Annotated in this window: 34 protein-coding genes and 1 tRNA gene; 10 read left to right on the plus strand and 25 right to left on the minus strand. The window is 72.6% G+C overall.

The window, feature by feature from the left end; translation table 11 throughout:
• The 5 genes from F2B26_RS02490 to F2B26_RS02510 all read right to left on the minus strand — a co-directional run.
• Positions 1-711, minus strand: a 711-nt coding sequence (locus F2B26_RS02490) for a LacI family DNA-binding transcriptional regulator (RefSeq protein ID WP_159806073.1), incomplete at its 3' end; no start/stop codon positions are given.
• Positions 712-808: 97 nt separating this feature from the next.
• Complete coding sequence (locus F2B26_RS02495; protein ID WP_159806075.1) at positions 809-1,240, minus strand: hypothetical protein; 432 nt, start codon at positions 1,238-1,240, stop codon at positions 809-811.
• A 440-nt stretch (positions 1,241-1,680) separates the two neighbouring features.
• A complete protein-coding gene (locus F2B26_RS02500) occupies positions 1,681-2,109 on the minus strand; it encodes a hypothetical protein (RefSeq protein ID WP_159806077.1) in 429 nt (142 codons plus the stop codon).
• 132 nt (positions 2,110-2,241) lie between these two features.
• On the minus strand, positions 2,242-2,703 hold the full coding sequence (locus F2B26_RS02505) for a hypothetical protein (RefSeq protein WP_159806079.1): 462 nt from the start codon (positions 2,701-2,703) through the stop codon (positions 2,242-2,244).
• 35 nt (positions 2,704-2,738) lie between these two features.
• Positions 2,739-2,915, minus strand: a complete 177-nt coding sequence (locus F2B26_RS02510) for a hypothetical protein (protein WP_159806081.1) — start codon at positions 2,913-2,915, stop codon at positions 2,739-2,741.
• 255 nt (positions 2,916-3,170) lie between these two features.
• On the opposite strand from F2B26_RS02510, the gene F2B26_RS02515 reads away from it, so the two are divergent.
• On the plus strand, positions 3,171-4,562 hold the full coding sequence (locus tag F2B26_RS02515) for an MBL fold metallo-hydrolase RNA specificity domain-containing protein (RefSeq protein ID WP_159806083.1): 1,392 nt from the start codon (positions 3,171-3,173) through the stop codon (positions 4,560-4,562).
• A 238-nt stretch (positions 4,563-4,800) separates the two neighbouring features.
• On the opposite strand, the gene F2B26_RS02520 is transcribed toward F2B26_RS02515, so the two are convergent.
• The 4 genes from F2B26_RS02520 to F2B26_RS02535 form a co-directional block, all read right to left on the minus strand.
• Complete coding sequence (locus F2B26_RS02520; protein ID WP_159806085.1) at positions 4,801-5,034, minus strand: hypothetical protein; 234 nt, start codon at positions 5,032-5,034, stop codon at positions 4,801-4,803.
• Between the two features lie 538 nt (positions 5,035-5,572).
• Positions 5,573-7,120: a chloride channel protein gene (locus F2B26_RS02525; protein ID WP_159806087.1), complete on the minus strand. Its 1,548-nt coding sequence runs from the start codon at positions 7,118-7,120 to the stop codon at positions 5,573-5,575.
• Positions 7,121-7,236: 116 nt separating this feature from the next.
• Positions 7,237-7,590, minus strand: coding sequence for a VOC family protein (locus F2B26_RS02530; RefSeq protein WP_159806089.1), 354 nt, complete (start codon positions 7,588-7,590; stop codon positions 7,237-7,239).
• A gap of 170 nt (positions 7,591-7,760) precedes the next feature.
• The gene (locus F2B26_RS02535) at positions 7,761-9,407 is read right to left on the minus strand and encodes an ABC-F family ATP-binding cassette domain-containing protein (RefSeq protein WP_159806091.1); all 1,647 of its coding nucleotides are present in this window, start codon (positions 9,405-9,407) and stop codon (positions 7,761-7,763) included.
• Positions 9,408-9,636: 229 nt separating this feature from the next.
• On the opposite strand from F2B26_RS02535, the gene F2B26_RS02540 reads away from it, so the two are divergent.
• A complete protein-coding gene (locus F2B26_RS02540; RefSeq protein ID WP_159806093.1) occupies positions 9,637-11,184 on the plus strand; it encodes a GGDEF domain-containing protein in 1,548 nt (515 codons plus the stop codon).
• 6 nt (positions 11,185-11,190) lie between these two features.
• Here F2B26_RS02540 and F2B26_RS02545 read toward each other — a convergent pair whose 3' ends face one another.
• The 3 genes from F2B26_RS02545 to F2B26_RS02555 all read right to left on the minus strand — a co-directional run bounded on the left by F2B26_RS02545 (position 11,191) and on the right by F2B26_RS02555 (position 13,031).
• On the minus strand, positions 11,191-11,493 hold the full coding sequence (locus F2B26_RS02545) for a DUF427 domain-containing protein (RefSeq protein WP_159806095.1): 303 nt from the start codon (positions 11,491-11,493) through the stop codon (positions 11,191-11,193).
• 132 nt (positions 11,494-11,625) lie between these two features.
• Complete coding sequence (locus F2B26_RS02550) at positions 11,626-12,492, minus strand: hypothetical protein (RefSeq protein ID WP_159806097.1); 867 nt, start codon at positions 12,490-12,492, stop codon at positions 11,626-11,628.
• Entirely contained in the window at positions 12,489-13,031 is a 543-nt protein-coding gene (locus F2B26_RS02555) for an RNA polymerase sigma factor (RefSeq protein WP_159806131.1), read from the minus strand. The genes F2B26_RS02550 and F2B26_RS02555 overlap by 4 nt, the downstream gene beginning before the upstream one ends.
• Before the next feature lie 111 nt (positions 13,032-13,142).
• Between F2B26_RS02555 and fabI the strand changes: the two genes are divergently transcribed.
• The 5 genes from fabI to F2B26_RS02580 all read left to right on the plus strand — a co-directional run bounded on the left by fabI (position 13,143) and on the right by F2B26_RS02580 (position 23,454).
• Positions 13,143-13,910, plus strand: a complete 768-nt coding sequence (gene fabI / locus F2B26_RS02560; protein WP_159806099.1) for an enoyl-ACP reductase FabI — start codon at positions 13,143-13,145, stop codon at positions 13,908-13,910.
• 116 nt (positions 13,911-14,026) lie between these two features.
• Positions 14,027-15,562, plus strand: a complete 1,536-nt coding sequence (locus F2B26_RS02565; RefSeq protein WP_328698647.1) for a nitronate monooxygenase — start codon at positions 14,027-14,029, stop codon at positions 15,560-15,562.
• Between the two features lie 263 nt (positions 15,563-15,825).
• A complete protein-coding gene (locus tag F2B26_RS02570) occupies positions 15,826-20,868 on the plus strand; it encodes an ExeM/NucH family extracellular endonuclease (RefSeq protein WP_201292576.1) in 5,043 nt (1,680 codons plus the stop codon).
• A gap of 232 nt (positions 20,869-21,100) precedes the next feature.
• Complete coding sequence (locus F2B26_RS02575; protein ID WP_159806101.1) at positions 21,101-22,747, plus strand: methyl-accepting chemotaxis protein; 1,647 nt, start codon at positions 21,101-21,103, stop codon at positions 22,745-22,747.
• A 188-nt stretch (positions 22,748-22,935) separates the two neighbouring features.
• The gene (locus F2B26_RS02580) at positions 22,936-23,454 is read left to right on the plus strand and encodes a GNAT family N-acetyltransferase (RefSeq protein WP_159806103.1); all 519 of its coding nucleotides are present in this window, start codon (positions 22,936-22,938) and stop codon (positions 23,452-23,454) included.
• A gap of 240 nt (positions 23,455-23,694) precedes the next feature.
• Here F2B26_RS02580 and F2B26_RS02585 read toward each other — a convergent pair whose 3' ends face one another.
• The 7 genes from F2B26_RS02585 to F2B26_RS02615 are packed head-to-tail and all read right to left on the minus strand — an operon-like array spanning position 23,695 to position 32,314.
• Positions 23,695-25,371, minus strand: a complete 1,677-nt coding sequence (locus tag F2B26_RS02585) for a dipeptide ABC transporter ATP-binding protein (RefSeq protein ID WP_159806105.1) — start codon at positions 25,369-25,371, stop codon at positions 23,695-23,697.
• Positions 25,368-26,018 carry a GbsR/MarR family transcriptional regulator gene (locus F2B26_RS02590; protein WP_235929457.1) on the minus strand — a complete coding sequence of 217 codons (651 nt, stop codon included), beginning with the start codon at positions 26,016-26,018 and terminating at the stop codon, positions 25,368-25,370. Before F2B26_RS02590 ends, F2B26_RS02585 begins: the two co-directional genes overlap by 4 nt.
• Positions 26,015-27,478: a serine hydrolase domain-containing protein gene (locus F2B26_RS02595; protein WP_159806107.1), complete on the minus strand. Its 1,464-nt coding sequence runs from the start codon at positions 27,476-27,478 to the stop codon at positions 26,015-26,017. The genes F2B26_RS02590 and F2B26_RS02595 overlap by 4 nt, the downstream gene beginning before the upstream one ends.
• A gap of 4 nt (positions 27,479-27,482) precedes the next feature.
• The gene (locus tag F2B26_RS02600; protein ID WP_159806109.1) at positions 27,483-28,373 is read right to left on the minus strand and encodes an ABC transporter permease; all 891 of its coding nucleotides are present in this window, start codon (positions 28,371-28,373) and stop codon (positions 27,483-27,485) included.
• On the minus strand, positions 28,366-29,298 hold the full coding sequence (locus F2B26_RS02605; protein ID WP_201292577.1) for an ABC transporter permease: 933 nt from the start codon (positions 29,296-29,298) through the stop codon (positions 28,366-28,368). Before F2B26_RS02605 ends, F2B26_RS02600 begins: the two co-directional genes overlap by 8 nt.
• Positions 29,295-30,683, minus strand: coding sequence for a M14 family zinc carboxypeptidase (locus F2B26_RS02610; protein WP_159806111.1), 1,389 nt, complete (start codon positions 30,681-30,683; stop codon positions 29,295-29,297). The genes F2B26_RS02605 and F2B26_RS02610 overlap by 4 nt, the downstream gene beginning before the upstream one ends.
• A gap of 5 nt (positions 30,684-30,688) precedes the next feature.
• Positions 30,689-32,314 carry a peptide ABC transporter substrate-binding protein gene (locus tag F2B26_RS02615; RefSeq protein WP_159806113.1) on the minus strand — a complete coding sequence of 542 codons (1,626 nt, stop codon included), beginning with the start codon at positions 32,312-32,314 and terminating at the stop codon, positions 30,689-30,691.
• A 170-nt stretch (positions 32,315-32,484) separates the two neighbouring features.
• Here F2B26_RS02615 and F2B26_RS02620 point away from each other — a divergent pair, with 170 nt between their 5' ends.
• Positions 32,485-33,120 (plus strand): FMN-binding negative transcriptional regulator, encoded by a 636-nt coding sequence (locus tag F2B26_RS02620; protein ID WP_159806115.1) that lies wholly within the window; start codon positions 32,485-32,487, stop codon positions 33,118-33,120.
• A 12-nt stretch (positions 33,121-33,132) separates the two neighbouring features.
• Here F2B26_RS02620 and F2B26_RS02625 read toward each other — a convergent pair.
• The 4 genes from F2B26_RS02625 to F2B26_RS02640 all read right to left on the minus strand — a co-directional run bounded on the left by F2B26_RS02625 (position 33,133) and on the right by F2B26_RS02640 (position 36,226).
• Positions 33,133-33,205, minus strand: a tRNA-Lys gene (locus F2B26_RS02625).
• Between the two features lie 113 nt (positions 33,206-33,318).
• Positions 33,319-33,975, minus strand: coding sequence for a DUF6308 family protein (locus F2B26_RS02630; RefSeq protein WP_159806117.1), 657 nt, complete (start codon positions 33,973-33,975; stop codon positions 33,319-33,321).
• 162 nt (positions 33,976-34,137) lie between these two features.
• Entirely contained in the window at positions 34,138-35,919 is a 1,782-nt protein-coding gene (locus F2B26_RS02635) for a DUF2075 domain-containing protein (RefSeq protein WP_159806119.1), read from the minus strand.
• Complete coding sequence (locus F2B26_RS02640; RefSeq protein ID WP_235929458.1) at positions 35,906-36,226, minus strand: nucleotide pyrophosphohydrolase; 321 nt, start codon at positions 36,224-36,226, stop codon at positions 35,906-35,908. The genes F2B26_RS02635 and F2B26_RS02640 overlap by 14 nt, the downstream gene beginning before the upstream one ends.
• Before the next feature lie 189 nt (positions 36,227-36,415).
• Between F2B26_RS02640 and F2B26_RS02645 the strand changes: the two genes are divergently transcribed.
• Positions 36,416-36,853 carry a helix-turn-helix domain-containing protein gene (locus F2B26_RS02645; RefSeq protein ID WP_159806123.1) on the plus strand — a complete coding sequence of 146 codons (438 nt, stop codon included), beginning with the start codon at positions 36,416-36,418 and terminating at the stop codon, positions 36,851-36,853.
• A gap of 69 nt (positions 36,854-36,922) precedes the next feature.
• On the plus strand, positions 36,923-37,510 hold the full coding sequence (locus F2B26_RS02650) for a PIN domain-containing protein (RefSeq protein ID WP_159806125.1): 588 nt from the start codon (positions 36,923-36,925) through the stop codon (positions 37,508-37,510).
• Between the two features lie 40 nt (positions 37,511-37,550).
• Here F2B26_RS02650 and F2B26_RS02655 read toward each other — a convergent pair whose 3' ends face one another.
• A complete protein-coding gene (locus F2B26_RS02655; protein ID WP_159806127.1) occupies positions 37,551-39,194 on the minus strand; it encodes a methyl-accepting chemotaxis protein in 1,644 nt (547 codons plus the stop codon).
• A 140-nt stretch (positions 39,195-39,334) separates the two neighbouring features.
• Positions 39,335-40,611, minus strand: a 1,277-nt coding sequence (locus F2B26_RS02660) for a KUP/HAK/KT family potassium transporter (protein WP_159806129.1), incomplete at its 5' end; no start/stop codon positions are given.

Below are 40,611 nucleotides of genomic sequence, written 5' to 3' on the forward strand. Positions count from 1 at the left end.
CCCCGCGGCCCGCAGCGCGGCCCGGAAGCCGGAGAACCGTGCACGGTCGTCGGGCGAGGCCGAGGGGCCCGCGACGTAGGCCGGCTCACGCACCCCGTGCTCGGCGACGAGGTGCGCCGTGAGCGCGCGCATCCCGCCCGCGTTGTCGGTGGTCACGTGGTCGTAGTCGTCACCGGCGCGCGGTCCCGCGACCACCACCACCGGCAGCCGTCGGGCGAAGTGCACGAGCTGGTCGTCCGGGATCGTCCGCGAGAGCGTGACCAGGCCGTCCACCCGGCCGGCGAGGTCGTCGAACACCTGGGCGCCGCGACGGCCGTTGGCGATGGCCACCGTCACCGCGGTCGCGTGCCGCCACGCCTCGAGCTGCACCCCGCGCATCACCTCGGCGATGTACCGGTCGGCCGAGGGCTCCAGCGGGTGCGCCGGGTCCTGCCGCACCACCACCGGCCCGTCGGAGAACCGCAGCGGCTCGATCTCGTCCATCCCGTCGAAGTCCGGGAAGCACAGCCCGATGGCCCCCGACCGGCGCGCCGCCAGGCTGCGGGCCGACCCGCTGGGCACGTACCCCAGCTCGCGCACCGCCTTCTGCACGGTCTCCCGGGTCGAGGCCGTGACCTCCTGCGGCCGGCGGAAGACCCGCGACACCGTGGCGATCGACACCCCCGCGAGCGAGGCGACGTCATAGACGGTCGGCGCCTTCGCGGCCGTCACGGTCTGCTCCCACGCACCTGCGAGATCCTACGGCGAGGCGTGCGCCGGCCGCGGACCCACGACGGCGCCGAGCCGGCAGCCCCCCGCGAACCGCCCCTCACAAGAACAGTGCTCGCATCGCCGATCGGTCCGTCAGGACGCGGGTCGGCCACCTCTCTCGGAAGATCCGCCCCATCTCTCTCCGCAGCGGCTCGGTGCTCGAGTCGATCGGGACCTCCACGCGGACTCCCCCGCGTGAGAGCAGCAGACTGCGCGGCCCCTTCATCACGAAGACGGTGCGGATGTCATCGGCCTCCGCGATGTTCACGCAGGTCGCACCGCTGCCTTCCCCCCAGAAGACAGACTCGCCTTCGATCCAGAAGGACGTCGTCCGACCACGAAGGGCGACCAGAAGCCCGAGGAGTGTCGCTCCGAGCGCACCGGCAACGACCCAGGGCCCCTCGAGGAGGAGCAGCGAGATGCCCGAGCCCCCGAGACCGATGAGGAGACCAAGACCGACAAGCGACGCCCTCGAGACGTCGTCCGTCATGAACGTCCGCTCAGCACTCATGACTCACGCGACGCCTCTGAGGTTCCGACCGTGTGCGTGCAACGCACCTGTCCGCGACGAGACCCCGAGCTGTGCGACGAGCTCCATGCGGAAGGCTCTCCGACCGGCTCCCGTGGCCGTCGTGCTCGGCGCATCGGCCGCCGTGCCCGGGCAGCACTCAGTCGTCTTCCCATGAGCCGGCGGCCTTGATCTTCAGATGCTCCAGGTACCCGGCGAGGACGCCCAGCACCTCCTCGTCGGCGTCGTTCATGTCTCCCCCGCTCGCTCGCGCTGGTGGTGCAGGCCCGGCTGCTCGACGAAGGTACATCGCTCCCGACCGACCGCGGCCGGCGTGTTCGCACAGGTCGACGAGTGCGCCGCCCGCCACCGCACTCGCGACCGACCTCAGGGGGCTGTTCGTACCACCCTGGGCTCGGGCCTCATGCCCCCGACGCGGGCCGCACCAGGACGGCGAGCATCGCGGCCAGGGCCGCGACCGTCCCCAGCCGAGCAGGGAGGTGGTCACCCGCACGCACCCGGCGCTCTCGCGGCCCCCGCACCTGCCGCGACCGGGCCTTCGCGCGAAGCAGCAGCGCGTGGGCGAGGGAAGCCACCAACGTCAGCGCCGCGCTCACGCTGTACACGATCAGCAGACTGACGGGCCAGTCGCCGTCGTGCGCGAGGACGAGAAAGCAGGCCGAGATGCCCGCGAGCAGCCCACCAAGGACGGACGACGGAACACCGACCACCGCCTGCGGCTCACCCCACGGCCCGGTCTCCGGTCGGTTGTACAGAAGCCGCCCGATGAGGCCCAGGGACATCCCCGACGCGAAGGAAACGACGAGGAAGGCCTGGAAGAGAAGCTGCACCCGACCGCCCTCCGCCTGCTGCCATCGCGCCTGGACGGTGAGGCTACTCGGACCCGGCCTCGGCGCTGCCCGGTCGTCGGCGTGGTCCTCGTCGGTGACGTGGCACCTGCGACCGCGGTCCACACGTGATCGCTACGACTGCGCGGTCGACGATCCCGGCGCAGGGCACGGGTACTTGGCTGCCTCGGCGAAATACTCCGCGGACGTCACCGCCTGACCATCCACCACATACCTGCCCGGCGGGAGGCCGCGGGCCTGAGACAAGTAGTCGGAGTCGAGGCCCCCGCCGTACTCGCCCTTCTCGGTGACCACCATGACACCGAAGCTCTCGAGGTTCTCGTAGGAGCCGCTGACCGATGACCAACTCGAGGACGAGAACGAGATCGGTTCATCGGACTTCCCGACGAACCCCGACGCTTGCCAGAGCTTCACCCCTGGCTCCTCCGCCCCGAGGTCATCGACATAGGCGGACTCAACCGATCCCCCGGGGCATTGAGGGACCAAGACCGAGACCACGTCGCCATCCATCCGAACGGCGATCGGAACGGTCTTGGGATCGGAGGGAGCGAACACGCACCCCGACAACGAGAACACGATGGCCAGGGGCGCGAACCACGCCGCTCGGCCCCTCATGGCACGTATCCCGTCGACACGGTCACGCCGGTCAGCTGCGCGGCGAGTGCGGCGTACGAGTTCCTGGCCGACAGCTCCACGGTGACGTCCGTCAGCCTGAGGCGCACCAGGGGGTAGGTGAGGGTGGGCCACCCGTCGAACGTGGCGCCGACGGAGAGCTCGAGCGGATCCACCGTGCCCCCTCATTCACCAGCTCGAGCTGAACGTGCAGCCCGAGACGGGCTCCATCCCCCTAGACCGTGGGCACCTTCGCGGCCATCACGGTCTGCTCCCACGCACCTGCGAGATCCTACGGCGACCCTCGCGCCCGCACCGGGCCGACAACGGACCGGGGACCTCGACGCGGGCGACGTGCTGGAGGGGACAGCGACGCCGGACGGGAGGAGGCTGGCGACGAAGGACGCCGTCGTCCGAAGGATGTGGTCCGCATGTCCAGCACCAGCCCCGCCGCCACGCTCACGTTCCTGGGAGCCGCCGGCACCGTGACGGGCAGCAAGTTCCTGGTGGAGACCGACGGGGCCCGGCTGCTCGTCGACTGCGGGCTGTTCCAGGGACCCCGGCAGTGGCGCCGCCGCAACTGGGAGCCGCTCCCGGTCGACCCGTTGACGATCGACGCCGTGGTGCTCACCCACTCGCACCTCGACCACTGCGGCGCACTGCCGCTGCTCGCCCGGCACGGCTTCACCGGGCCGGTCGTGTGCAGCCCCGGGACGGCGGCACTGGCCGCCATCGTTCTGCGGGACGCCGCCCACCTGGAGGAGCTGGAGGCCGAGTACGCCCGCCGCGACGGGTACTCCAAGCACACCCCCGCCCTGCCGCTGTTCGACACCGACGACGCCGAGAAGGCGATCACCCTGCTCCAGCCGCACACCGGTGACGGGCCCACCCGGCTGCCCGGGGGTGCGACGGTCAGCCTGCACCGGTCGGCGCACATCCTGGGCTCGACGTTCGCGGTGCTCGACATCGGCGGGGTGCGCACGCTGTTCACCGGGGACATGGGCCGCCCGGTGCACCCGCTGCTGGCCCCGCCGGCCCCGGCCGTCGACGCCGACGTGGTGGTCACCGAGTCGACCTACGGCGCCCGCCAGCACGCCACCACCGGCCGTGCCGTGCTGGCCGAGGCGATCGTGCGCACGGCCCGGCGCGGTGGGGTGTGCCTGCTGCCGGCGTTCGCGGTCGACCGCACGCCGTCGCTTCTCGTGGTCCTCGCCCGGCTGCGGCAGGACGGGGCGATCCCGTCGCTGCCGGTGCACGTGGACAGCCCGATGGCGCTGCGGGCCCTGGAGGTCTACCGCCGGGCGGCCGCCGCGCACGACCCGCAGCTGCGTCCCGAGGTGACCGACGAGCTGCTGTCCGGGGTCCACCTGGACGCAGCACGCGGCGACTCCGAACGGCTCAACTACCCCGCGGGGCCCTGCATCATCATTTCGGCCTCGGGGATGGCGACCGGTGGACGTGTGCTGCACCACCTGGCCGCCCAGCTGCCCGACCGGCGCAACACCATCCTGCTCACCGGCTACCAGGTGCCGGGCACCCGCGGCGCCGCACTGGCCGACGGTGCACGTCAGGTCAAGATCCACGGCGAGTACGTGCCGGTGCGGGCCGAGGTGGTCGTGGTCGACGGGTTCTCGGCGCACGCCGACGCCGATGAGCTGCTGGCGTGGTTCACGACCGTGCACCCGCCCCGCACGGCGTACGTGGTGCACGGCGAGCCCGACTCGGCCGCCACCTTCGCCCGCCGGCTCGGCGACGAGCTCGACTGGAACGCCGTGGTCCCGGGCTACCGGGAGAAGGTGGCGCTGCGCGCGCGGCAGGAGTGAGCCTCAGCGGCCGGGGAGTGTCGAACGCCCAGCACGGCTCACCGTGGCCACCGCTCCTGGCGCCGGGCCGTCCCCACCGGTCCCGGCACACGCGTCTCTCGCGAACGACGGGGCGCCATGGGCCGCCCGAGCACGGTGCACCAGCGGGCCCCCTTCGCGCCGTTGAGAGAGTCGATCCCGCCCGGGAGTTCACGGGCGGCGTCCAGGTCGACCGAGGTCGCGCTCCGATGCGCCACCCTCACCGCCCGTCCCCTCGCTCCTGCCCGGCACGACGCCGACGCTCCCACCGGCGGACCACCCACCACAGACCCCACATCAGCCCGGCGCCCGCGACCTCGAACCCGGTGAAGAACCACGCTCCGGGGCGGTCGTCCGCCGAGGAGCGGAGCGCGAGGAACGCCGTGACCACCGCAAGGACGGCGAACGCCACGGCGAGGGTGGCGAAGGTCGAGCGGAGGTCCCGGACGAGCATCTCGACGATGATCCCGCCACGGGCCGCCCCCCTCACAGTGCCCCCAGAGTCCGACCGTGCACCCATCAGAACCGCCACCCCCAGCCACGTCCTGTCCCGGTCCGAGGACGGCCGGTGCCACGCCCGCGTCCTGCGCCGTATCGGCCACCGCCCCACCCTCGGTTGCGGCGAGACGCTGGCGCACCGGGCCGTCGCGTCCGCTGCGTCCCCTTCGGAGAAGAACGAGCCCGAGGCCAGTGACCAGCAGCCCGATGACGACCAACGGCACCGCCCACACCAGACTCCCAGCACCCCCGAGCGTCAGGGAGGACACGACCGGCACGACGAGCGCGGACCCGCCCCAGACGAGCACGGACGGCAGGCGCGGTGCAGAGCGCCCGTCCGACCCCTGCGACGGCTCGTCCTTCGCCTCGGTCCGGGAGAGCCACCACAGCCCCGCCCCGATCAACGGGAGCGCGAGGAGCGGCGCGAGCGCCGCCGCCAAGGAAGGCTCGGCCATCTCGGTTCCCCCTGTGCTCAGACCGACCCGCTCATCCTGTCAGTCCGGCAGGTCGTGACGGAAGGTCCGCCGCACCTCCCGGACCGCGGCCGCGCGCTCGTGCCGCGACTGCGCCGGGAGCACATGCAGCTCGACGCGGTCACCCGGGGCCAGGACCCGGTCCGCGCCCGGGGTGTGGCTGACGTCGCCGCGCCGGACGACGGCGACCTGCACACCGTCGGGCAGGGCGAGGTCACCGGCCGCGACGCCGTCGGCCCGGCTGCCCAGCTCCACCGCGAGGTCGAGCACGAGCCCACCGCCGCGCGGCGTCTGCGGGTTCGCGGCCAGGAAGCGTTCGAGCAGCTGGTCGTAGATCGGGCGCCCGCGCAGCAGGTCCGCGGTGAGCAGGGCGAGCAGGGCGCACGCCGCGACCGGCAGCACGTGCACCACCCGCCCGGACATCTCCACCACGAGCAGGATCGCGGTGACCGGTGCCTGCAGGCTGGCCGCGAGCACCCCCGCCATGGCGCACAGCACGAGGGCCGGCCGGGCCGCCGGGGGCAGACCGGTGTGCGTGGCCGCGGTCGCCAGCACCGCACCGGTGAGCGCCCCGAGCGACAGCAGGGGCATGAAGATCCCGCCGGGCGTCCCGGACCCGAACGACGTCCCGGTGAACAGCAGCTTGCCCACCAGCAGGCCCAGCAGCCCGAGCACCGGCAGCGCGCTCGTCTCGGCGAGCCGGACCAGCGTGTCGCCGCCGCCCATGAGCACGGGCACCGTGAGCCCGACGGGCAGCGCGATGAGCAGCGCCACGACCGGCCGGACCGGGCCGGGCAGCCGTCTGGCGGCGCTCTGCATCCCGAGCAGCACCCGGTTGGCCGCGACCGCGACGGCACCGGCGAGCGGGCCGAGCACGAGCAGCCACGGGTACTGCCCGAGCGGCAGGCTGGCGACGGCCCCGAAGTCGAGCACCGGTCGCAGCCCGAACACGGCCGACGACACGACATCGGCGCCCAGGGCCCCCGCGGCCGCCGCGAGCAGCACGAGCGGCGAGAACGACCGGTGCAGCTCCTCCAGGGCGAAGACCATGCCGGACAGCGGTGCGTTGAACGCCGCGGACAGGCCGGCCGCAGCGCCCGCGGTCACCAGGTGGTCGCGCTCCACCCCGCTGCTGCGCACCGCGGTGGCCACCGCCTGCCCGGCGCTCGCCCCGATCTGCACGCTCGGCCCTTCCCGGCCCAGGGACAGACCGGCGAGCGCCCCGAGCCCGCCGCCCAGGAAGCGCACCCCCAGCACCGACCAGGTCGGCACCTGCAGGCCCTCGACCAGGACGCCCTTGACCTGCGGGATCCCGGACCCTCCCGCCGCCGGGACCCGACGCACCGCCCAGGCGATGACCAGGCCCATGCCGACGAGCACCGGGACCGCCACCACCAGGAGCAGCGGTCGCGCCGCGACGGCCCGGTCGACGGCCTCGGCACGGCCGAGCGCCAGCCCCAGGAGCGCCCGGTAGGCGGCCACGAGCAGACCGGCGGCGAGCCCGACGAGCAGCGCCAGCCCGACGGTGCGCCACACGAGCACGTCACGACGAGACAGCGGCAGCCGCACGACACCTTCCTGACCTCGTCCGAGCGCCACCTGGTCCGGCGGGCAGGGGCCCGGGTGCGGCGCGTTGCGGGACGACTCCCGGCGAGGGTACCCGGCGCCGTTGAGCGCCCGTCCGCTCAGGCGCTCACCAGGTCGAACGCGTTGCCCTCGGGGTCGGCGAGGGTGACCCAGCGGGTGGCGCCGTCGCTCACGCCGCCGAGCCGGCGGGCGCCGAGCTGCACGAGGCGGTGCGACTCGGCCTCCAGGTCGCCGGTGGACAGCTCCAGATGCAGCGGGGTGGCCATCGGACGGCCGTCGGTGACCTGGCGGAACACGAGCCGGGGCGCCCCGAGCTGGTGCGGGTCCTCCAGCTCGGCGCGTTGCGGGGTGGCGCCGGGTGCCAGACGCAGCCGCAGCACGGCGGCCCAGAACAGCGCGGCGGCCTGTGCGTCGAAGGCGTCGAACGTCAGTCCGCTGAAGCTGCTGGCCATGGTGGTCTCCTCCGGTACCCGTCCCGACCGTCGCGCGGCACCCCCGGGGCGGCCCGCGCTCGGTCGCTGCTGGGGACAGGTCTACCGACCGCCCCCGGACGAACCCTGGGAAACCTGTCAGGGGGTTGTGTCGATGCGGTGGCGGTCGTCCGACGCGCCGACCGCCACGCTCAGTCCGGCGTGACCTCCTCGACGCGGCCGTCCTCCACGTGCCAGCGCCGGGTCAGCCGCACGGTGTCCAGCATCCGTCGGTCGTGCGTGACCAGCAGCACCGTCCCGTCGAACGCCTCCAGCGCCTGCTCGAGCTGGTCGATCGCCGGCAGGTCGAGGTGGTTCGTCGGCTCGTCGAGCACCAGCAGGTTCACCCCGCGGGCCGACAGCAGCGCGAGGGCCGCCCGGGTGCGTTCCCCCGGGGAGAGCGAGGACGCCGGCCGGCCGATGTGGTGACCGCCCAGCCCGAACTTGGCCAGCAGCGTGCGCACATCGGCCGTCGGCCAGTCCGGCACCTGCCGGGAGAACGCCCCGACCAGCGGCTCGTCGCCCTCGAACGCGGCACGCGCCTGGTCCACCTCGCCGACGAGCACCCCCGAACCCAGGTCCACCCGCCCCGACGTGGGCGCCAGCCGGCCCAGCAGCAGCGCGAGCAGCGTCGTCTTGCCGGCGCCGTTGGGCCCGGTGATCGCCACCCGGTCCCGCCAGTCGAGCTGCAGGTCCACCGGGCCCAGGGTGAAGCCGCCGCGGCGCACCACCGCCTGGTGCGCCACCGCGACCACCGCCCCCGAGCGTGGGGCGGCCGCGATGGTCATCTGCAGCTGCCACTCCTTGCGCGGCTCCTCGACGGTCTCCAGCCGGGAGATCATCCGCTCGGTCTGCCGGGCCTTCGCCGCCTGCTTCTCGGAGGCCTCCGAGCGGAACTTGCGGCCGATCTTGTCGTTGTCGCTGGCCTTGCGACGCGCGTTCTTCACGCCCTGCGCCATCCAGGCCCGCTGCATCCGGGCCCGGGCCGCCAACGCGTCGCGACGGGCCGCGAAGTCCTCGTACGCCTCCCGCGCCTGACGTCGCGCGGTCGAGCGCTCCTCCAGGTAGGCGTCGTACGACCCGCCGTAGACCGCCACCTTGCGCAGGCTGCGGTCGATCTCCACGACGGAGGTCACCGTGCGGGACAGGAACTCCCGGTCGTGGCTGACGAGGACCACGGGTGCGGTCTGCCGGTGCACGAACTCCTCGAGCAGCTCCAGCCCGGCCAGGTCCAGGTCGTTCGTCGGCTCGTCGAGCAGGTAGAGGTCGTAGCGGGACAGCAGCAGCCCGGCCAGGCCCACCCGGGCGGCCTGCCCGCCGGACAGCGCCGTCATCGCCAGCGACGGGTCGACGTCCAGGCCCAGGTCGGCGAGCACCGCGGGGGTCCGGGTGTCCAGGTCGCCACCGCCCAGCGCCATCCAGCGCTCCAGCGCCGCCGCGAACTCCTCGTCCGCACCGGGGGCGCCGGTCGCCAACCGGTCGGCCGCGGCGTCCATCGCCACCTGCGCCGGGCCGACGCCGGTGCGCCGCTCGAGGTGGGCCTGCACGGACTCGTCCGCCCGGCGCTCGACCTCCTGCGCCAGGTAGCCCAGCACGGCGTCGCGCGGCGAGACCGAGACCGTGCCCGCGTCCGGTGCACGCTCACCGGCCAGGATGCGCAGCAGCGTCGACTTGCCGGCACCGTTCGGCCCCACCAGCCCGACGACGTCGCCCGGGGCCACCACGAGGTCGACCCCCGCGAACAGCTCGCGGTCGCCGAACCCCGCACCCACGCCCTTGGCCTGCACCGTCACGCTCACAGCCCCCATTGTCCGTGCCTCGGCGCCGCCCGCCGTCCGCCCCCGGCGCCGGCACCGGCCCGCCCGTTCCCGCTGTGCAGCACGGCGCACCGGGGTGCGTGAGGCACGCACCCGGCGGGGCGATCACCAGGCGTTCACCCAGCACATCGCTCAGTGAAAGGCCCAAGACTGTCGACAATGCCGGGGACAGGTCGGCGCCCGGTCGGCTCGAGGGACAAGGAACGAACCGATGTGGCACGCACGCGGGACGCGCGCGCTCCTGGTCGTGTCGGCGACCGGGATCCTGGCCGCCTCGGTGCCCGTCGCCCCGGTCGTCGCCCGCACCTGGGTGACCTGGCTGCTGTTCCTCACGGTGCACATGTGGTTCGTCATCGACACGTGGCACGTGTGGCGCGACCCGGCGGCCAACGGGGCGACCCGCCGTATCTGGCGCGCGTTCTTCGGCACCGGCATCCTCTACACGGCCAGCGACCTGGTCCAGCTGGTCACGATGACGGTCCAGCCCTGGAGCGTCGACCTGGCGACCGGGGTGCCGGGTCAGCAGCTCCTCGTCTACACCGGGACGGGGCTCGCTCTGCTCGCCGCGCTCGTCGAACCGCTGCGGCTCGGGTCGCCGCAGGCCCGGCTGCGGTTCTGGCTGGACGTCGGCGTCGTGCTCGTCGGGGTCGCCGCGCTCGGGGTCTTCGTCGTCCCCGTCTCGTCGTCGCGCACGACGTCGGACACCATCGCGCAGTTCGTCGTCGGCCCCGCGGCGTTCTCGGCGATCGCCTTCGTCGTGCTCAAGCTCGCGATGTCCGCCGAGCGGCCGTTCTCCGCGACGGCCGGCCGCATCCTCGGGCTGGCCGCGGCGGGCGAGGCCGCGCTCGCGCTCATCACGATGCGCGTGGACCTGGCGCAGAACCTCACCGTCATCTTCGCGATGACGCTCACGAGCAACGCGCTGCTCGCGCTGGCCGCCCGGCTGCAGCGCGGCGCCCCGAGCATCCCGACCACGCAGCTGCCCACGGGCCCGCACATCACCGCACTGCCCTACCTGTCGATGGCCACCATCAACGCGCTGCTCGTGTGGGCGCTGCTCGCCGACGGCCGCTCGGGGCGCACCTGGATGGTGCTGGGTGCCGCCATCGTGGGCAACGTCCTGGTGATGACCCGCCAGCTGCTGTCGCTCAACGAGTCCTCCTGGCTGCTGGGTGAGCTCGACCGCCGGCTCACCGAGCTGCGTGAGGCGCTGCGGCAGCGCGACGAGCTCACCGCCCGGCTGGCGGACCTGGCCTACCACGACGCGCTCACCGGCCTGGCCAACCGCGCCCTGTTCGACCAGTCGCTGGAGAACGCGGTCGAGGCCCGCCGCGCCCGCACCGACCTCGAGCCCGACGACCTGCTCACCGTCCTGCTCGTGGACCTCGACGGGTTCAAGGAGGTCAACGACACCTACGGCCACGCCGTCGGCGATGCGCTCCTCGTGGCCGTCTCCACCCGCATCCAGGCCTGCGTGCGCCGCGGCGACGTGGTCGCCCGGTTCGGCGGCGACGAGTTCTGCCTGCTGCTGGAGAGCAGCCCGCAGGACGCGAACGACGTGGCCGACCGCATCGTCGAGGCCCTCGGTCAGCCGTTCGACCTTGGTGGCCTGCAGGTCCACGTCGGCGCCAGCGTCGGGCTCGCGTCGCTCGACCCGTGCACCCGCAACGGCTACGACCTGGTGCGGCGCGCCGATGCGGCGATGTACAGCGCCAAGGGCCTGGGTAAGGGCCGGGTCTTCGTGGACCAGGGTCGCTGAGCGGCCTCAGCGCACCTCGACCTCTTTCCAGAACGCCACGTAGTCGCTGAAGTCGGCACCGACCCGCTCGAACGCCGTCGGGTACGGCGTGGGGTACGACCAGGCGCGGTCGACGAGCAGACCGTCACCGTCACGCACCGAGAAGTACTGGCACTGCCCCTTCCACGGGCAGGTGTACGGCGTCGGCGAGGGCTGCAGCAGCTCGTGCCGGACGGACGAGGGCGGGAAGTAGACGTTGCCCTCGATGTGCAGCACCTCCTGCTCGGGTGCGTCGGCGAGCACGACACCGTGCAAGGTGGCGGTGGGCATGGCGGACCTCCTGGTCGGGCGGGCTCCTTGCCGCGACGGTAGGTCACCGGCGCACGGCGCGCATCACGGACGACGACGTGCGACGGCGACCTCCTGGGGCGCCGTCGCACGTCCGCCCGTGCCGGCTCCGCCTCAGCTTCCCGACGGCGCCGGGCTCGCCCCGACCGCGGGGAGACCCGCGTCGATCGGGACGCTGGTGAGGGAGTCCAGGATGCCGGCGGTCCGGCTGGTCCCGTCGGCCAGGTGCACTACGACCTCGGTCTGCGACCAGCCGGTCTGCGAGTCCTCGGTCGACGGCCACCAGGCCGTCCAGTAGCCGCCGGCCACCGAGGCGGTCACCGTCGAGCCCTGCGGGGTGCGCAGCTCGACCCCGACCACCTGCGCGCCGACCCGGCCGCTGGCGACCACGGCACTCTCACCGCCAGGGACGCCGACCCCGCCCCCCTGCAGCAGGTCGACGCCGTCGGGTGCGGGTGCGCTCGGGTAGGCGGCCAGGTTGGTCGTGTTCACCGTGGTCACCTGGTCGCCGAGCTCGGGTGAGGTGAGGCAGCCGAACACCCAGGACCCGTTGGTGGTGACGAGATGGGTGAACGAGCCGCGCTGCTCGGTGAGCACCACGCGCTGCCCACCGACCTGGTCGACGGATCGCGGCACGTTCAGCGGCGGGACCGGCTGACCGCTCGCGAGGCGCTGCGCCGTCGCCTGGGCAGAGAAGGTGGTCACCGCCTCGCACCGCTGCTGGGCGACGGAGACCTGCTGCGCCGTCGCCGCGCTCGGCAGCGCGGTCCAGCCGGCGAACGCCGACGGGGACGACGTGGGCCAGGCCACCAGCGCGGTCGCACCGACGGCGGCCGCGGCGGCGACGGCGAACCAGCGGCCGCGGTGGTCCACCCGCCGGGGCACGGCCGTCTGCGCCAGCACACGCTCGTGCACCTGCTCCAGCAGGTCGTCGGGCACCTGGGGTGCCAGCAGGGTCAGGGTCTCGTCGAGGTCGTTCATCGTGCCCTCCTCAGCTCGTGGACCTGCGCGGTCCCGGTGGTGTCGTCCTCGTGCTCGGCGGCCGCCACCCGGGCCCGCGCCCGGGACAGCCTCTTGGTGAACGCCTGCTCCGAGCAGCCGGCCACCTTCGCCCCCTGCTGCGGGGTCAGCCCGTCCCAGGCCGTGAGCAGCAAGGCCTCACGCTCGGCGTCCGTGAGCCGGGCGAGGGCCCGCAGCACCTCCTCACGCGCCCGGACGGGCACGTCGGCGGCCTGCGCGGGGCGGGCCACCTGGACGAACCGCGCCAGCTCACGTTCGAGCAGCCGGCGGCGGTAGGTCGACCGGCGCCGGTTGGACATCGTGTTGCGCGCCACGACGAGCAGCCAGGGCAGCGGGTCGCCGGGCACGTCGGCCAGCCGTCGCCAGGCCACCAGGAAGGTCTCGGCGACCACGTCCTGGGCGCTGTCGGCGTCGGTGTGCCGCAGCGCGTAGGCGTAGACCCGCCGCGCGCAGCTCTCCCAGAGCTCGGCGAAGCGCCGGCCCTCGTCCTCGTTCGTCATGCTGCTCACACCTCGTACTGTCCGGCAGCGGGCGCGGATGACGCCCTGCCGGGCACTGCTGCCAAGATGGCCCCTGCACATGTTCGGACCGACGCGATTGGGAGCCACCTCATGGGCCTGCTCGACGGCAAGAAGATCCTCGTCACCGGGGTGCTCACGCAGGGCTCCATCGCCTTCCACGTGGCCCGGCTCGCCCAGGAGGAGGGCGCCCAGGTGGTGCTCACCTCGTTCGGCCGCCAGTACCGGCTCACCGAGGTGATCGCCCGCCGGCTGCCCGTCGAGCCGCCGATCGTGCAGCTCGACGTCACGTCCTCCGACGACCTGGCGGCCCTCGCGGAGCGGGTGGGCGAGCACACCGACCACCTCGACGGCGTGGTGCACTCGATCGGGTTCGCGCCGCAGGCCGTGCTCGGCGACAAGTTCCTCACCGCGCAGTGGGCCGATGTCGCCACCGCGCTGCAGGTCTCGGCCTACTCGCTGCAGGCGCTCGCGGTGGCGAGCCTGCCGCTCATGGGTGCGGGCGGCTCGATCGTGGGCCTCACGTTCGACGCGTCGTTCGCCTGGCCGGTCTACGACTGGATGGGCGTGGCCAAGGCGGCGTTCGAGTCGACCTCGCGCTACCTGGCCCGCGACCTGGGCCCGAAGGGCATCCGCTGCAACCTGGTGTCGGCCGGTCCGGTGAAGACGACGGCGGCGACCTCCATCCCCGGGTTCGAGACCATCGAGGGCGGCTGGGACAACCGGGCGCCGCTCGGCTGGGACGTGTCCGACGCGGTGCCGACGGCCCGTGCGGTGACGGCGCTGCTGTCCGACTGGTTCCCGGCGACCACCGGCGAGATCGTGCACGTCGACGGTGGCGTGCACGCGATGGGCGCCTGACCAGGCTTCCTGTCTGCGGCGGCGGGACCGGTGATCGACCGGTCCGGGGCTCTCGTATCTCCGCCGAACCTACGGTATCGTAACTTACGCTACCGTAACCAGCGAGAGGCTCCACCGTGCCGGTCCTGCCCCAGCTGCGCCACCACCCCCGACCGCTGCCCCAGGTGATCCAGGGCGGGATGGGGGTCGCCGTCTCGTCCTGGCAGATCGCCTCCTCGGTCGCCCGCGCCGGACAGCTCGGCGTGGTCTCCGGCACCGCCCTCGACCTCGTGCTCGCCCGTCGGCTGCAGGACGGCGACCCCGACGGCGACGCCCGCCGCGCGCTGGCCGCGTTCCCGGTGCCCGCCGTCGCCGAACGCGCCCTGGCCCGCTACTTCATCGAGGGCGGACGCACCCCCGGCACGCCCTACTCCCCCGTGCCCCGCCCGGCCGTGCGCGCCGCGAGGATGCCGCAGGAGCTGGGCATCCTCGGCAACTTCGTCGAGGTGTGGCTGGCCAAGGAGGGGCACGACGGGCTGGTCGGCATCAACCTGCTCGAGAAGGTCCAGATGGCCACGCCGACGGCCGCCTACGGCGCGATGCTCGCCGGGGTCGACTACGTGCTCATGGGCGCCGGGATCCCGCGCGACATCCCGCACCTGCTCGACGAGCTCGCGCTGCACCACGCCGTGCAGCTGCCCATCGAGGTGTCCGGCGCCGCACCCGGCAGCCACACCGTCGACCTCGACCCGCACGCGCTGCTCGGCCCGGACCTGCCGCCCCTGACCCGGCCGACCTTCCTGGCGATCATCTCCGCGCACGCCCTCGCGGCCTACCTGGCCAAGGACGCCACCATCCGCCCCGACGGGTTCGTCGTCGAAGGCCCGCTCGCCGGTGGGCACAACGCCCCGCCGCGCGGCCAGATGGTGCTCGACGAGACCGGACAGCCCGTGTTCGGCCCACGCGACCAGGCCGACGTCGCCAAGGTCGCCGCCGTCGGGCTGCCGTTCTGGCTCGCCGGGTCGCAGGGCACCCCCGAGGCGCTGGCCGCGGCACGTGCCGCTGGCGCCGCCGGGGTGCAGGTCGGCACGGTGTTCGCGCTCTGCGAGGAGACGGGCCTGACCCCGTCCCTGCGCGACCGGCTGCTCGCCCGGCTGCGCGCCGGCACCCTCGCGGTGCGCACCGACCCGCTCGCTTCCCCCACCGGCTTCCCGTTCAAGGTCGCCCAGCTGCCCGGGTCGCTGTCCGACGCACCGGCCGCACAGGCCCGGCCCCGGCTGTGCGACCTGGGCTACCTGCGCACGCCCTACCTCAAGGAGTCCGGCGGCATCGGCTACCGGTGCAAGGCCGAGCCGGTGCACACCTACGTGCGCAAGAACGGCGACGAGGCCGACACCGTGGGACGCGCCTGCCTGTGCAACGCCCTCACCACCAACATCGGCCTGGGCCAGACCCGGGCCGACGGGTACGTCGAGGAGCCGCTCGTCACCCTCGGCTCCGACCTGGACGGCGCCCGGCGGCTCGCGCACCTGCACCCGGGCACCTGGACGGCCCGGCAGGCGCTCGACTGGATCCTCGACCGGCGCCCGCACGTGACGTTGCCGCACCTGCACATCACCTTCCCCGAGCCCGGCTGGGCGCCCTGGCGGCTGAGCCCGCTGCCGGCGGCCTGACCGGCGCCTTCCCGAGGCACGGCGGCCCCCGCGGCCGCCGCCGCCACGGCGAATAGCAGGTGCACAGCAGGTGCACAGCGGGTGCCCGATGTGCCCGAATCCGGTGAGTTCATCCTCGGTTCAGCCGTTTGCCGGGCAAGGGCCGATCCGTACCGGTAGAACAGGCACACCAGAAGCCGCGCCACGACGTCGTGCCACCGCACCACCGGCACCCGCCCAGGGGAGACCCGCGCGGCTCACGTGCGTTCGAGAGGGACTCGTCCATGCTGCTCACCCATCCATGGTTCCGACGATCGGCCGCCCTGTCGGCTGCCGTCGCCGGGGCGCTCGTGCTGCCGGCGTCGCTGCCTGCCTTCGCGGCCGTCTCGACCGGCTCCCCCGTCGTGATCAACGAGATCTACGGGGCCGGCGGCAACTCGGGGTCGACGCTGACCCACGACTTCATCGAGCTCGCCAACGTCTCCGACGCCCCGGTCGACGTCTCGACCTGGTCGGTGCAGTACGCCTCCTCGGCCGGGACCAGCTGGAGCGGGGTCGTCCCGCTGACCGGCTCGATCCCCGCGCACAGCACGTACCTGGTGCAGGCCGCCTCGCAGACCGGCGCCTCGACGGTCTCGAACCTGCCCACCCCCAACGCCTCCAGCAGCACCGTCAACCTGTCCGCGACGAAGGGCTCGGTCGCCCTCGTCTCGTCGACCACCGCCCTGAGCTGCGCGACCACCGCGTGCGCCGGAGCCACCGGGGTCGTCGACCTCGTCGGGTACGGCGCCGCGGGCGCCTACGCCGGCGCCGGCCCCGCGACGGCCCCGAGCACCACCACGTCGATCTCGCGGACCTCGTACGCGAACACCGCCGACAACGCGGCCGACTTCGTCGCCGGGGCGCCCACGCCGACGGCGGCGACGACGACGCCCGTCGACCCGACGCCCACCCCCACCGCGACGCCGACGGTCGACCCGACCACCCCGGCCGACACCACCCTGGCGATCTCCGAGATCCAGGGCACCGGTGCGCAGAGCCCGCTCGTCGGCCAGAAGGTCGTCACGACCGGCGTGATCACCGCGCTCTACCCGACCGGCGGCCTCAACGGCTTCGTCATCCAGACCCCCGGCACCGGTGGCACGCTCGACGCGTCGCACACCGCGTCCGACGCGGTCTTCGTCTACCAGCCCAGCGGTCTGGGCTCGCTGTCGATCGGCGAGGACGTCACCGTCACCGGCACGGTCGCCGAGTACAACGGGCTCACCGAGATCAACGCCACCAGCACCGTGGCGCGCCCCGGCACCGTCGCCCCCGTCACCCCGGTCGTCGCCACCTGGCCGACCACCGACGCGGCGCGCGAGGCCCTCGAGTCGATGCTGCTCGCACCGGCCGGCGACTTCACCGTGAGCAACACCTACTCGACCAACCAGTACGGCGAGGTCGGGCTCGCGTCCGGCAGCACGCCGCTGCGCCAGCCCACCGACGTCGCCCGCCCGGGCACCGCCGAGGCCGCCGCGGTCGCCGCCGACAACGCCGCCCGCGGCGTCGTGCTCGACGACGGCGCCACGACCAACTTCCTCAGCTCGGCGAACTCCGGGCTGACCCCGCCGTACATCTCGCTCACCGACCCGGTCCGGGTCGGCGCGAAGGTGACGTTCGACCAGCCGGTGATCGTCGACTACCGGAACTCGACCTGGAAGCTCAACCCCACCAGCCAGGTCACGAGCACCACGCCGGCGGGGCAGCGCGCCCAGTTCTCGAACACCCGCACCGCAGCCCCCGACGCCACGAAGCTGGGCGCCGCGGACCTCAAGATCGCCTCGTTCAACGTCCTCAACTACTTCACGACGCTCGGCTCGACCGTGAGCGGCTGCACCTCGTACAAGGACCGCGCCGGCACGCCGATCACGGTCAACAGCTGCCCGGGCAACGGTCCGCGCGGCGCCTGGGACGCGGCCAGCCTGGCCCGTCAGCAGGCCAAGATCGTCGCGGCGATCAACGCCACCGACGCCGACGTCGTCGGTCTCATGGAGATCGAGAACTCGGCCGTCCTCGGCGAGCCCGTCGACTCGGCGCTGTCCACGCTCGTGGCGGCGCTCAACGCGGCGGACAGCTCGGCGCACTGGGCGTACGTGCCCTCCTCGACCGAGCTGCCGGCGCTCTCGGCGCAGGACGTCATCACCAACGCGCTCATCTACCGCACCGACGCGGTGAGCCCCCTCGGGGCCTCGCACGCGCTCGGCACGGCCAGCGGCGCCGGCCAGGCGTTCGACAACGCGCGCGAGCCCATCGGGCAGGCGTTCACCCCGGCCGGCGGCGGCGACCCGTTCTTCGTCGTCGTCAACCACTTCAAGTCCAAGGGCTCGGCCGGCCCGCTCCCCGGTGACACCGACGCCGGTGACGGGCAGGGCGCCTCGAACGCCTCGCGCGTCGCCCAGGCGAACGCGCTCGCCGCGTGGGTGCCGACCGTGCTCGCGACCTACTCCACGCCGGTCACGGGCGTGGCGCTGGTCGGCGACTTCAACTCCTACTCGCAGGAGGACCCGATCGCGGCGCTCGCCACGGCCGGCTACACCGACGTCACCCCGCACTTCGACGCCGGTGAGTACTCCTACAGCTTCGACGGGCTGGCCGGATCGCTCGACCACGTGCTCGTCAACGACGCGCTGCTGGCCCGCTCGACCGGGTCGGACATCTGGTCGATCAACTCCGCGGAGTCGATCGCGCTGGAGTACAGCCGGTACAACTACCACGGCACGCTCTTCTACGACGCGAGCCCGTACCGGTCCTCCGACCACGACCCGGTGATCCTGGGGATCACGGCGAAGCCCGCCCCGACCACCACCGACCTCACGCTGCTCAACCTCAACGACTTCCACGGCCGCATCGACGCCAACACCGTCAACGTGGCCGGGACGATCGAGCAGGAGCGGGCCGCCAAGGGTGAGGACAACACCGTCCTGCTGTCCGCCGGTGACAACATCGGGGCCACGCTGTTCGCGTCCTCGATCGCCAAGGACCAGCCGACGATCGACGTGCTCAACGCGCTCGGGCTCAAGGCCTCCGCGGTGGGCAACCACGAGTTCGACCAGGGCTTCGCCGACCTCAAGGACCGGGTCTCGGCGAACAAGACCAACGCCGCGTGGGACTACCTCGGGGCGAACGTCTACCTCAAGGGCACCACGACCCCGGCCCTGCCGGAGTATTCAATCCTCGACGTCGCCGGCAAGCGGCTCGCCGTCATCGGCGCCGTCACGCAGGAGACCTCGGCGCTGGTCTCGCCCGGCGGGATCGCCGGGCTCGACTTCGGCGACCCGGTCGACGCGGTCAACCGGGTCGTCGCCCAGCTGAGCGACGGCAACGAGGCCAACGGCGAGGCCGACGTCTTCGTGGCCGAGTACCACGACGGCGCCGGTGCGGGTACGCCGGACGGCGCGACCCTCGCCCAGGAGATCGCGGCGGGCGGTCCGTTCGCCAAGATCGTCACCGCGACCGACGCCAAGGTGTCGGCCATCTTCACCGGCCACACCCACAAGCAGTACGCGTGGGACGCCCCGGTCCCGGGCAGCAGCACGGCGACCCGGCCGGTGCTGCAGACCGGCTCGTACGGCGAGTTCCTCGGTGAGATCACCCTCACGGTCGACAACTCGACGAACGCGGTGACGGCCTACACGGCCAAGAACGTCGCCCGCACCAAGACCCCGGCGGCGACCCTGGTCGCCACCTACCCGCGGGTCGCGGCCGTCAAGACGATCGTCGACAAGGCGCTCGCCAACGCGGCCGCCGAGGGCAACAAGGTGATCGGCAAGGTCTCGGCCGACATCACCACGGCGTTCAAGGGCACCGCCCGCGACGACCGCGCCTCGGAGTCCACGCTCGGCGACCTGGTCGCCGACTCGCTGCGCACCTCCCTGTCCGACCCGCTGCGCGGCGGCGCCGACATCGGCGTGGTCAACCCGGGTGGTCTGCGCAGCGAGCTGTACGCGAAGCAGTCGTCGTACTCCCCGGCCGGTCCGGCGGCGGACGGCGACATCACCTACGCGCAGGCGAACGCGGTGCTGCCGTTCCTCAACAACCTGTGGACCGTGTCCCTCACCGGGGCCCAGTTCACCACCCTGCTCGAGCAGCAGTGGCAGACGAACCCCGACGGCACGGTGCCGTCGCGTCCGTACCTGCAGCTCGGGCTGTCGAAGAACGTCACCTACACCTACGACCCGGCCGCCGCAGCCGGTCACCACATCACCTCGGTGACGATCAACGGCAAGCCGCTCGACCCGGCCGCGTCCTACCGGATCGGCACGTTCTCCTTCCTGGCCCAGGGCGGGGACAACTTCCGGGTCTTCACCTCCGCGACGCAGGTGCGTGACTCGGGTCTGGTCGACCGGGACGCGTGGATCTCCTACCTCACGGCCAACCAGCCCGTCTCGCCGAGCTTCGCCCGGCGTGCCGTGCAGGTGACCGGTCAGCCCACCGCCGCGACCCAGGGCGACGACCTCTCGTTCGGGGTCGCCGGTCTGGACCTCACCTCGCTGGGCAGCCCGGCCACGACGTCCCTCGTGGCCTCGTGGGTGGGCAGCTCCCAGGCCCCGGTGACGGTGCCCGTCTCGGCGGGTGCCGCGACGGTCGCCCTGCCGGTGCCCTACGACGTGCTGGGGGCCGCGACCCTGCAGCTCGTCGCCGCGCCGACGGGTACCACGGTGACCATCCCGGTCCAGGTGGCCTCCGGTGGGCCGATCCCGGCCAAGGCTCCGGGCCGCGCGGTCCTGAGCAGCGACAACGGCTGGGACACCGGTCTGCTCGACGGTGACTACACGATCACCTCGAACCTGTGGTGGGGCCAGAACGGCACCAGGTTCCGGCTGTACGAGAACGGCGTGCTGGTCGGCGAGGTCAAGCTGAGCGACCACACCCCGCTCGCGCAGGTGGCGCAGGTGCACCTGTCCGGCCGGGTCAACGGCACGTACGTCTACACCGGTGAGCTCGTCAACGCGAAGGGCACCACCGCCACCTCCACGCTCACGGTGCGCGTCAAGGACGCCAACCCGGGTGCCGTGGTGCTGAGCAACGACAACTGGGACCGCAACGGCTCCTACACGGTGTCGGCGGACAAGTGGTGGGGCACGGCCGCCACGACCTACCGGCTGTACGAGGACGACGTGCTCATCGACACCCAGTCGCTGAGCAACCCGTCGGTCTACGCCCAGCACGCCTCGACGGTGCTCACCGGACGCGCGGTCGGCACCCACACCTACCGGGCCGAGCTGGCCAACGCGGCAGGGGTGACGAGCAGCAAGGTGATGAAGGTGACGGTCTCCAAGCCGTGACCCGGGTGGGCCGCGCCGGGTGACCGGTGCGGCCCACCACCGGTTCGACCCGCCCGGGTGCTGGTGTCCCCACGGACACCGGCACCCGGGCGGTGCTGTCTGCACTCCCCTGACCTGCACCCGGGCTCGAGGGTGGGCTATATCACACTCCGCGTCCCGATGTGCTCAACTCACGCCCGACTAATCCGATAAGTAGCCCAGCACGAGTCCCGTCGCAGAAGGAGTGAGCGCCATGAGCACGACCAGCACCGCGCACGACGCCACCGCACCGCACCGCCGCGGCGCGACGTCGTGGTTCTCCAACCGTGCGATCCGCACCAAGATCCTCTCGCTCGTCGGGATCCTCGCGATCGTCGCAGGGTTCACCGGCTGGCTCGCGATGACGTCGCTGCAGAACGTCGCGGCGGACGCGCGGTCGATCGACACCACCCAGAACGACATCGCCGCACCGCTGGGCGTCGTGCACCAGGAGGAGATCAAGGCGCGGATGCTCGTCGCCCAGGCCGGGGCGTACCAGACCGACACCGCGGAGCAGCAGCAGGCGTTCAAGGACAAGATCGCCGCGACCGACGCCGACCTCGACACCGCGGCCGCCGCCCTGGATGCGGGCCTGAACGGTACCAACGTCGCGTCGTGGACCGCGTTCAAGACCGACTGGGCGGCGTGGAAGCAGATCCGCGACACCCAGCTCCTGCCGGCCGCGCTGGCCGATGACCGCGTCGCGTTCGGGAACATCAGCGACAACGTCGCCCAGCCGGTGCTCGACAAGGTCATCACCGACCTGGGCGACACCGAGACGCAGGTCAAGGCCTACCTCGACCAGGTCGCCGCCAACGCCTCGCACCGTGCCTCGACCGCCATCCGCACCGTGGCGATCACGCTCGCGGTCGGCGTGCTGCTCGTGATCCTGCTCGGCCTGTGGACCGCACGGCTGATCCGCCGGCAGATCATCGGGGTGCAGCACGCGCTCGAGGCCCTCGCGACCGGTGACCTCACGGTCGAGGCCGGTCTGGAGAGCACCGACGAGATGGGCCGCATGGCCCACGCCCTCACCGTGGCCCAGGCCTCGCTGCGCGAGACCCTGCAGGAGGTGTCGGCGACCGCGGTGACCGTGGCCGCCGCGTCCGAGCAGCTCTCGGCGTCGAACTCCCAGGTGGCGGAGGGCTCGGACCTCACCAGCGCGCAGGCCGGTGTGGTCGCAGCCGCGGCCGAGCAGGTGAGCCGGAACGTGCAGACGGTCGCGTCGGGCGCCGAGCAGATGGGCGCGTCGATCCGGGAGATCTCGCAGAACGCCAACCAGGCGGCCCGGGTCGCCGCGCAGGCCACCGGGGTGGCCGCCACGACCAACGACACGATCGCGAAGCTGGGCGTCTCGTCCTCGGAGATCGGGAACGTGGTCAAGGCGATCACGTCCATCGCAGAGCAGACGAACCTGCTGGCGCTCAACGCGACGATCGAGGCCGCGCGGGCCGGGGAGGCCGGCAAGGGGTTCGCGGTCGTCGCCGGCGAGGTCAAAGACCTGGCGCAGGAGACGGCGCGGGCCACCGAGGACATCGCCCGGCGGGTCGAGGCGATCCAGACGGACACGGCCGGTGCGGTCGCGGCCATCGAGGAGATCGCGGGCATCATCGCGACGATCAACGACTACCAGCTCACCATCGCGAGCGCCGTCGAGGAGCAGACCGCGACGACCAACGAGATGTCCCGCTCGGTCCAGGAGGCCGCGACCGGGTCGGTCGAGATCGCCACCAACATCACCGGGGTCGCCCAGTCGGCGTCCACCACGACCGAGGTGCTCTCGCAGGTCAGCCAGTCCGTCGCCGAGCTCGCCCAGATGTCGGCGAGCCTGCGCGCGAAGGTCGCGAGCTTCACCTTCTGACCGGACGCACCGTCAGTCCGCCCGACCGCGGGCGTCCCCGTCCTACGACGGGGGCGCCCGCGGTCGGCTGCTAGCGTCGTCGCGACCCCGAACCAGCACCCCGGAGGCCTCGACATGGCTGCCCTCCCCCCGTCGGCCATCGGCGTCCCCGCCCGGTTGCACCGCTCCGACGCCTGCGGCGCACGTCGGTGAGCCCGACGACCTGGGCCCTGGTCCGACCGCTCGAGACGGCTCGTCTCACGCTGCGACCGCACCGCGAGGACGATCTCGACGACCTGCTCGTCTTCCACGGCGACCCGCAGGTGACGGCCTACATCCCGTGGCCGGTACGCGACCGTGAGCAGACCGCGCAGGCCCTGGCCGAACGGCTCGTGCGGACCAGCGCCACGGCGCCCGGGGACGTGCTGAACCTGGCCGTCGAGGAGCGCAGCTCCGGCACCGTGATCGGTGAGGTGCTGCTGCGCCGGACCGGAGCCACCGCGACCGAGGTCGGCTACGCGCTGCGCCAGGACCGGTGGGGCCGCGGGCTGGCGAGCGAGGCCGTCACGGCCCTGCTCGACGCGGCGGCCGGCTGGGGCGTCACGACGGTCGAGGCCGTCGTCGAACCCCCCAACACCGCCTCCGTCGCGCTGCTCGAACGCCTGGGCTTCCACCGCGAGCCCGAGCTGCGCGACGGCCTCCTCGTCCTCACCCGCACGTCCGCCTGAGGCGCCGTCGGGCTCGGCCGGCTCGGCTCGGCTCCAGCGGGTTCGGCTCGGCTCCAGCGGGCTCGACCCGGCTCCAGCGGGGCTCGGCTTCCCGTTCTCGGGCGCTTCTGGTCACTTGGTCACACGACACGCCGAGTTCCCACGACCAACTGACCAGTTGCCGGCCGGCCGGAGCCGGGCGGGAGCCGGAGGTGGGCCGGAGCCGGGGCGGAGCCGGGCGGGAGCGGGTGCCCGGGCGGGTCAGGAGGCGCGGGCCAGGCGCTCCTCGCGGCGACGGGTCTGCTCGTCGGGGTCGGCGACCAGGGCGGCGTCGAGCAGCCGACGGGTGTAGGGGTCGCGGGGGCTGCTCAGCACCCGGCTGCGCTCGTCGAGCTCGACGATGCGGCCGTGCTGCATGACGGCGACCCGGTCGGCCAGCGTGTCGACGACGGCCAGGTCGTGGCTGATGAACAGGCACGCGAACCGCAGCCGCGCCTGCACCTGCGCGAACAGCTCCAGCACGGTGGCCTGCACCGACACGTCGAGGGCTGAGGTCGGCTCGTCGGCGATGAGCAGCTGCGGGTCGAGGCTGACAGCACGCGCGATCGACACCCGCTGCTGCTGCCCGCCGGACAGCTCGTGCGGGTAGCGCCCGGCCCACGCGGCCGGCAGCTCGACCTGCTCGAACAGCTCGGCCACCCGACGCTTGAGCGCCTCCCCGCGCAGCCCGCCGTGCACCGCGAGCGGCTCGGCCACCGACTGCCCGACCGTGTAGCGCGGGTTGAGCGTCGCGGCCGGGTTCTGGAACACCACCCCGATCCGGCGCCGCGCGGCCCGCAGCGCCTTGGGGCTGGCCTGCCCGAGGAGCGCACCGACCACCTCGACGCTGCCCGAGGTGATCGGCGCCAGCCCGAGGGCGCACCGGCCCAGCGTCGACTTGCCGGACCCCGACTCACCGACCAGCGCGACGATCTCCCCGGGCAGCACCTCCAGGTCCACCCCGTCGACGGCGCGCACCACACCCGAGCGTCGGCCGCGGTACTCCACGACGAGGTCGACGACGTCGAGCACCGGCCGGTCCCGCTTGTCGGCCGGGTCGGGCCGAGCCGGCGCACCCAGCCGGGGCACGGCCTGCAGCAGGGTGCGGGTGTACTCCTGGGTCGGCGCCGCGAACAGCTCGCGCACCGGCGCGTGCTCGACGGGCAGCCCGCGGCGCAGCACGATGACCCGGTCGGCGAGGTCGGCGACGACCCCCATGTCGTGCGTGATGAGCACGATCGCGGTGCCGGTGCGCGCCTGCAGCCGGCGCAGCACGTCGAGCACCTCCTGCTGGACGGTGACGTCGAGCGCGGTGGTCGGCTCGTCGGCGACGAGCACCTCCGGGTCGGAGGCGAGCGCCATCGCGATCATCACGCGCTGCGCCTGGCCGCCGGACAGCTGGTGCGGGTAGAACCGCAGCCGCTGCTCGGGGTCGGGCAGCTCGACCATGGCGAGCAGCTCGGCGGCACGGGCCTGGCGCTGGGCGCGGTCGAGCTGCGGCTGGTGACGGCGCAGCACCTCGCGCAGCTGGTAGCCGATGGTGAACACCGGGTCCAGGGAGTTGGACGGGTCCTGGAAGATCATCGAGATGCGCCGGCCGCGCACATCGGCCAGCTCCTTGCGGGACAGCCCCAGCAGCTCCAGGTCGCCGAGCCGGGCCGATCCGGTGACGGTGGCGGTGCGCGGCAGCAGGCCCAGCAGCGCGAGCGAGCTCACGGACTTGCCGGAGCCGGACTCGCCGACCACCGCGAGCACCTCGCCGGGGTACAGGTCGAAGCTGAGCCCGGTGATCGCGTGCACGTCGGGTGCCCGGCCCTCGTCGACCGTGAAGGTCACCGTCAGGTCGCGGACGGTGAGCACGGGCTCGCGGTCGGCGGCGGTGGCGCTCTGCTCTGTCACTCGGTGTCCTCCGGGGTCGGGGCGGCGGCATGGGCCGCGTCGCGGTACGCCTGCCAGTCGGCGAGCATCCGGCGCTGGTAGCCGGTGAGCCACGTGATGTAGAGCCGGGCGTTGGTGAGCCGCAGCAGCGGGCCGGCGTCGGGGTGCTCGGCCGTCGGCGCGGTTGCGTCGGGCTGGGCGTCCGACGGGGTGGTCGGCTCGCCGCCCGCCGTAGCACCGGGGATCACGGCGAAGCCGGTGTCGATGACGTCCTGCAGCCGCTGCAGGTAGTGCCGCTCCCCGCCGAGGAACGACCCCCAGATGTCGTCCTCGACGCGGAAGTAGTGGTTGCGGTCGCCGGGGATGACGTGCCGCTTGAGGAACCCCACGTCGACGAGCTGGCGGGTGGACGTCGAGACCGCGCCCGCGCTGGCGTGCAGCATGGTCGCGATCTGGGTGCTCGACAGGTACGGCTCGTCGAGGATCATGAGCAGCCCCATGATCCGGCCCTCCATCCGCGGGTTGCCGGCCGTCGCCCAGACGAGCGCGAACTGCTCGACGAACTGCGTGCGGGCCTGGTCCAGCACCGGCAGCGCGGGCGGCGCGTCGGTCGCGGGGGCGTCGGACGGGAGGGACGAGGCGGGCGTCACGCCGGCGGTGTCGGTCACACGCTCACCCTAGGGAGCCGGGTCATCGCCGTGCGCCGCTCCAGGAAGCGTTCGACCGGCCAGCTCGTCATCCCGCCGACCCGCAGCCATGCGGGCCCGTCGGGTCCTGCCGGGCCGACCTCGATGCGCTCACCGCACGACCCGAACCCGGGCCCGGCGGCCACCTGCAGCCCCTCGGGGGTGATGAGGACCTCCTCCAGCCCGGCCAGCGGGTCGGGGGTGGTGGGGTGCAGCACGACGAGCCGTCCCCCGAGCTCGACGAGGTCGGTGCGACCCCACAGGTCGACGAACCGTCCGGTGACCCCGGCGGGCACCGTCGGCAGCTCCTCGGCCGGGGTGCTCGGCCCGGTGCCGCGCCCGCGCCCGGGGTGCAGCGCGACCTCGATGAGGTGCACCAGCCCGACGGCCAGCTCGTGCGCCGGCCCGTCGACGGCGTTGGTGAGCACGCACACGACGAGCCCGTCGGTCGGGTCGACGAAGGTGCGCGTGATGTGCCCGGGGTAGCCGCCGGAGTGCCCGACGAAGGACCGCTCGCCGACGCTCACCAGCTCCATGCCGACGCCGTACCGGCCGGCCTCGACCCCGTAGGGGCTGACCACGGTCTCCAGCCGCTGCATGAGCCGCTTGGAGTCGTCGGACAGCAGCGTGGTGTCGCCCATGACGTGCGCCTGGGCGTACCGGGACAGCTCGTGCGCGGTGGAGTAGAAGCCGGTGGCGGCCGCGAGCGCGCGGGTGTCGACGTGGTCGATGGTCTCCCGGGTGGTCTCCCCGTCGAGCAGCGAGGTGTGCCCGGCGGCGTACTGCTCGGCGCGTGCCGGGTCGTACTCGGCACCGGTGCGGGTCAGACCGAGCGGCGCGAGCACGGCCGTCGCCAGGTGCTCGGCGAACGACGTGCCGGTGACGGCCTCGATGACCAGGCCGAGCAGTCCGTAGCCCAGGTTGGAGTACTTGAAGTGCTCGTTGCGGGCGTAGACCTTGCCGTCCCGGCGCACCCAGTCCAGCAGCGCCTCCCGGTCGGGGAAGTCGCCGATGAGCTGCCAGTAGTCGGCGTCGACGCCGTCACGCAGCACCCCGCCCTGGTGGCCGAGCAGCTCGCGCACGGTGACCTTGGCGAGCTCGGCACCGGCCAGCTCGGGCACCCACTGCGCGACCGGGTCGTCCAGCCGCAGCCGCCCCGTCTCGACGAGCTGCAGCACCGCGGTGCCGGTGAAGGTCTTGGAGTGCGAGGCGATCCGGAACAGGTGGTCGGTGGACAGCGGCTCACCGGTGGTGACGTCGGCCAGGCCGATCGCGGTGTCGAGCACCACCTCGCCGGCGTACCGCACGCACACCTGGGCGCCGGGGGTGCGCCGCGTCGCCACCTGGGTGGTCAGCCACTCGCGCAGGTAGGGCGCGGCCGCCCGCAACGTGGCCAGCCGGGCTGCCGTGCGGGCGTCGGACGGGGTCGGGGTGCTGGTCATCGGGTCAACGCGCCTTCGGGTCGAGGGTGTCGCGCAGCACGTCACCCAGGGTGATCGTCGCCAGGACGGTGACGACGAGGAACAGGCCGGGGAACACGAGCATGTGCGGGGAGGTCTGGAAGGTGGCCTGGGCGTTCGCGAGCTGCAGGCCCCACGAGATCGCAGGTGCTCGCAGGCCCAGGCCGAGGAACGTGAGGGTGGACTCGGCGACGATCACGCCGCCCACGGTGGTGGTGGCCACGGCGAGCACCGGGCCGATCGCGTTCGGCAGCACGTACCGTCCGACGATCCGGCCGGTGCCCAGGCCCATCGCACGGGCCGCCTCGACGTAGGGGGCGTCCCGCACGGCGCGCACGCTGGCGCGCATGAGCCGGGCCAGCGTCGGCCAGATGAACACCGCGAGCACGAGCGCGATGACGACGGGGGTGCGCGAACCGATCGCGGTGAGCACGACGACCGCGCCGAGCAGGAACGGGAACCCGAGGAACACGTCGGTGAGCCGGGCGACGAGCGCATCGGCCCAGCCGCCGCGGTAGCCGGCCAGCGTGCCGAGCACCATCGCGATGACGAGCGCGACCGCGGTGGCGAGCAGGCCGACCGACAGCGACGCCCGGGTGCCGTAGACGACGTTGGCGTACACGTCGCAGCCCTGCCGGTCGGTGCCGAACACGTGCGCGGCGCTCGGCGGCTGCGAGCCGGAGGCCAGGTCGCACAGCCGCGGGTCGGGCTGGCCGAACAGCCCGGCGAACAGCTGCGGTGCGACGGCGATGGCCATGAGCAGGCCGAGCGCGGCGACGCAGGCCCAGAACAGCGGGCGTCGGCGCAGGCTGCGCCAGACGCCGCGGACCGGGGCCTCGGCGTCGACGGACGTGACCTGGGCGGCGACCTCAGACATGGCGGATCCTCGGGTCGAGCACGGAGTGGAGCAGGTCGACCAGCACGTTGACCACGAGGAACACGAGGATGAGCGAGGTCGCAACCCCGACGACGGTCGGCCCCTCGTGTGCGCGGATGGCCTGGAAGAGCAGGTTGCCGACGCCGGGCAGGTTGAACACGCCCTCGACGACGACGGTCCCGCCGAGCAGGTAGCCCAGGTCGATCGCGAGGAACGTCGTCACCGGGATCGCCGAGCTGCGCAGCACGTGGATGCCGACCACCTGGCGGGGCGTGAGCCCCTTGGCCCACAGCGCGCGCACGTGGTCCGAGCGCATCGTCTCGGCGACGGACCCGCGCATCAGCCGGGCCACCGAGGCCAGGCCGAACACCGCGATGACGGCGCCGGGCAGCAGGTAGGCCATCGGCCAGCCGGCGTCGTCCCCGGCCACCGGGAACCAGCCCAGGTGCAGCCCGAAGAGCAGCTGGGCGGAGACCGCGAGCACGAACACCGGGATCGAGGTGGCCAGGATGGTGCCGGCCAGCACCACGCGGTCGCCGAGCCGGCCGGGCCGCAGCCCGGCGTACAGCCCCAGCCCGACGCCGACGACGATCTCGATGCCCCATGCGGTGAGCGCGAGCGCGATGGTGGTGGGCCAGCGCACGGCCATCTTGGCGGCGACGGACTGGCCGGCGAAGTTCTGCCCGAGGTCGCCGTGCAGCAGCCCGCCGAGGTAGCGCAGGTACTGCTGGAGCACCGGTTCGTCGAGGTGGTAGCGCACCCGCAGCGCGGCCTGCACGCTCGCGGGCAGCGGCCGGTCACCCCCGAGGGCGGCGATGGGGTCGCCGGGCAGCGCGAACACGGCCAGGTAGATGAGCAGCGTGACGCCGAGGAAGACGAGCAGGAGCTCGGCGAGCCGGCGCAGGGTGTAGCGGGTGGCGCTCACGCCTGGACCTCCGTGCGCAGCAGGTGGGACATGACCAGGGTCGCCGCCACCTGCACGCCGACCAGCCGTTCGAGGGGCGCGGGGACCAGCTCGGTGGCCAGCGCCTCGGCCAGCCAGGCGTCGAACTGCTCGCCCAGCCGCGCGCGCACCGCACGCAACGGGTGCGGGCCGACACCGGCGTCCAGCTCGGCGTCCAGCGCACGCAGCGCCATCCCGGTGAACCGCAGCCGGAAGGAGTGCAGCACCTCGGTGTTGGAGTGCACCTCGGCGACGGTCGCGGGCCGGTCGTTGGCCGGGTCGTCGACCCGGGCGCGTTCGGCGAGGGCGGCCTGCACCATGACGGGGGCGAACGCCTGCGTGGCGCGCAGCGTCGGGGTGCGCCAGGTCAGGTGCGGGCCGGCGGCGGCGAGGGCGTCGGTGAGCACCTGGCCGAGCTCGGCGAGCCGGTCGGCCTTGGTGGCGAGCACCTGCCGGTAGGACGTCGTGGTCGCGGTGCGGTCGTCGCAGGCGGGGTGCGTCCAGTAGGGCAGCTCGGCCACGAGGGAGAGCGTGCCGTACCGGTCGGCGTACGCGGCCGACGAGTTGCCGGACGGCACCTGCGTGGGGTCGAGGCCGAGGGCGACCATGTGGTCGATCTCCGTGCCGGCGTCGATCATGCCGAACACGCCGGTGCCCAGGACGGGGGCCAGCGGGCTCTCCGGCTCACCGTCGTCGAGCGGCAGGCCGAGCGCGGCCGGGATGGCCTGCAGCGCCTCGACCGCCCCGGGCAGCTCGCGGGTGAGGTAGTAGTAGACGCCGCCGGACTCGCCGTTGTGCAACGAGACCAGCAGGTCGGGGCGCACCTCGTCGACGAGCCGCATGAGCGCCTGGGTCTCGGGCAGCACCTGGTCGAACCAGAAGCCGGCGTGGTCCAGCGGGAAGGACCACTCCACCTGCTCGGCCGGGGCCGGGCGGTAGAAGCCGCGGAAGTACGCCGCCCGGTCGGTCGGGGTGGTGAACCAGGACTCGTTGAGCCGGGTGCCGTCCGGGTCGATGCAGGGCACGAACCACCAGGTCGCGTCGTGCTCGGCGCGCAGCTGCTCGTCCTGCACGAGCGTGGTGGCCAGGTGCCGCACGGTGTGCAGGCCGATCGGCTCGTTGGGGTGCACGCCGGCGACGAGCAGCAGCGCGCGGGGGCCGTCGCCGACGGCGTAGGCGTGCAGCGGCTCCCCGGTGCGCGACGAGCCGATCCGACGGCGGCGCACGAGCGCGGGGTGCGCGGCGCGCAGCTCCTCGAAGGAGGCGACGAGCTCGTCGACCGTCGGGAAGGTGGTGGTGGGGGGGACCCGGCGGGCCCGCCCGAGGATGTCCTCGAGCGGGCCCGCCGTGCTGGCGGCGTCGGTCATCGAGCTCAGGAACCGTCCGCCATGACGACCTGGGTGAGCGTCGGGTTACCCACCGCGGAGGTCGGCAGGTTCTTCACCCGGTCGGAGACGACGTAGGAGTACGCCTCGTCGAACAGCGGGACGGCGGGGAACTCGGCCAGGATGCGCTCCTGCGCGGCCTTGTACGCCGCGGCTGCCTTGTCGGCGTCCACCTGGGCGTCGGCCGTCTTGAGCAGGCTGGCGACCTGGTCGTCGTACCAGGGGACGCAGTTGTCGCAGCCGCCGCCCTTGACGAAGAAGGCGCGCAGGTGGTTCTGCTGGCTGGGGTAGAGGGCGCCCCAGCGGGAGAAGAACGGACCGGGGGCCTTCTGGTTGAGCCGGGTCTGGTAGAACTCGGCCCAGTCGGTGCTGGCCTGGGCGACGGCGTCGATCCCGAGGTTCTGGCGCAGCTGGTTGGCGATGGCGGTGTAGAACGCGTCCGCCCCGATGCCGCCCGGGTAGTAGACGGTCATGGTGCCGGAGAAGCCGCCGGCCTGTGCGAGCAGGGCCTTGGCCTTGTCGGGGTGGAACTCGCACAGCTCACCGCACAGCCCGACGGGGGTGCCGAGCTCGATGGCCGGGGTGAAGGCCGTCGCGGGGCTGTAGAGGCCGCCGTAGATCTGCTCGTTGATGGTCTTCCGGTCGATCGCCATCGAGATGGCCTGCCGGACCTTGATGTCCTGGTACCGCGGGTCGTAGAGCGGCAGGCCGAGGTAGGCGATGCCGGCGGCCTTGAACGCGTAGAGGCGGTCGCCGAAGTCGGTCTTGGCCTGGATGAGCTTGTCGGCGCCGACGCCGGCGACGTCGAGGTTGCCGGCCTGCACGTCGGTGTAGGCCGTCGCGGTGTCGGTGTAGGGCACGAACGCGATCTCGTCGACCGTGCCGGGGGTGCCCTTGTAGTCGGCGTACTTCTTGACGGTGATCGTCTCGCCCTCGGCGTAGTCGCCGACGATCTCGTACTGGCCGTTGCCGATGGGGTGCTTGTTGTAGGCGGCCAGGTCGGCGGACGCGCCCTTGGGCATCGGGTACATGGCCGTCTGGCCCTGGGACAGCTGGAGCGGGAACTGCCCGTCGGGGCCGTCGAGGGTGACCGTGAAGGTCTGGTCGTCGACGACCTTGAGGCCGGACATCTCCTTGACGGTGGGGGTGGCACCGCCGGCCGGGTTGAGGTCCGTGTAGCCGACGACGTGCGCGAGCTGCCCGGAGTTCTCGAAGGCGTTCGGGCCGTAGGCGACGGTGTTCCAGCTGTCGACGTAGTCCTGGGCGGTGACCGGGCTGCCGTCCTGGAACGTCCAGCCCTTCTTGAGCGTGATGGTCCAGGTGGTCGCGTCGTCGGAGGTGACGGAGTCGGCGGCGACGTAGGTGAGCTTGCCGCTGTCGTCGATCCAGGTGAGCGGGGCCCACACGGCCATGTCGAAGTCGTAGGCGACGGTGTTGCGCCCCGGGATGAGGTAGCCGGGGTCGGTGGACTGCACGCGCAGCGTGACGGGCGCGGCGTTGGTGGCGCCGCCGGTGCTGCTGGTGGATCCAGATCCGCCGCTGCAGGCGGTGAGCATGAAGGTCAGCCCCAGGGCGGCGGCTGCCACCTTGGTCCGTGCTCGGGTGCGGGACATGCATTCTCCTGGGTCGGGGGGTGGAGTGCCGGTCGTCCGTCCGGGGTGGGCCTAGGCAAGTGCCTGGCACCCCACCCGGTCAAGGGTTTCGCTTCGGAAAGTTCAGTACGAAATGAATCTTTAACGTGCCGGTCACATGGCTCCTCAGGGCCGCGTGGTCTCATGGCACCGTGATCGAGACCCCGGACCACGCCGTGCCGGACGAGCAGTGGGTGCGCGACCTCGTGCACGACGAGGGCTGGGGCGTGCTCGTCACCTCCGGCGACCGCGGCCTGGTCGCCTCGCACGTGCCCGTCGTGCTCGACGCCGACGCGGACGGCCTCGTCGTGCTCGGCCACCTCGGGCGGCCCGACGACCAGACCCACGGCCTCGACGGTGTGCGCGAGTCCCTGCTCGTCATCACCGGGCCGTACGGCTACGTCTCCCCCGGCTGGTACGGCTACACCCCCGCGCTGCCCACCTGGAACTACGTCGCCGCCCACCTGCACGGCGTCGCGCACCCGCTCAACGCCAAGGAGACGTGGGACGTGCTCGGCGCCACCGTCGACCGCTGGGAGACGCCGCTGACCGAGCCGGTGCAGCTGGACGAGGTGGGCACCTACGCCCGCCGCGTCGCCACCGGCACCACCGGCTTCCGGTTCGTCGTCGACCGCTGGCAGGCCAAGGCCAAGCTCAGCCAGGACAAGCCCCGCGCCGTCGCCGAACGCGTGCACGACGCCCTCGCCGGCGGCGACCCGGTCTACACCAACCCGCGGCTGGCGGCCGCGATGCGGGCGGAGCTCGACCGGCGGGAGGGGTGGGGGTGAGGGTGCTCCCGGTGGGCCCCCTGGGGATCGAACCCAGAACCCGCGGATTAAAAGTCCGCTGCTCTGCCAGTTGAGCTAGAGGCCCGGCGTGTGCGGCGCGGGCGCCCGTTGCAGGAGCGTGGAGGCCCGGACCGGTGCCACGACGACGGCACGAGGGTACGCGGTCGCCGGGGATGGCGGCGGCCCTGGGGCGCCAGGTCAGGGCCGGGCGAGCTCCTTGTCGTAGCCCTGGCCGACCAGCCAGCTCAGGACGTCGAACACGCGCAGGACCGAGATGTCGCTCCCCAGACCGGCCTCGGCCCGGACTCGTTCGAGGTGGTGCTCGTGGGCACCCTCACCGGCCACCAGCCAGGCGCGCAACGGTTCCCAGAACGGCCCGGCCCCCAACGCCAGCTCTCTCTCGACCACGCTGTCGCGGATCGGCACGAGGTGCGGGCGCTTGCGCGCGACCAGCTTGGACGCCGTGGTCGGGCCGATGTCCTTGATGTCGCGGAGCTCGGCGTAGAGCCGCCACGCGGGCCAGTCGGGGGTGATCGCGCCCGCAGCCACCCGGCCGAGCGTGAGGTCGGTGGGGACCTGCCGGAGCAGCTCGTGCAGCCGGTTGCGGCGGTGCACCAGGATCTCCAGCGCCGCATCACGGACCACCTCGACGGACAGCATCGAGACCGCGACCAGGTCCTCGGCGGTGAGCTCGTCCGCGATCGCGGGCCGGTCACCGCCACCACCGAGCCGCTCGAAGTGCGCTCCGGTGAAGCGTCCGGCCGGCCGTGGCGTGAAGTAGCGGCGGACCAGTCGCGCGGCCACCTCGGCGTTCTCCGGGCGAAGGTAGAACCCCAGGTCCTCAGAGACGTCCACGGTTCCTCCACTGCTGTCGACGGGAACGGAGACCCGTCGGCGACGGGTCGATCTGGCGCTCAGCCGAGGCCGAGGTACCGCTCGACGTAGGCGGTGAGTCTGTCGATGACGGTGCGCTTCTTGGCCGCCCATGCCCCACCCCCCTGTCGCTGCTGACGGCGACTAGACCGCGGTCGTCGGGCCCGGCTGCCCCTGCCCCAGGAAGGGCCGCAGGTACTCCCGCAGCGCCGGGTCGCACACGTACACGAACGTCCCGAGCATGCCGCGCGTGAGCAGCACGCCGTAGATGTTCACGATGTAGCGCCGCAGCTCCTTGTCGGAAGGGGCGTCGTCACCTTTGGATCTTCGTTCCTTGCCCCTCATGTCACGGTAGGAAGCCCGGTCGACGAAAAGCTGGCGCCCGACCGGGTCGTACCGCAGATCGGGGCCGATGACGACGCCGGCGTAGTTGAGGTCGTAGCCCTGGACCGTGTGGATCGAACCAACCTCCTCCAGCGACCCCGGGGCGTTGATCCAGTCGCGGTCCGTGGAGTTCCAGCGCAGCCGGGAACCATCGATCTCGATGTCGTAGGCACTGGGGTCCTTCTTGCTCTTCCACTCCCACGCGAACCCCGCGACGAGCCTGGCCAGCCCGTGAGCCTCGTCCATCGCGATGATCTCGGACCGCATGAGCGCGAAGTCGTCGAACATCCGCAGGTCGTAGCCCTCGTAGGCACTCGGGTCAGGCCGCGCCAGCTCGCCGGGGGATGGCCGGAGCACCGCGCGCACGTACCCGACGTAGTCACCGCCCGCCCGCACACGCATCTGGGTGGTGAGCGGGTAGAAGCGCCCCTGGCGCCGCGCGCTGCTCGAGAGCGCCTCGAGGGCGGGTGTCGAGAGGTCTGCGGGACGCACGGTCTGCTCCGCGTCGACCAGGAACACCCGGTGGGCGGAGCAGGCGATGACCCAGTCCAGCTGGGTGCGACGCGGGTCGTCGACCCCGAAGAGCCGCTCGTTGATCACACGGAAGTCCCGGTTGAGCACACCGGACGGCTGGTTGGCCCGCTGGCTCAGCCGGTGGGTCTCGTCCACCACGAGCAGGTCGAACCGCTGCTCGCTCCGACCGACGTCGAAGGGTGAGAGCACCATGTCTGCACGCAGACCGGGGGTCTTGCCGAACACCTTCCTGATCGAGGTCCGCAACGACTGCTGCGGGATCACGAGCCCCAGCCGGAACCCGGTCAGGAGCGTCCGGTGCTCCTCGGTGAAGAACTCGGCGAACATCGAGTCGGGATCCAGGACATCGTCCGAGCTCGCCACCTGGATGTCCGCGAGCATCTTCATCAGGTAGATGGCGACGATCGTCTTGCCGGTACCTGGCCGCCCCTGGATGACGATGCTGCTGGAGCGTCCCCCCTCCAGGTCCGCGAACAGACCTTCGAGGATGTCCTCGACCGCGATGGCCTGGTCCTGCGTGAGGGCCTTGAACGGCGAGAGCTTGAAGAGGTCGCTGTTCTCGATCTCGGCGATACTCCGGGTGAACAGCCCCTCGCGACGAAGCGCCTCGAAGACGCCTGCGAACGTCGGGCGGTACAGGTCGCGGTGGAAGTACTCCGCATTCGTGATCCCGTCGTTGCGGTTGAGCAGGCGGCAGCCGCCGTCCCCTGAGAAGAGCTGGATGAGGTACGACTCGAGGTCGAGGCACACCGATTTGTTGAACGTCTCGTCGACGACCACGCGCACGTTGCGCAGCTCGGCCTTCGTCCCCGAGGCCAGGTGCTGGCGCATCCGGGTCGCGGCTTTGATCGACTCGCCGACGTAGACGGCCGTCCGGGCACCTCGGCCCCGACCTTCCCCGTCGAGCACGTAGACGACGGGCCAGTTGGTGTGGCGCGGGTCCCGCCGGGCCCAGTCGTCGATCGCGTCGCGCGTGAACCGAAGCCCCTCGATGTCAGAGGGCGTCATGCTTCGTGCTCCGCCCGCGGGCCTTGTCCACCGGGTACTTGCGCCGGGTCACCTCGATCTTCTCGAGGATGATCTCCGCGGGGTCGAGCCCGGTGCGGTCGGCCAGCAGCAGGCAGTAGATCAGCACGTCGGCGAGCTCACCGCGCAGGGCGTCAAGGTCTGCGTCGGGTGCCCACTGGAAGCACTCCAGGAGCTCGGCGGCCTCGATGGCGATGCTCTTCGCAAGGTTCTCGGGCGTGTGGAACTGGGCCCAGTCACGTTCGGCGACATACGCCCGGATCTCGTCGCGAACGGAAGGATCGAGCACGTCGCGAACGTAGCACCGGTGCAGCAAGCACCGCGGCGAGGGGCACGGTGGGCGGGGCTCCATACCCTCGGCCGCCGGGAGCGCCAGCTTCTCAGGCCTTCCGCACCCATGCCGATTGCACCTACAGGTGCAGCAGGTTACGGTTATACGTGCAGGTTCGTGGGGCGAACCGCGATCGAGGAGAGTGTGATGTCGACGTCCGTTGCGGTCACGAACCGTCTTCTCACCAACGAACGTGACGCCGAGATGGCACGCGAGGTCCTCGACGACCTCGTCGGCCCCGCCGGTCAGCTCGCCGTGGGGCAGGTGGGTTCGCAGGTCGCGACGCCGCTGCCGCCCGAGCTCGGCGTGATCCTCCAGCAGGTTCTCAGAGCGGTCGCCGAGGGTTCGTCGGTGACCGTGACGTCGATCCCCAAGGAGCTGACCACCTCCAGCGCGGCGGCGATGCTGGGGATGTCACGACCGACCCTCATGAGGCTGGTGGCCGAGGGGCACCTGCCTGCGCACAAGGTCGGATCGCACACCCGGCTCCTCGCCGACGACGTCGTGGCCTACCGGAAGGCGCGACGGGCCCGTGAACGGGCAGCCTTCGCCGAGCTGCTCGAGCTCGAGGGCGACGAGGTCTGATCGCGTCGCGAGGCCGGTTCCGGGCGCCACCGGCGGCGACCGGTCGGTGCCGATGGATAGGGTCGGCTCGTGCAGGGGCTCGGGCCACACGCCGTCTTCGTCGACGCCAACGTCTGGTACTCCCGCACGGCCCGGGACTGGATCGGGATGCTCTACACCACCCCCGACGTGCCACCCTTCGCTGTCTTCTGGACCGAGGACGTCATGGCCGAGTTCCTGCACGGGCTCCGCAAGGCACACCCGACCTGGCCGGGAGCTCGCACCACGCAGATCCGGGACCGACTGGCGTCGACCTTCGAGGCGGGGCGCGTCGACCGCTTCACGGTGGACGGGACCTACCGCGGCCCCGACCCCCACGACGCGCACGTCCACGCAGCGGCGCTCGCATGCAGAGCTGACATCCTGCTGACCTTCGACGCCACCGGCTTCGTCTGGGACGACAACACCTCGCCGTACGAGGTGATGCACCCCGACGACTTCTTCGTCCTGGTCGACCTGTCTGCACCGGCCCTGGTGGCCGAGGCCACCCGACGGATGTGCGCGCACTGGCTCGCCAGGAGCGGCGAGGCCGACCTGCCCGCGCGGCTGCGGGCCGCGGGCTGCCCGCAGTTCGCCGACCGGGTGCGTGATCACGTCTTCCGACAGCTGGACCGCTAGCCCGCCCCAGCTGCATCGCGGGCGCACCCACCCCACCCCCTCAGAACCGGAACCGCTCCAGCTGCCGGCGCAGGTCCGCGGCCATCGTCGCGAGGCTGGTCGCCGCCGACGAGGTCTCCTCGACCGTCGAGGACGTCGCCGACGCGGCGGCTGCCACGCCGTCGATGGTGCGTGCGATCTGGTGCGACGACTCGGCTGCGTCCTGCACGGAGCGGCCGACCTCGGCGGTCGTGGCGGTCTGCTCCTCGACGGCCGCGGCGATCATCGTCTGGTAGTCGTCGATGCTCGCAACGACCGTGGCGATGTCGACGATGACCTCCACGGCCGCGGTGGTGTCGGTCTGGATCGTGGCGACCCGGCGGGAGATGTCCTCGGTGGCCCGCGCGGTCTCCTGCGCGAGCTCCTTGACCTCCCCGGCGACGACCGCGAAGCCCTTGCCGGCCTCCCCCGCACGCGCCGCCTCGATGGTCGCGTTGAGCGCGAGCAGGTTGGTCTGCTCGGCGATCGAGGTGATGACCTTGACGACGTCGGCGATCTCGGCCGACGAGGTCCCGAGCCGGGTCACCGTGGTGGTGGCCTGCTGCGCCGCCTTGACGGCGCCGTTCGCGACCTTGGCCGCCTCGTTCGCGTTGGTCGAGATCTCCCGGATGGAGGCGCCCATCTGCTCGGCGGCGGCGGCGACCGCGCCGACGTTGGTGGACACGTCGGCGGCCGCGGCCGAGACCATGCCGGACTGCGCAGTGGTCTCGGCGGCCCGTGCGTCGATGTCCCGCGCGGCCTCCCGCATCTGCTCGGAGGCGTCGGCGACGGCCCCGGTGGTCGAGGCGACCGAGGCGAGCACGGCCCGCAGGCTCTCGGTGGCCCGGTCGAGCGCGGCGGCCGCGTGGACCAGCTCGTCACCGTCGTCGCCCAGCCCCGAGGTGTGGGTGAGGTCACCGGCGGCGAGCGCCTCGGCGGACCCGACGAGCGCGGCGGCCGAGCGGCGCAGACCGCGCGCGACGAGGACGCCCCCGGTCCAGGCGAGCGCGGCACCGAGGGCCACGAGGAGCGCGAACACGACCTCGCCGCGGCGCGCGTCGGCGGCCACGGAGGCACGCCGGGCCGCACCGGCGTCGACGACGGCGCCCGACAGCTTCTCGAGCGCATCGATGGTCGCGGTGGCGGCCGGACCGGTCTTGGTGGTGCGCACCTTGTCCCAGCCGGCGATGTCGCCCTTCGCCCGGAGGGCGTCGCCCTCCTTGAAGCCCTCGACGAAGGTCGCGGCGTTGTCGATGGCGCTCTGCACCAGCGCCCGGTCGGCGTCGGTGGCGGCCACCGTGTCCCGGTACTGGCCACCCAGGGTCTGCAGGGCGGTCGAGGCGTCGGTCACCTTCTGCAGGTAGCCGGGGGCGTCGGCGGTGTCGCGGTTCATCGTGTACATCGCGGCGTTGAACCGCATGGTCATGAGCTCGACCTGCATGCTCTTGGCCAGCCGCACCCCTTGCAGGTGGACGTCGTAGATGTCGGCCGCGCCGGCCGCGCTGCGGGCGGCCAGCGCGTAGCCGCCCACGCCGGTGCCGAGCGCGACGAGCACGGCGACACCGACGGCGGCGAGCACCTTGCCGGTGATGCCGATCCGACGGGTCAGGCGCGGGCGGGCGGATGCAGTGGGTGAGCTGACGGCGGGTGAGGTGACGGTGGGCATGCTGACGCTCCTGGAGGCAGTGCGGTGCCTGCCCCCTGCGGACAGCGCTCGCACGGTCGCAACGGCGACCCAGTGCGACAGCATGAACGAACTATCCAGTAAGTCCATCCGACTGCCCCGAACGGAGCAGTCCCCGCCCGCTACATCTCGACGGTCGCCCCCATGACGACCGTCCGCTCCGGCGGCAGGTGGAACACCTCCTTGCGGCCTGCGGCGTTGCGGGCCAGCCAGACGAACAGGCGGGTGCGCCAGGCGCGGCGGCGCGGCAGACCGGCCACGTTCACGGTGAGCACGGACAGGAAGTAGTGCGCCTGGGTGACGTCGAGGTCCAGCTCGGGGCTCTGCCCGATCGCGAGCGCCAGCCCCTTGGGGATGTCCTGGCTGTCGTTGAAGCCCACCCGGATGCTCACGTGCACGATGCCGTCGTCCCGGTAGCCGAGGTCGTCGACCACCACCCGGTCGACGTGCCGGATGTGCGGCACGTTCTCGTTGAGGATCTGCACGATGATGACGTGCTCGTGCAGCACCTGGTTGAACGCGACGTGCGAGCGCAGCGCGAGCGGCGTCGTCTCCTTGGTGTGGTGCGGGAACACCGCGAGCCCGGGCACCCGCGGCACGTGCGTCTCGTGCACGGTCCGCACGAAGTCCTCGAGCGGCCCCTCCAGCTCGGTGCGGCGGGCCAGCAGCGCAGCCGCGCCGGTGCGCCACACGGACATGAGGGTCACCACGACGGCGGCGATGAGCAGCGGCAGCCAGCCTCCGCTCACGATCTTCACCAGGTTCGCCGCGAAGAACAGCACCTCGAGCCCGAGTACGACGACGGAGTACGCGATCAGCTTCCACCGCGCCCAGTGCCAGACCCGCTGGGCCAGCAGCAGGAACAGCAGGCTGGTGAGCAGCAGCGTGCCGGTGACGGCCACGCCGTAGGCGCTGGCCAGCCGGGCCGAGCTGCCGAACGCCGCGATGAGCAGCAGCACCCCGGCGTACAGGATCCAGTTGACCGCCGGCAGGTAGATCTGGCCGCCCTCGTGCCGGGAGGTCTGGCGCACGGTGAGCCGCGGCAGCAGCCCGAGCCGCACCGCCTGGCGCGACACCGAGTACGCCCCGGAGATCACGGCCTGGGAGGCGATGATGGTCGCCGCCGTGGCGAGCACGACGAGCGGCAGCGTGGCCCAGCTGGGCGCCAGGTGGAAGAACGGGTTCGCGATGGTCGACGGGTCGTCGAGGATCATCGCGCCCTGGCCCAGGTAGTTGAGGGTGAGCGCGGGGAACACGACGACGAACCAGGCCCGCCGGATCGGCGAGGGGCCGAAGTGCCCCATGTCGGCGTAGAGCGCCTCGGCCCCCGTGATGGTGAGCACGACGGCGCCCATCGCGACGAACGCGATGAACGGGTGCTCGACGACGAACCCGACCG

It is taken from the genome of Cellulomonas citrea (genome assembly GCF_009829685.1).
GTDB lineage: Bacteria > Actinomycetota > Actinomycetes > Actinomycetales > Cellulomonadaceae > Cellulomonas > Cellulomonas citrea.

Coding starts and splice junctions, on each gene's coding strand:
- F2B26_RS02515 (WP_159806083.1), top strand. CDS start 3,171: ATGTCCAGCACCAGCCCCGCCGCCACGCTCACGTTCCTGGGAGCCGCC.
- F2B26_RS02520 (WP_159806085.1), bottom strand. CDS start 5,034: ATGCTCGTCCGGGACCTCCGCTCGACCTTCGCCACCCTCGCCGTGGCG.
- F2B26_RS02600 (WP_159806109.1), bottom strand. CDS start 28,373: ATGTCTGAGGTCGCCGCCCAGGTCACGTCCGTCGACGCCGAGGCCCCG.
- F2B26_RS02635 (WP_159806119.1), bottom strand. CDS start 35,919: ATGACGCCCTCTGACATCGAGGGGCTTCGGTTCACGCGCGACGCGATC.
- F2B26_RS02615 (WP_159806113.1), bottom strand. CDS start 32,314: ATGTCCCGCACCCGAGCACGGACCAAGGTGGCAGCCGCCGCCCTGGGG.
- F2B26_RS02610 (WP_159806111.1), bottom strand. CDS start 30,683: ATGACCGACGCCGCCAGCACGGCGGGCCCGCTCGAGGACATCCTCGGG.
- F2B26_RS02595 (WP_159806107.1), bottom strand. CDS start 27,478: ATGACCAGCACCCCGACCCCGTCCGACGCCCGCACGGCAGCCCGGCTG.
- F2B26_RS02655 (WP_159806127.1), bottom strand. CDS start 39,194: ATGCCCACCGTCACCTCACCCGCCGTCAGCTCACCCACTGCATCCGCC.
- F2B26_RS02575 (WP_159806101.1), top strand. CDS start 21,101: ATGAGCACGACCAGCACCGCGCACGACGCCACCGCACCGCACCGCCGC.
- F2B26_RS02570 (WP_201292576.1), top strand. CDS start 15,826: ATGCTGCTCACCCATCCATGGTTCCGACGATCGGCCGCCCTGTCGGCT.
- F2B26_RS02530 (WP_159806089.1), bottom strand. CDS start 7,590: ATGGCCAGCAGCTTCAGCGGACTGACGTTCGACGCCTTCGACGCACAG.
- fabI (WP_159806099.1), top strand. CDS start 13,143: ATGGGCCTGCTCGACGGCAAGAAGATCCTCGTCACCGGGGTGCTCACG.
- F2B26_RS02550 (WP_159806097.1), bottom strand. CDS start 12,492: ATGAACGACCTCGACGAGACCCTGACCCTGCTGGCACCCCAGGTGCCC.
- F2B26_RS02545 (WP_159806095.1), bottom strand. CDS start 11,493: ATGCCCACCGCCACCTTGCACGGTGTCGTGCTCGCCGACGCACCCGAG.
- F2B26_RS02555 (WP_159806131.1), bottom strand. CDS start 13,031: ATGACGAACGAGGACGAGGGCCGGCGCTTCGCCGAGCTCTGGGAGAGC.
- F2B26_RS02645 (WP_159806123.1), top strand. CDS start 36,416: ATGTCGACGTCCGTTGCGGTCACGAACCGTCTTCTCACCAACGAACGT.
- F2B26_RS02495 (WP_159806075.1), bottom strand. CDS start 1,240: ATGACGGACGACGTCTCGAGGGCGTCGCTTGTCGGTCTTGGTCTCCTC.
- F2B26_RS02540 (WP_159806093.1), top strand. CDS start 9,637: ATGTGGCACGCACGCGGGACGCGCGCGCTCCTGGTCGTGTCGGCGACC.